A 56,018-nucleotide genomic window follows, 5' to 3' on the forward strand; every position below is an offset into this window, starting at 1 on the left:
CTACCGCGAAGCGCTGGACAACAACGCCGACCTCGCCGCCGAACGTGCCGGACTTGGCGCCCAGCGCGAGGCGGTGCCCCAGGCGCGCGCCGGCCTGCTGCCGCAGATCGGGCTCGGTGCCCAATTCAACGACACCCATACCAGCCTGCAGCTCAAGGACAATCCGGCGCTGGGCGTCCAGGGTGGCCGCTACAGCAGCGACCGCAGCAGCCAGCTGATCCAGGCGACCCTCAGCCAGCCGCTGTTCCGCGCCGATCGCTGGTTCCAGCTCAAGGCGGCCCAGGCCGCCACCGAGCAGGCCGAGCTGCAGTTTTCCGCCGCCCAGCAGCAACTCATCCTGCAGACCGCCGAGGGCTATTTCAGCGCCCTGCGCGCCCAGGACGCCCTGGCCACCGCTCGCGCCGAGGAAAAGGCGCTGTACCGTCAGCTGGACCAGTCCCGCGAGCGCTACAAGGTCGGCCTGACCGACGACACCGACGTGCTCCAGGCCCAGGCCAGCTTCGACAATGCCCAGGCCAACCGCTCCCAGAGCGAGCAGCAGGTGGCCGACGCCTTCCAGGCCCTGACCCGGCTGACCGATCGCGACTACGGCAGCATCGCCGGCATCCGCCACGACCTGCCGATCCTGCCGCCACAACCCAACGATGCCCGCCAGTGGGTGGACACCGCCATGCGCCAGAATCTGCAGCTGCTGGTTGCCGGCCAGGGCGTCAATGCGGCCCAGGAAACCCTGCGCCAGCGCCGCGCCGGGCACCTGCCGACGGTGGATGCGGTGGCGCGCTACAGCCACAGCGACAACGACGCGGTGAATCTGCCCAACGCCGAGCAGCTGTCCCTGTTCGGCAGCCCGGTCAACAGCCGCAGCATCGGTATCCAGGTGGAGGTGCCGCTGTACAGCGGCGGCGCCACCAGCTCCCAGGCGCGCCAGGCCTACCAGCAGCTGGACCGCAGTGAGCAGCAGCAGGAAAGCCTGCGTCGCCAGGTGGTGCAGAACACCCGCAATGCCCATCGGGCAATCAACACCGACATCGAGCAGGTGCGCGCTCGGCGGCTGTCCATCGCCTCCAGCCAGCGCGCCCTGAGAGCCACCGAGATCGCCTACCAGGTGGGCAGCCGCACCATCGTCGACGTGCTCGACGCCCAGCGGCTGCTGTACAACGCCGTGCGCCAGTACAACGACGCCCGCTACAACTACATCCTGGACACTCTGAGGCTCAAGCAGGCGGCCGGCACCCTGGCGCCCAATGACCTTCTGGCGCTGTCGGGCTATCTCGATCCCCACTACGACCCGGATCGCGACTTCCTGCCGCCGGACCTGGCCAAGACCCGCGCCGACGTCCTGCCGGCGCGTTCCGCTCAGGGCTTGAGAGCCTGCTCAGGATCTCGCGAGCTAGAGACAAACAAGGCGAAAGTGCCTGAGGAAGCGGAGTTTACGTGCGGTAAATGAGCATTCCGAAGGCACTTTCAACGCAGTTTGGCCGACGCGCAGCAGATCATGAGCAGGCTCTAAGCAGTCCGTCGAGCCCGGAGAGCAGCCGCTCCAGCGCGCCCTGATTGGCGGCCAGTACCGCCAGGCCCGCCTGCCGGCGCCGCTCGGTTTCCGCCGGTTCGGCCCAGAGTCGGCTCACGGCCGCGGCAATGGCCGGGGCTTCCGCGACTGTTTCCAAAGCGCCGGCGTCGCGCAGCTGGGCGACGATGTCGAGGAAGTTGAATACATGCGGTCCGCTGAGCACCGGCACGCCGAGAGCGGCCGGCTCCAGCGGATTGTGCCCGCCACGTTCGATCAGGCTGCCGCCGACGAAGGCGACGTCGGCCAGGGCGTAGAGAAACAGCAGCTCGCCCATGGTGTCGCCCAGCAGCACCTGGGTCTGCGGCTGCACCGCCTCCCCCGTCGAGCGCTGGATCACGCTGAAGCCTTTACCGCGCACCTCGCCCAGCACCTCGGGAAAGCGTTCGGGATGACGCGGCACCAGGATCAGCAGGGCATCGGGGCGTGTGGCCAGCAGTTGACGCTGGGCCTGGAGCAGGATCTCGTCTTCGCCGGCGTGGGTACTGGCGGCGATCCACACCGGGCGACTGCCCCAGCCCTGGCGTAGCGCAGCCGCACGGGTCGGCAGCTCGGGATCGATGCGCAGGTCGAACTTGATGGAACCGGTGACCGTGACCCGCTCGGCACGGGCACCGAGGGCCCGGAAGCGCTCGGCTTCCACCGGCGTCTGCACCGCCAGCCAGGCCAGCTCCGCCAGCATCGGCGCGGTCACTCCGCCCAGTTTTCCGTAGCCCCGGGCGGAACGCTCGGACAGCCGGCCGTTGGCCAGGGCGATGGGAAGGTCACGGCGCGCCGCCTGGTGGATGAGGTTGGGCCAGAGTTCGGTTTCCATCACCACCCCCAGGCTTGGCCGCAGCCGGTCGAGGAAGCGCCCGGCTAGCCTCGGCAGGTCGTAGGGCAGATAGCAGTGATGGACCTCGCTACCGAACAGGGCGCGAATGCGCTCCGAGCCGGTCGGCGTCATGCAGGTCACGGTGATCGGCAATTCGGGATGGCGCTGGCGCAGCGCACGGATCACCGGCGCGGCGGCGATGCTCTCCCCCACCGACACCGCATGCACCCAGATGCCGCCGGGTGGCACCTCTGGCAACCCCAGTGCCAGGCGCTCGCCGATGCGTTGCCGATAGGCGGGCGCCTTGCGTCCGCGCCAGAGCAGGCGCAGCAGGATGAAGGGCAAGGCCAGGGTGAAGATCAGGCTATAGAGGGTACGGTTCATGGCGGCAGAGCTTAATGAAGCCCGGCCGCCAGTGCGAGTCTGTTCGATCTAATGCGAATGCCGCGGCACCCCGCCTTCGCGGGCGATCACCTTGAGGTGCAGGGTGGCCGGCTCCAGGCAGCCGCCGGTGGAGAGCTGGCCCACCAGTTGCCGGTAGAGTTCCTGCCAGGGGGTCTGGGCCGGCGGCAGGTTGGGCGTCCATTCGGCGCGGCGGCGTTCCAGCTCGGCATCGTCGAGCAGCACGTCGACGCTGCGGGCATTGAGGTCCACGCGCAACCGGTCGTTGGTCTTGAGCAGCGCCAGGCCGCCACCCACCGCCGCCTCAGGCGACATGTTGAGGATCGAGGGGCTGGCCGAGGTGCCGCTCTGGCGCCCGTCGCCCAGGCACGGCAGGGAGTCGATGCCCTTCTTGATCAGCGCCGCCGGCGGGGCCATGTTGACCACCTCGGCGCTGCCCGGATAGCCCACCGGACCGGCACCGCGGATCACCAGGATGCAGCGCTCGTCGATGTCCAGCGCAGGGTCGTCGATGCGCGCGTGGTAGTCCTCCGGCCCCTCGAAGACGATGGCCCGCGCCTCGAAGCTGTTTTCCGCCCCGGGCTCGGCCAGGTAGGTCTGGCGAAAGGCCTCGCCCACCACCGACATCTTCATGATGGCGCTATCGAAGAAATTGCCGCTGAGCACGATGAAGCCGGCGCGGTGCTTGAGCGGCGCCTCATAGGGCTGGATCACGGCGGGATCGGTGCTGGCCGCGCCTTCGGCGATGGCACCGATGGTGCGCCCGGATACCGTCAGGCAATCGCCGTGCAGGCGCCCCGCCTTGAGCAGTTCGTGGAGCACCGCCGGCACCCCGCCAGCTCGGTGGAAGCCCTCGCCCAGGTACTTGCCGGCGGGCATGCAGTTGGCCAGCAGCGGGATGTCCTCGCCCAGCCGCTGCCAGTCGTCCAGCGACAGTTCCACGCCCATGTGGCGGGCAATGGCGATCAGGTGCGGCGGGCAGTTGCTGGAGGCGCCCAGGGCCGAGGCCACCACGATGGCGTTCTCGAAGGCCTCGCGGGTCATGATCTGCGAGGGGCGGACGTCGTCCAGCACCAGCTGGCAGATGCGCTTGCCGGTGGCATAGGCCATCTGGCCGCGCTCGCGGTAGGGCGCGGGGATACTGGCGCAACCGGGCAGCGACATGCCCAGGGTCTCGGCCAGGGCATTCATCGACAGGGCCGTGCCCATGGTGTTGCAGTGGCCCACCGAGGGCGAGGCGGCGGTGGTCAGGGCCATGAAGCCCTCGTAGTCGATCTCGCCGGTCGCCAGCAGGTTGCGCGCGTGCCAGAGCACGGTACCCGAACCGATAAGCTCGCCCTTGAAATGCCCGTCCAGCATGGGGCCACCGGACAGCACGATGGCTGGTAGGTCGGTGGTGGCCGCGGCCATCAGGCAGGCCGGGGTGGTCTTGTCGCAGCCCGTGGTGAGCACCACGCCGTCCAGCGGGAAGCCGTGCAGGATCTCCACCAGGCCGAGGTAGGCCAGGTTGCGATCCAGGGCCGCGGTGGGGCGGCGACTCTGTTCGGCGATGGGGTGCACCGGGAATTCCATGGGGATGCCACCGGCGTCGCGGATGCCGGCCTTGACCCGCTGGGCCAGCTCCAGGTGATGGCGATTGCAGGGGGTGAGATCGCTGCCGGTCTGGGCAATGCCGATGATGGGGCGGCCGGACTGCAGTTCGTCACGGGTCAGGCCGTAGTTCATGTAGCGCTCGACATAGAGCGCGGTCATGTCGGCGTGGGCAGGATCATCGAACCATTGCTGGCTGCGCAGCGGGCGTTTGGCGGAAGTCATGATGGTCTCTGGTTGTTATTAGGAAAGAGCGCTTAGCGGCCCAGCAGGCCGCGGGCGGCCAGGTTGTGCATCAGGGCACCGAGGCCGAAGCGCCAGGCCGGGGCCTGGTCGCTGGTGGTCACCCTATTGTGCAGGGTACCCAGCAGCGGGCTGGCGATGCTCACCCGGTCACCCACCTTGTGGGTGAAGCCGCCGCCCGGGGCGTCACGGTCCTGGGTCGGGGCGAACAGGGTGCCGAGAAACAGCACGAAGCCGTCGGGATACTGGTGGTTGGCATTGAGGGTCTGGGCGGCGAGATCGGTGGGATCACGACTGATCTGCGCCATGGAGCTGCTGCCCTTGAGGTGAAAGCCGTCCTCGCCCTGGACCTCCAGGGTCACCACGCACTGGCGGACCCGGTCGAGATCGAAGGTCTCGTCGAACAGGCGGATGAAGGGCCCCAGGGCGCAGGAGGCGTTGTTGTCCTTGGCCTTGCTCAGCAGCAGGGCGCTGCGGCCCTCGATGTCGCGCAGGTTGACGTCATTGCCCAGGGTGGCGCCATGCAGGCGGCCACGGCTGTCGGCCACCAGCACCACCTCGGGCTCGGGATTGTTCCACTGGGACACCGGGTGGATGCCGATGGCGCTGCCACTGCCGACCGCGGCCAGCACCGGCGCCTTGGTGAAGATCTCGGCGTCCGGCCCGATGCCCACCTCCAGGTACTGCGACCACATGCCCTTCTCGATCAGCAGTGCCTTGAGCGCCTGGGCACGCGGACTGCCCGGCTCCAGGCCCTGCAGGTCCGCGCCGATCACCGCCTGCACCTGCTCGCGGATGGCCACGGCGCGCCCGGCATCGCCGCCGGCCTGCTCTTCGATCACCCGTTCCAGCATGCTGGCGGCAAAGGTCACCCCGGCGGCCTTGATCACCTGCAGATCGGCCGGCGGCAGCAGGTGCAGGCGATCCGGATCGGCCTGCTCGCCGCTGTTGGCCAGTAGTTCCTCCACGCTGCCGAGGTAGCGCCCGGGTGTGTCGCGCAGGGCCTGCAGCGGCGCTTCCTCCTCGAACAGGGCGCTCAGGGTGGCGAAGCTCTGGGAGACGTCGAAGACGCCGTCTTCGCGCAGCACCACGGGCGAGGGACCGGCCAGCGGACCGGGCACCCAGGCGCGGCCCACCAGGGTGCCGGCCAGGCCATCGACGGGAAGGGTATTGGCAGGCGAGAGACGAAGGGACATGGGCAGGACTCCAGGGCTGATGGGTCCACGCTAGGCAGCCGGACTGATAAACTCAAATGGGCTTATTTCATCATTCGATAACCTGCGCTTATCGCCTGGGAGGCATGCGTGTCCGAGCCGTCGTTCAGCCAGATCTGCCACTGGCTCAAGTTTCGCCACCTGCTGCTGATCGACACCCTGGGGCGCACCCGCAACATGCACCTGGCGGCGCAGCAGATGAACCTCAGCCAGCCGGCCATCAGCAAGATGCTCAAGGAGATCGAGCACCTGCTGGGCTTCGCCCTTTTCGAGCGCCAGCCGCGCAGCATGCCGCCCACGGCGCTGGGCGAGCACGTGCTGCGCTACGCCCGGGTGGCGCTCAACGATGCCCGCGATTTCGCCGAGCAGATCGACAGCCTGAGACGCGGCGGCCACGGCCAGCTCAAGGTCGGCGGCATCTTCGCCGCCACGGCGGTGGCCCTGCCGCAGGCCATCGTCGCGATCAAACAGCGCTGGCCGCTGCTGGCCATCGAGGTGGTGGAACAGACCAGCGATCACCTGATGGAGATGCTCGACGACAAGCTGCTGCACCTGGCGGTGGCGCGCTTCACCGACGAAGCCCAGGCTCAGCGCTTCGACTTCCAGCCCCTGGCGCCGGAGCCCTTCCGCTTCGTGGTCAACGCCGATCACCCGCTGGTGGGTAGCGGCCGCGTAGGCCTCGATCAGGTGCTGGCCTGGCCCTGGATCCTCTATCCCAGGGGCACGCCCATCCGCGGGCGCATGGAGCGGGCCTTCGCCGCCGCCGGCCTGCCGGTGCCGAGCAACACCATCGATACCATCTCCATGCAGACCTTTCTCCAGGTGCTGCGCGCCGGCCCCATGATCGGCATGCTGCCGGAGGCCATGGTCGAGCCCTATCTCGCCAGCGGCGCGCTCAGTGCCCTGGAGTTGCCCTTGCACCTGCCGGCGCAGGACTACGGCATCCTCACCCGCAAGGGCGAACCCCTCGGCGAGGCGGCCCGGGAATTCGCCGCCATCCTGCTAAGCCATGCCGGTCGCGAGAAGGCCTCGGCCTAGAGGCTTCGATAACGCGCCGTTATCGAATGATCTGCAAATGCCATTGGGAAAGAATCGCTCTCGCTCCTAGAGTGGCCTGGCGATTCAGACGGCCATCCTGCATCCCCGGCCGCCTTCGACCTCTTCAATAACAACAACGGGCCCCAAGGCCCCGAAGGTCATTCCCATGTTCGAGACCACCGCTCCCCAGGGCGCCGCTGGCGACGCCTTCGAAGAACGCACCTATCGCAAGGTGGTGCTGCGCATCCTGCCGATCCTGCTGCTGTGCTACATCGCCGCCTACCTGGACCGGGTCAACGTCGGCTTCGCCAAGCTGGACATGCTGGGCGACCTCGGCTTCAGCAACACCGTCTATGCCCTTGGCGCCAGCATGTTCTTCTGGGGCTACTTTCTCTTCGAGGTCCCCAGCAACCTGCTGCTGCATCGCTACGGCGCGCGTTTCTGGATCGCCCGCATCATGCTGACCTGGGCGATCATCTCCATGGCGGTGGCCTTCACCCAGCCGCTGGCGCAACTCTTCGGCCTGCAGTCGAGCACCCTCTTCTATGTGCTGCGCTTCCTGCTGGGCGTCTGCGAGGCGGGCTTCTTTCCCGGGGTAATCCTCTATCTCAACTACTGGTTCCCGACCCGCCGGCAGAGTCGGGTGATGTCGGGCTTCCTCATCGCCCTGCCCTTCAGCCTGAGCTTTGGTGGCGTGCTCTCCGGCTGGCTGATGAGCAGCCTGCACAACTGGCATGGCCTGGCCGGCTGGCAGTGGATGCTGCTGGTGGAAGGGGTGCCCTCGCTCATCATGGCGGTGGTGGTGTTCTGCTGCCTGAGCGACAACATCGACCAGGCGCCCTGGCTGGACGCCCGGGAAAAGGCCCTGCTCAAGCGCAACCTGGAGCAGCAGAACGCCGGCAAGGCGTCGCGCCTCAGCGAGGTGTTCTTCAATCCGCGGGTCTGGCTGCTGGTGTTCATCCTGCTGACCTTCAACACCGGCTTCTATGGCCTGGCCTTCTGGATGCCCTCGATCATCAAGAACGCCGGGGTCAGCGGCAGCCTGCAGATCGGCCTGCTCACCGCCATCCCCTACAGCGTCGCCCTGGTGGTCATGCTGCTCAACGCCCGCCACTCGGCACGCACCGGCGAGCAGCGGATGCATGCGGCGGTGCCGGCCTTCGTCGGCGCCCTGGGCCTGGTGCTGAGCGCCTGGTTCATCCACAACATCGTGCTGTCAATCTTCTTCCTCACCGTGGCCGCCTCGGGCCTGCTGGCGCTGATGCCGATCTTCTGGTCGCTGCCCGGCACCCTGCTTTCCGGCGTCGCCGCGGCGGCGGGCATCGGCATGATCAACGCCATCGGCAACCTCTCCGGCTTCACCGGCTCCATGATCACCGCGACCATGGAAACCCTGACCGGCGACATCAACAACGGCACCTATGTGCTCGGCGCCAGCCTGTTCGTCAGCGGCCTGCTGATTCTGGCGATCCCGGCCTCGATGCTGCAGCGCACGCCGACCGCCGTGCCGCTGGACCTCAAGACCGCCTAGCCCACCTCGGGCACGACCGAGCGCCCGGCTCCCGCGGCGCTCGGTCGCCCGATCCACAGGGCCATCAGCGCCGCCAGCAGACCGGTCAGCCCAGCCAGCACCAGGGCCTCCTGGTAGGAGCCGAAGTGCTCGCGCAGGGCACCGGCGAGAAAGGCCGCGCAGGCGGCGCCCAGCATGTGGCCGCAGAACACCCAGCCAAACACCACCGGCGCGCTCCGTTCACCAAAGCTCTGGTTGGTCAGCTTGACCGTGGGCGGCACCGTGGCGATCCAGTCCAGCCCGTAGAAGATGCCGAACAGCAGCAGCTGCTCGGGGGCGAAGCCGGAGAACGGCAGGTAGATCAGCGAGAGGCCGCGCAGGCTGTAGTAGACGAACAGCAGCCGGCGCGGATCGTATCTGTCGGTCAGCCAGCCGGAGGCGGTGGTGCCCACCAGGTCGAAGATGCCCATCAGCGCGAGGATGCCGGCGGCCTGCACCTGGGACAGCCCGTGGTCGTGGCCCATGGCGATGAAGTGGGTGCCGATCAGGCCATTGGTGGTGAAGCCGCAGACGAAGAAGGTCAGGAACAGCAGCCAGAAATCGCGCCGCCGACTGGCCATGGCCAGGGTGCCGAGGGTGACGCGAAACAGATTGCCCGGTGCGCTGGCGACCGGCGCCTGATAGTCCGCCGGGGCGCCATGGGGCCGCAAGCCGACGTCCGCCGGCCGCTCCGGCAGCAGCCAGGCCACCAGCGGGATCAGGGCGGCGCTGGCCACGGCCACGGTCAGCACCACGGTCTGCCAGCCTTCCTGACTGGCGAGATGAGCCAGCAGCGGCAGAAACACCAGGTTGCCGGTTGCGGTGCTGGCGGCCAGCAGGCCCATCATCAGCCCGCGGCGGGCGATGAACCAGCGATTGACGATGGCGGCGCCCAGCACCATAGCCACGCACCCGGTGCCCAGGCCGCTGAGCACGCCCCAGGTGGCGACCAGCTGCCAGGGCTCGCGCATCAGGGTGCTCAGGGCGGTGGCCAGGCTGATCAGGGTCAGGCCGCCGAGCAGGGTGCGACGGATGCCCAGGGTCTGCATCAGGGCGGCGGCGAAGGGTCCGACCAGGCCATAGAGAAAGATGCCGATGGCGGCGGAAAGCGAGACCGTCTCGCGACTCCAGCCAAAGGTCTCCTGCAACGGCAGCAGCAGCACGCCTGGGGTGGACCTCACCCCGGCCGAGACCAGCAGGGCGAGAAAGATCAGCGCCAGGACGACGAAGACGTAGCGCTGGCCGAGGGCGGGAGATGGGGTCATGGCGATCGTCACGGACTGGGAAGGGGTGAGTCGAGTATTGCAGTCCTGGCGACCTGGCGCTGGTCAAGCTGCCCCACGGATCTGGCCAGAAAGGCACTTTCGTTGGCATGGGCAGTGGGCAGTGGGCAGTGCTGACGGTTCGGCTTGCTGGGCTTCGCTGCGCTCAGCGCTAATCTACGAGCGCTCGGCGTAGGTTGGCGCTGAGCGCAGCGAAGCCTAACAAATCAATCTCAACCAATCGCCCGCAACTCTTCGGCCAGCCGCTGCGCCAGCCAGCGCGCGGCCGGCCCCGGCGCGGCGTTGCGGCGCCAGGCCAGCTCCACCACCAGGGCCGGCGGTACCCAGTCGCATTCCAGCTCGGCCAGCAATCCCTGGTAGGTGGGATAGCGCGCCACATGCCGCGGCAGCCAACCCCAGCCGAGGCCGCGCATCAGCAGTTCGGCGAGCAGATAGAAGCTGTCGGCGCGCCAGACCTGGGGCGCGATCTGCTCGCCGCCGGGATAGGGATTCTCCAGCGGCGCGATCAGCAGCTGACGGTGGCGGGCCAGCTCCCGCCGCCCTACCCCACGCTGGCTGGCCAGGGGATGCTGGGCGCCGCAGGCGGTGACCTGGGCCACATCGCCCAGGGCCTGGCGCTCCAGGGCCTCGGGCATGTGCTCATGGCGAAACAGCAGGCCGAGGTCGGCCTGGTCGGTCAGCAGCTTGCGCGCCACATCGCCCTGCGCGCCGCTGGTGAGCTGGACTTCCAGGTGCGGGAAGGCCGCGGCCAGGGCGTCCAGGGCATCGAGCACCGGCTGGTAGGGCATGGCCTCGTCCAGGGCCAGGCGCAACAGCGGTTCCTGTCCGGCACAGAGCGCCTGGGCCCGGCTGTCCAGGCGCTGGCACTGGCGCAAGACCTCACGCGCCTCCTCCAGCAGGGCCAGACCGGCCGCGGTGATGACCGGCGTGCGGCCGTTGCTGCGCGTGAACAGCACGACGCCCAGATCGATCTCCAGCAGGGCGATGGCGGCGCTCACCGCCGATTGCGCCCGCCCCAGACGGCGCGCCATGGCCGAGAAACTCGCGCCCTCGGCGATGCCGACGAAGATCTCCAGTTGCTCCAGATTCCACTGCATGACCCATCTCCTAAACGGATAGGTATCAACTTTTACCTATCGGCCGGAAAGGCACAATGGGGGTATTCGACAGGAGGAATCATCATGAGCGGATACATCTACCTGGCCATCGCCATCGCCGCCGAAGTCGTCGCCACCACATCCATGAAGGCCATCAGTGGCTTCAGCAAGCCACTGCCCCTGTTTCTGGTCATCACTGGCTACGGCCTGGCCTTCTGGATGCTGACCCTGGTGGTGCGCAGCATCCCGGTGGGCGTCGCCTACGCCATCTGGGCCGGGCTGGGCATCGTGCTGGTCAGCATCGCCGCGGCGGTGCTCTACGACCAGAAGCTGGACCTGCCGGCCCTGCTCGGCATGGGGCTGATCGTCGCCGGCGTGGTGGTGATCCAGCTGTTTTCCGGCAGCACCGGGCATTGAGACCAGCGGCGGCGAGGAGCGTGTAAAATCACTCCTTTGCCGATTACCCAGCAGGCCGTTCATGTCCCAACCCTGGTCCACCGATATCCTCATCGTCGGCGGCGGCGTCGCCGGCCTCTGGCTCAACGCCCGTCTCAGGCGCGCCGGCTACGCCACCGTGCTGGTGGAAACCGGCGCCCTGGGCGGCGGCCAGAGCGGCAAGTCTCAGGGCATCATCCATGGTGGCACCAAATATGCCCTGACCGGGATGCTCACTGGTGCCTCCGAGGCCATCGCCGACATGCCGCGGCGCTGGCGCGAAAGCCTGGCCGGCAGCGGCGAGCTGGATCTCTCCGGCGTACGCCTGCTCTCCGAAGCCCACTACCTCTGGTCGCCGGGCAGCCTGGCCGGCAACCTCACCAGCTTCTTCGCCAGCAAGGCGGTGCGCGGCCGGGTGGATGCGGTCAAGGGCGATGAACTGCCCCCGGCCCTGCGCGACCGCGCCTTCAAGGGCAAGGTCTATCGCCTGGCCGAGCTGGTGCTGGACGTGCCCAGCCTGGTCGCGCGCCTGGCCGAGCTGGCCGGCGACAGCCTGCTGGCCGGGCATGACCTCCAGCCCCTGCGCGAGGACGGCGAACTGACCGGCCTGGAGGTGGACGGCCAGGCCATCCGCGCCTGCCGCATCGTGCTCACCGCCGGCGCCGGCATGGCCGATCTGCTCCAGGCGCTCCACCTCGAACAGCCGGCCATGCAGCGCCGCCCGCTGCACATGGTGGTGGTCAAGGGCCCCATGCTCAAACCCCTCTATGCCCACTGCCTGGGTGGCGGACCCAAGCCGCGACTGACCATCACCAGCCACCCCACCGCCGATGGCCAGTGGCTGTGGTACCTGGGTGGCGACCTGGCCGAAGCCGAGGGCGTGGCGCGGGAACCCCAGGCGCAGATCGCCGCGGCGCGCGAGGAATTGCAGCGCCTGCTGCCCTGGATCGACTTCGACGGCGCCCGCTGGGCGACCCTGCGCGTGGATCGCGCCGAGCCGGCGCAATCCGGACTGGTGCGCCCGGACAATGCCTTTCTCGCCGAGGAAGGCCGCCTGCTGGTGGGCTGGCCGACCAAGCTGGCCCTGTCGCCGGACCTGGCCGACCGGGTCCTGGCCAATCTCGACCGCGATGGCATCGCACCGGGACAGCACCCCGCCCTGCCCGTCCATCCGCAACCGCCGGTGGCCGCGCCCTTCTGGGAGGAGCTGCTGCCATGAGCCTGCGCACTCTGCACGGCCTGCAGCGTCCGCTGGGCAGTACCGGCCTCCAGATTTCCCCACTGGGCCTGGGCACGGTCAAGTTCGGGCGCGACCAGGGCGTGAAGTACCCCAACGGCTTCACCATCCCCGACGATCGCAGCGCCGCCGATCTGCTCAGCCTGGCCCGCGAGCTGGGCATCAACCTGCTGGATACCGCGCCGGCCTATGGCCGCAGCGAAGAGCGCCTGGGGCCGCTGCTGCGTGGCCAGCGCCAGCACTGGGTGATCGCCAGCAAGGTCGGCGAGGAATTCACCGATGGCTTGTCCAGCTTCGACTTCAGCCCGGCCCATACCCGCCGCTCGGTGGAGCGCAGCCTGCGCCGGCTGGAGACCGACTGGCTGGACCTGGTGCTGGTGCATTCCGATGGCAACGACCTGGCCATCCTCCAGGACAGCGGCTGCTACGAGACCCTGGCCGAGCTCAAGCGCGAAGGCCTGATCCGCGCCTTCGGCTTTTCCGGCAAGACCGTCGCCGGCGGCCTCAAGGCCCTGGAGCGCGGTGATTGCGCCATGGTCACCTTCAACCTCAACGAAGACGCCGAGATCCCGGTGATCCAGGCCGCCGCCGCCCAGGGCAAGGGCATCCTGATCAAGAAGGCGCTGGCCAGCGGTCATGCGGTGCTGGGCGCCGGCCAGGATCCGGTCCGGGCCAGCTTCGCCCGGGTGTTCGGCGAGCCGGGGGTAAGCGGTGCGATAGTCGGCACTATCGATCCCCTGCACCTGTCACATAATGTCCGTACCCTGGCCGAAGTGATCACCGCTCGGCCCTGATCCAGAGCGTTTCGCTGAACCCTTGCCTTCGTCCGCTGGACGCCCTGCCCGGTCGCCCGGGACGGTGCGTCCGCGGCACACTACAACAGGAGTCGGCCATGCCCCAGCTCATCGCCCGCCACAATCCCAAGGCGTTCAAGACCCTGCCCCTTTCGGTCGAGGCCAATCATGACGGCCTCACCTACCAGGCCCTCGGCCAACCGCTGAATTTCAGCGAGATGCTGGAGCGGCGCAAGCCCATCGAGATCGACGATGCCCAGCACTTCAGCGCCAGGCTCGCCAACCTGGGCGTCTCGGTCCGCCTGACGCTGAACTGGCAAGGCCAGGATCATTGGCTGCTGGTGCGCCAGCGCCGGCCCGACCGGGGCGACGTGGTGCTCAAGCTGATCTCCGGATACATCCCGACCCACGAACTGGCCCTGCCGCTGCTCACCGCCGTGCAGGAGGTGGCCGAGGAGTGCCTGATCGAGACGCCGCGCGGCTGGCTGGCCGGACGCTTCGCCGACACCTGGCTGCCGACGCCCTATGCCCCGGCCCTGCACTATCGCGAAGACGTGGCCTTTCGTCTGACCCCGCGCTCGGGCGCGGCGCGGCCGGTGCGCTGCGGCAGCCTGGCGCTGCTGGAGCGCCCACGCGCCTATGTGCACACCCCCACCGCCTCGCTCCAGCTGGTCTATGACCTGCTGCTGGAGCTGCCCAAGGAGTGCAAGGCGCCGAGTCTGTTCCACGTCGACGAGAAGATCGAGAACGGCCAGTTGCTCGCGCGTCTCGCCCGCCAGCGCCCGGATCTCTATCTGGTCGCCCTGGACGACGGCAAGCCCACCGGTGAGCTCTATACCCTGTCCGCCGGCCAGCGCCTACCAGTGTCGACCCGCGGCCTCTGGCTGTCGGAAAGCTTTGCCCGCCAGGACGGCTGGCTGGTCCACGACAGCCGCGTGCGCTGGCGTGACTGGCTGGAGCGCATGGCGCCCCAGAGCGCCCTGCAGCGGGCCTAGGGTAGGCGAGGGATCAGTCGCCACCCGCGCGGCGTTCACCAGTGACGCCGCCAGCCGCGGCCTGGACCCGGCCGGCTAGCCGCGAAAAGGGCAGCGTCTGGATCCACACGGTGCCGTGGCCGCTCAGGGTCGCCAGCACCAGACCATCACCGCCGAACAGCATGCTGCGCAGCCCCCCAGCCAGCTTGATGTTGTAGTCGATGCCACTGGTGAAACCTACCAGGCAGCCGGTATCCAGGCGCAGCGTTTCGCCCCTTAGCTCCTTGCGGATCACCGTGCCCCCGGCATGCACGAAGGCCATGCCATCCCCCTCCAGCCGCTGCAGAATGAAGCCCTCGCCACCGAAGAAGCCGGCGCCCAGACGGCGGGTGAAGGCCACGCCGATGCGGGTACCCCTGGCGGCGCAGAGAAAGGAATCACGCTGGCAGAACAGGGTGCCGCCCAGGGCCGCCAGATCCAGCGGGATCACCTGGCCTGGATAGGGTGCGGCAAAGGCGACGTGGCGCTTCTCCCGGCCCTCATTGGTGAAATGGGTCATGAACAGCGACTCCCCACCAAGCATCCGCTTGCCGGCGCCCCAGAGCTTACCGAGCAGCCCGGCAGAGCCATCGCCCATACGCGCGGTGAAATCGATGTCTGCCTCCATGTAGGTCATGGCACCGGCCTCGGCGATCACCGTCTCGCCAGGATCGAGACCTATCTCCACTGCCTGCAGGGATTCGCCGAGGATGCGATGGTCGAGGATATGGCTGGCCATGAGGGCTCCCGTGTGGCTACGCAAGCGCCCAGCCTAACAGCCGCCAGCCGCCTTGGCGCGCCTCTTCAGGTCACTGAACGGCGCTTCGCTGTCCACTCGCACTCGTCGGCCAGGCAGCCAGACGGTGGAACGCCAGCCCGCTTCCAGGGTTCCCCTCTAGGTACCCGCCGGCTTCCTGTCCGGCTCAGTTCCAGAGGTGAACATGACCAAGCAATCCGCCCACTCCCCCGCTCAACCCCTGCACGGCACCCAGGAGCACGGCAGCGCCGGGGGCTGGGGTGCGCTCAATGCCGTGACCCAGCACCTGAGCCGCCAGAAGGTGTTGATGCGCGGCAACAAGGCATTGCTGACCATGAACAAGCCGGGTGGCTTCGACTGCCCGAGCTGCGCCTGGCCCGATCCGAAGACCCCGCATACCTTCGAATATTGCGAGAACGGAGCCAAGGCAGTGGCCTGGGAGGCCACCCGCAAACGTACCACTCCGGAATTCTTCGCGGCCCATACCCTGACCGAACTGCGCACCTGGACCGACCATGACCTGGAAGACCAGGGCCGTCTCACCCACCCCATGCGCTACGACGCCGCCAGCGACACCTATCGCCCGGTCAGCTGGGCGGACGCCTTCGCGGAGATCGGTACCGAGTTGCGTGCCCTGGATGATCCCTGGAAGCTGGAGCTTTACACGTCAGGCCGTTCCTCCAACGAAGCCGCCTTTCTCTACCAGCTGTTCGGCCGGCTCTACGGCATGAACAACTTTCCCGACTGTTCCAACATGTGCCACGAGACCACCACTACCGCCATGCCAGAGAGCATCGGCGTCGGCAAGGGCACCCTGGACTTGGAGGATTTCGCCCAGGCCGACGCCATCTTCATCATCGGCCAGAATCCCGGTACCAACAGCCCGCGGATGATGAGCGAGCTGCACGATGCCGTGCACCGCGGCGTCCCCATCCTCACCTTCAATCCATTGCGGGAAAAGGCCCTGGTGCGCTTCGCCTCACCTCAGGCCGTGCGCGACATGGCACTGCCGGGCGGGGGCGTAGCCATCAGCTCCCAGTACCACCAGGTACGCATCGGCGGCGATATGGCAGCCATGCAGGGGCTGTGCAAGGTCGTCATCGAGGCTGACGACGAGGCGCGCCGCAGCGGCGCCCCGCGCATCCTCGACGTGGCGTTCATCGAACAGCATTGCGTCGGCCTGGAAGCCTTCGCGGAACACTGCCGAGGTCTGAGCTGGGAGCGTCTGGAGCGCTATTCCGGCCTGACCCAGACGGCCATGAGGGAAGCGGCCGAGGTCTACATGAAGGCCGACCGGGTGATCGCCTGCTGGGGCATGGGCGTGACCCAGCACCGCCGCGGTGGCGATGTCCTGCAGCAGATCATCAATCTGTTGCTGCTGCGTGGCAACGTCGGCAAGCCTGGCGCCGGACCGTGCCCGATCCGGGGTCACTCCAACGTCCAGGGCGACCGCACCGTGGGCATCTACCAGAAACCCAAGGAGCCCTTCCTGGCCCGCCTCGACCAGGCCTTCGCCTTCCGCGCGCCGCGCGAGGGCGGCCATGACGTGGTGGAATGCTGCGAGGCCCTGCTGCGCGACGAGCCCCAGGCCTTCATCGGCCTGGGCGGCAACTTCTTCCGCGCCATTCCCGACATCGAGCGGGTAGCACCCCATGTCGCCAACCTGCGCCTGACGGTACAGATCGCCACCAAGCTCAACTGGAGCCATACCTTGCACGGCCGAAGCACCTTCCTGTTGCCCTGCCTGGGCCGCACCGAACGCGATGTGCAGGCCAGCGGAGTGCAAACCATTACCGTGGAGGACTCCATGTCCATGGTGCATGGCTCCACCGGCAGCCTGGAGCCAGCCTCGCCGGAGCTGCTGTCGGAGATCGCCATCGTCGCCGGCATCGCCAAGGCGACCCTGGGCGAACGCCATCCCCATATCGACTGGGACGCCCTGGTCGGCGACTACGCGCTTATTCGCGACAAGATCGAGGCAGTGCTGCCCGAACAGTTCGCCGACTACAACGCCCGCATCGAACAGCCCGGAGGTTTCCGCCTGCCCAATGGTGCCCGTGAGCGACAGTGGGATACACCCAACGGCAAGGCCAACTTCCTCTTTCCCGGCGACGTGCTGGACGAGGACGACAGCCCGCCGGATGCCGAGCACCTGCAGCTGATGACGATCCGCAGTCACGACCAGTTCAACACCACCATCTACTCCAATCGCGACCGCTACCGCGACATCGACGAACGCATGGTGGCCATGCTCAGCCCCGAGGACATGCGACGCCATGAGGTGCAGGAGGGTGACTTCATCGACTTCATCGGCGCTGCCTTGGACGGTATCTCGCGCCGCGCCGGCCCGTTCAAGGTCATCGCCTACGACGTGCCGGCCGGTTGCTGCGCGGCCTACTACCCCGAAACCAACAGCCTGGCGCCCCTGGCCAACCATGACACTCGCAGTCATACCCCGGCGTCCAAGTCCCTACCAGTACGAATTGAGCGGCTCAGTCAGGAACAGGCGATGCAGCGACGCGGGTTGATCGCGGCAGGATAGTTTCATGAGGCGTTAGTGCGACAAGGACATCGCGGCCATGGGCCGCTCCTACATAGGTCTATGCTCCTGTAGGAGCGGTCGCTACGGTGTCCCGGCATGGCCGTGATTAGATAGAAACCATACGTTGGAAACCTCTATCCGGTTCCCTCACCTCAACCCTCTCCCAGAGGGAGAGGGGGCGCTTCGATGCAGACGGGAATTCCGTAGGTTGGGTTGAGCACAGCGAAGCCCAACAACCAGACGCGGCCCCCACCCTTTGGGCTTCGACGATGGAACCGTCTCAACCCAACCTGCGCAGGCCGGTCAGACGTCTCGCAGCTCTCCGGCGAAACGCTCCAGCCGTCTACGCAGGCGCTGGTTCTCGCGGCGCAGCTCTTCTACCTCATCCAGCAGATGCAGGGCCAGGGCGGTTGCGGACCAATCCAGGTCCAGTTCGTGGCGCAGGCGCACGGCGCGACGGGCGCGGTGCAGGGCACCGGTGTCGAAATGCCACTCGGCCGGGCGCTTGCCGCGCTGGGGCGCCAGGATGCCGTGCTCGACGATCTCCACCACCACGGGCTCACTCACCTCGCAGAGCACGCAGAATTCCTGCAGGACGATCAGACTGCTCATCAGACTTTCCTCCAGTCTTGGCGGGGATCGAAGGCCGCCCGCTCGGCCAGTTGGCGCCACAGCGCCTGGGTTTGCTCATCGCCCTTGGGTGGCATCACCACCTTGAGTAGGGCATGCAGATCGCCCTGCCCGGTCTTGCTGGCCAGGCCCTTGCCCCGCACCCGCAGCCGCGCACCGTTCTGGCTGCCGGGCGGGATACTGAGCATGATCTGCCCATCCAGCGTCGGCACCTGCACCCTGGCGCCCAACGCAGCTTCCCAGGGGGCGAGCGGTACGCTGACCACCAGATCCTGGCCGTCCACGTCGAACAGCGGATGGGGCACCAGGCGGATGACCAGATAGAGGTCTCCCGCCTCGGCACCGCCGAGCCCCGACTCGCCCTGACCTTTCAGGCGGATGCGTTCGCCGTCGGCGCTGCCGGCGGGAATCTTGACGTTGAGCGTCTTGGTGGTCTCGCCCACGCCGCGGCCCAGTTCATCCCGTTGCGGCAGGCTGAAACTCAGCGGCTTGGTGCTGCCGGCCTGGCTCTCTTCGAGAAACAGCGGCAATTCCAGCTCGATGTCGCGCCCCCGGCGAGCGAAACCGCCGTGCTGGGAACGCCCGGCAGCGCCGAACAGGGACTCGAAGAAATCGGAATAGTCCTCGCCGAAACCGGCATGGGGATCGCTGTAGTCGGCACCGGAGCCCGGCTGCCAGTCCGGCGGCACCTGGAAGCGCTCGCCCTGCTGCTGATAGCGGCGGACCTGATCGTATTCAGCGCGCTTGTGTGGATCGCGCAGGACGTCATAGGCCTCGGCCACCTCCTTGAAGCGAGCCTCGGCATCGGCCTCCTTGCTCACATCGGGGTGGTACTTGCGCGCCAGCTTGCGATAGGTGGTCTTGAGGGTCTTGTCGTCGACGTCGGGGGCGACGCCGAGCACCTCGTAGTAGTCCTTGAAGTCCATCGCGGTCTCCAGTGGGGGTTCCCCTAGAGACCGCGCGGCGCCTGCAACGGTTGCATGACGCCGGTCAGTCGCCGCGCTTGCGAAAGGCCAGGCTGCCGGCCAGCACGGTGAAGGTCGCCACCAGCGCCACCAGGATCCAGAAACCGTGGGGCGAGTCGGAGAGCGGGATGCCGCCGACGTTCATGCCGAAGAAGCCGGCGATGATGTTGATCGGCAGGGCCAGCACCGTGACCAGGGTCAGGGTGAACAGGGTGCGGTTGGTCTGCTCGGCGGAGGCGGCGGCGATCTCTTCCTGCAGCAGCTTGAGCCGCTCCACTAGGGCGGCGAGGTCGTCCAGCACCCGGTCGAATTCCTCGGTGGCCTCGCGCAGGGTCTGGATGTCGTCGCGCCGCAGCCAGGCCGGTGGCCGGTTGAGCAGCCGCAGCAGGGAACCCGGCTCCAGGGCCAGCAGCCGTTGTAGCCGCACCAGGGCACGTCTCAGGCCGCCGAGTTCGGCGCGACTGGCGGACAGGCGCTGGGACAGCAGGCGATCCTCAATGGCATCCACCTTGACCGTGGTGTCGCGGATGATGCCAGTGAGCACATCGGCCTGGTCGCGCAGGAGGTGCACCAGCAGCTCCAGGGTGGAGCCGAAGCCCTCGCCGCGCCGTACCGCATGACGCAGGCGATCCACCGAGCGCAGCGGCTGGGCGCGGGCGGTCACCAGCAGGCCCGGGCGGGCGCAGGCCCAGAGGGTAGCGACGTCCACCGAGACCTGGCCGTAGGCCAGGGTCACATCGTTCACCACCCCGAGCAGGGTGTCGTCGGCCGGCTCCAGCCGGGTCGAGTGGGAACCGGCGTGCAGGGATTCGAAGAATTCCTCCGGCAGCCCCAGGTGCTCGCGCATCCAGCGCTCGGCCGCGGCGTGGGCCAGGTTGAAGTGCAGCCAGCGAAAGCCACCCTCTTCCGCCTCCCAGGGATCTTCCGGCGCCATGGTCAGGGCGCGGCCCGGCTGGCCCGAGGTGAAATGGTAGGCGTAGAGCAGCCCCAGCCGTTCGGCGGCCGGATGCAGGGGAATCAACGTATTGGTCATGGCTACCTGCGGAGGAACGCGACATCAGGGCTCTGTTAGCAGGTCCGGATGAACCTTTGATGACAGAGCCCCGAGTCAGCAGGTGCCAGCGGCGCCCCCGGAATGGAGGCGCGGCGCTTATTGCGGACGCATGTGCGGGAAGAGGATGACGTCGCGGATCGACGGCGAATTGGTCAGCAGCATCACCAGGCGGTCGATGCCGATGCCTTCGCCGGCGGTGGGCGGCATGCCGTATTCCAGCGCGTTGATGAAGTCGGCGTCGTAGTGCATGGCCTCGTCGTCACCGGCGTCCTTTTCCTGGACCTGCAGCATGAAGCGTTCGGCCTGGTCTTCGGCGTCGTTGAGCTCGGAGTAGGCATTGGCGATCTCGCGACCGCCGATGAACAGCTCGAAGCGGTCGGTGACGCTGGGGTTGTCGTCGTTGCGACGCGCCAGCGGCGAGACCTCGAAGGGGTACTCGGTGATGAAGTGCGGTTGCTCCAGCTTGCTCTCCACTAGCTCTTCGAAAATCATCACCTGCAGCTTGCCCAGGCCTTCGTGACCCAGCACCTTGGCGCCGGCCCGCTTAGCGATGGCACGGGCCTTCTCGACGTCCTGCAGGTCTGCCGCGGTGATGTCCGGGTTGTACTTGAGGATGGAGTCGTACACCGACAGGCGCACGAAGGGCTCGCCGAAATGGAAGACCTTGTCGCCATAGGGTACGTCGGTGCTGCCGAGCACGGCCATGGCCAGCTCGCGGAACAGCTCCTCGGTGAGGTCCATGTTGTCGTGGTAGTCCGCGTAGGCCTGGTAGAACTCGAGCATGGTGAACTCGGGGTTGTGCCGGGTCGAGACGCCTTCGTTACGGAAGTTGCGGTTGATCTCGAAGACCTTCTCGAAGCCACCGACCACCAGGCGCTTGAGGTACAGCTCCGGCGCGATGCGCAGGAACATGGCCAGGTCCAGGGCGTTGTGGTGGGTCTCGAAGGGCTTGGCCGCCGCGCCGCCCGGAATGGTCTGCAGCATGGGGGTTTCCACTTCGAGGAAGCCCCGCTCCATGAGGAAGCGGCGGATGTGGGCGATGACCTGGGAGCGCACGCGGAAGGTCTGGCGCACCTCCTCGTTGACGATCAGGTCGACATAGCGCTGGCGATAGCGCAGCTCGGTGTCGGTCAGGCCGTGGTGCTTGTCGGGCAGCGGGCGCAGCGACTTGGTCAGCAGGCGCACGTCGCTCATGTTGACGTAGAGATCGCCCTTGCCGGAGCGGGCCAGGGTGCCTTCGGTGGCGATGATGTCGCCCAGGTCCCAGCTCTTGACCGCTTCCAGGGTTTCCGCCGGCAGGGTCTTGCGGTCGACATAGACCTGGATGCGTCCGCTGGTGTCCTGCAGCACCATGAAGGCGCCGCGGTTGAGCATGATGCGCCCGGCCACCTTGACCTTGATGCCTGCGGCTTCCAGCTCTTCCTTGGTCTTGTCGGCGTACTGCTTTTGCAGGTCACCGGCCAGGCTGTCGCGACGGAAGTCGTTGGGGAAGGGAATGGCCTGCTGGTCGCGCAGCGCGGAAAGCTTTTCCTTGCGCTGGGCGATCAGCTTGTTGTCTTCCTGTTCCTGGGCTTGGGGATCTAGGGGTTGTTCGCTCATGTCTGCTGTTTACCTGGGGTGCTGACCGTAGGAGCGGCCCATGGCCGCGATAGAGCTTTATCGCGGCTATGAGCCGCTCCTACAGGAAATGATGGATTAAACGCCCTGCTTGAGGCTGGCTTCGAGGTATTCGTCCAGATCGCCGTCGAGCACCTTGTCGCAGTCGCTGCGTTCCACGCCGGTGCGCAGATCCTTGATCCGCGAGGCGTCGAGCACATAGGAGCGGATCTGGTGGCCCCAGCCGATATCGGACTTGGAGTCTTCCAGGGCCTGGGACGCGGCGTTGCGCTTCTGCATCTCCAGCTCGTACAACTTGGCCCGCAGCATCTTCATGGCGGTGTCCCTGTTGGCGTGCTGGGAGCGTTCGTTCTGGCAGGCCACCACGGTGTTGGTGGGCACATGGGTGATCCGCACCGCGGAGTCGGTGGTGTTCACGTGCTGACCGCCGGCGCCCGAGGAGCGGTAGGTGTCGACGCGCAGATCCGAGGGGTTGATCTCGATGTCGATGTTGTCATCGATCTCGGGCGAGACGAACACCGCGGTGAAGGAGGTGTGGCGGCGGTTGCCCGAGTCGAAGGGACTCTTGCGCACCAGGCGGTGCACGCCGATCTCGGTGCGCAGCCAGCCGAAGGCGTATTCGCCCTTGATGTGCACGGTGGCGCCCTTGATGCCGGCGACCTCGCCTTCCGACAACTCGACGATCTCGGCGCTGAAGCCATGCTGGTCGGCCCAGCGCAGGTACATGCGCAGGAGCATGTTGGCCCAGTCCTGGGCCTCGGTGCCGCCGGAGCCGGCCTGGATGTCCAGGTAGCAGTTGTTGGGGTCCATCTCGCCGCTGAACATGCGGCGGAATTCCAGCTTCTCGAGGATGCCGCGCAGGCGCTCCACCTCGGCCGCCACGTCATCGACCGCGCCCTGGTCTTGCTCTTCGGCGGCCATTTCCAGCAGGTCGGTGGCATCGGCCAGGCCGCCGTTCAGCTCGTCCAGGGTACCGACCACCTGGGCCAGCAGGGCGCGCTCGCGGCCAAGATTCTGGGCGTACTCGGGCTTGTTCCAGACAGCGGGGTCTTCGAGCTCGCGCTCGACTTCGACCAGACGATCCTTCTTCAGATCGTAGTCAAAGATACCCCCGAATGGTCTCGGTGCGGCTGGAGAGGTCCTTGATGCTGGTGACGATCGGGTTGATTTCCATGGGGGAAACACTCGCGAGAAAAGCTGTGGAAAAGCTCGCGAGTATAACCCAATCGGCGGTGAAACTCAGCGGCCGGCGGGGTGCGCCGCCCGCACCGGCCTCAATCGGCGTCGAGATCGCGGTGGCGGGTTTCCGGCAGGCACAGCAGCCCCACCACCAGGCTGACGCCGGTCACCAGCACCGGGTACCAGAGGCCGTAGAAGATGTCGCCGGTATAGACCACCAGGGCAAAGGACACCGTCGGCAGGAAGCCGCCGAACCAGCCGTTGCCGATGTGGTACGGCAGCGACATGGAGGTGTAGCGGATGCGCGTCGGGAACAGCTCCACCATCAGCGCCGCCAGGGGACCGTAGCAGAGGGTCGCGATCAGGATCAGGGCGAAGATCACCGCCACCACCATGGGCTTGTTGACCTGGGCCGCATCGGCCTTGGCCGGATAGCCGGCAGCCTGTACCGCCGCGCGCAGGGCCGGCTCGTCGAAGCCGACGATGACCTTGTCGCCGACGTTGACCTGCACCGCGTCCCCCGGCGCCGCCGCCACGCTGCGGTAGGGCAGCCCGCTCTTGGCCAGCAGCGTCTTGACCCGGTCGCAGGGACTGTCGAAGCGCGCCTTGCCCACCGGGTCGAACTGGAAGGTGCAGGTGGCTGGATCGGCGGTCACCACGATGGGCGCCTGCTGGCTGGCCTGGTAGATCTGCGGATTGGCGTAGTGGGTCAGGGCCTTGAACAGCGGAAAGTAGAGCACCGTGGCCAGCAGCAGCCCCAGCATCAGGATCGGCTTGCGCCCGACCCTGTCCGACAGCCAGCCGGCGATGACGAAGAAGGGTGCGCCGAGGATCACGCTGATGATCAGCAGGTTGTTGGCCAGCACCGGGTCGAGCTTGAGGGTCTGGGTGAGAAAGAACATCACATAGAACTGCGCCAGGTAGAAGGTCACCGCCTGGCCGCCGTTGATGCTGAACAGCGCGATCAGCACCACCTTGAGATTGCTCCAGTTGGTGAAGGAATCGCGGATCGGCGCCTTGCTCTGCTTGCCTTCGGCCTTCATGCGCAGGAAGGCCGGCGATTCGTGCATGGACATGCGGATCCAGGTGGAGATGGCCAGCAGGAAGATCGACAGCAGGAACGGCAGGCGCCAGCCCCAGACCTCGAACTGGTCGCCGGTCAGGTAGCGGCAGACCAGGATCACCACCAGCGACAGCAACAGCCCCAGGGTCGCGGTGGATTGCAGCCAGCTGGTGTGGGCGCCGCGCTTGCCGGGCGGCGCGTGCTCGGCGATATAGGTGGCGGCACCGCCGTATTCTCCGCCCAGTGCCAGGCCCTGCAGCAGGCGCAGCACCACCAGGATGATGGGCGCGGCCACGCCGATGCTGGCGTAGGTGGGCAGCAGGCCGACGCCGAAGGTGGCGATGCCCATGAGGATGATGGTGGCGAGAAAGGTGTACTTGCGGCCGACCAGATCGCCCAGGCGCCCGAACAGCAGGGCGCCGAAGGGCCGCACCACGAAGCCGGCGGCAAAGGCCAGCAGGGCGAAGATGAAGGCGGTGGTGTCGTTGACGCCGGCGAAGAACTGCTTGCTGATCACCGCCGCCAGGGCGCCATAGAGAAAGAAGTCATACCACTCGAAGACGGTCCCCAGGGACGAGGCGAAGATCACCTTGCGCTCTTCGCGGCGACTGCTGGCCGCGCTGGGTTGGACCCGGGGTTGGGCATAGTCGGACATCGCACGTTCTCCTGACCCGGGATCGCCGGGCTGATTGTTGTTATGGGCGACAGCTACTACGGTGGAAACGGCGGGAGGCCCCGCCGTCGGTGAAACCGGATGGACGCGTCTAGGCAGCGGAGACCGCGCTGGCCCTGGCGATCGCGGCGGGCACCTCGATGCTGCCCTGTTCGCGGGCCTCGGCCAGCATGAAGTTGGCCGCCTGCTCGGCGATCATCAGGGTCGGCGAGCAGCTGTTGCCCGAGACCAGGGTCGGCATGATGGAGGCATCGGCCACCCGCAGCCCCGGGATGCCATGCACCCGCAGGCGCGCATCGACCACGGCATCGGCATCCTGGCCCATGCGGCAGGTGCCGGACGGATGGAAGATGGTGGTGCCTATGGCGCCGGCGGCCTGCCGCAACTCCTCCTCGCTCTGGTAGGCCGGTCCCGGCAGGTATTCCTCGGGCCGGTAGGCGGCCAGGGCCGGGGCGGCGACGAGGCGCCGGGTCAGGCGAATGGCATCGGCGGCCACCCTGAGGTCTTCTTCCGCGCTGAGGTAGCGCGGCTGGATCAGCGGCGCGGCCAGCGGGTCGGCGCTGCAGATGCTCACCTGGCCGCGACTGGCCGGCCGCAGGTTGCACACCGAGGCGGTAAAGGCGGGAAAGCCGTGCAGCGGCTCGCCGAAGCGCTCCAGCGACAGTGGCTGCACGTGATACTGCAGATTGGCCGAGGGCTGCGCCGGATCGGAGCGAGCGAAGGCGCCCAGCTGGCTCGGCGCCATCGCCAGGGGACCACTGCGCTTGCAGAGGTATTCCAGGCCCATGCCCAGCTTGCCCCAGAGACTGCCGGCCAGGGCATTGAGGGTCGGCACGCCGTGCACCCGGTAGATCAGGCGCAGTTGCAGGTGATCCTGTAGATTGCCGCCCACCCCTTCCAGCCGGTGCCGGACGCCGATGCCCAGGCCTTCGAGCAGACCGCGCGGACCGATGCCGGAGCGCTGCAACAGGGTCGGCGAGCCGATGGCGCCGGCACAGAGCACGATCTCCCGCCGTGCCACCAGGCGCTGGGGTTCGGCCTGGCCCGGCAGCCGCGCCAGCACCGCCCGTGCCCTGCCCTCCTCCAGCAGCACCCGCTCCACCTGCACACCGGTCAGCACCTGCAGATTGGCGCGCTGGCGGATGGGCTTGAGAAAGGCCTTGGCGGCATTCCAGCGCACGCCATTGCGCTGATTGACCTGGAAGTAGCCGCAGCCTTCGTTGTCGCCGGTGTTGAAGTCGTCCACCGGCGCGATGCCGGTTTCGCCCGCGGCGCTACGAAAGGCGTCGAGCAGCGTCCAGTGCAGGCGCTGCCGCTCGACCCGCCATTCGCCCCCGGCACCATGAAAGGCCGAGGCGCCATCGCAATGATCTTCCATGCGCTTGAACAGCGGCAGTACGTCCTGCCAGCCCCAGCCGGGATTGCCGGCGGCGGCCCAGCCGTCATAGTCGCGGGCCTGGCCGCGCATGTAGATCATGCCGTTGATGGAGGAGCAGCCGCCCAGCACCCGCCCACGGGGATAATTGAGCGCGCGGCCACCCAGGCCCGCTTCCACCTCGGTCTTGAAGCACCAGTCGGTGCGCGGATTGCCGATGCAGAACAGGTAGCCGACGGGGATGTGGATCCAGGGATGGTTATCACGGCCGCCGGCTTCCAGCAGCAGCACGCGATGGGCCGGATCGGCGGACAGCCGATTGGCCAGCAGGCAGCCGGCCGGACCGGCGCCGACGATGATGAAGTCATATTCCGCAGCAGGACCGGGCATGACGTTCCCTCGCTTTTTTGTTGTTGTGGTCCCTATCCTAGTGTCGTCATCCGCGAACAACAGTCGCAGAAAACGGGCAACGGCTGTGCATTTCTGAACAGTGACCAGCAAGCGGCCGGGCAGACAGGCCTAGACGAGGAAAAGGGATGTTCGACTGGAACGATCTGCGGGTTTTTCTGGAGGTCCAGCGCCATGGCCGCCTGCTCACCGCCGCCCGCAGTCTGGGCGTCAGTCATGCGACCGTTGCCCGCCACCTGGAGGCTCTGGAACGCGCCCTGGGCAGCCAGTTGCTGGTGCAACAGGCCAGCGGCTACCAGCTCACCCCGGCCGGTCAGGCCCTGCTGGCGCACGCCCAGGCGATGGAGGAAGCCGCCCTGCTGGCCCAGGAGGCGGTCACCCAGCGACTCAATCCGCTGGGCCAGGTGCGGGTCGGAGTGACCGAAGGCCTGGGCACCGGCTTTCTCGCCCAGCGCCTGGGGGCGCTGCTGCGCGACTATCCGGGGCTGGAAGTGGAGCTGGTCTCGGTGCCGCGCTTCGTCAGCGTCACCAACCGCGAGGCCGACATCGCCATCACCCTGGAAAGACCCACCGCCGAAGGCCTGATCGGCCGGCGACTGACGCCCTATCGCCTGAGGTTCTATGCCAGTCGCGCCTATCTGGATCGAGCACCGGCGCTGGACGCCGAAGCCGACCTCGGCGAACAGACCTTCATCGGTTACGTCGACGACCTGCTGTACACCCGTGAACTGCAATTCATCCAGGGGCTCTGCCCCGAGCCGCGCATCGTCTTTCGCAGCACCAGCGTCATCGCCCAGCGCGAAGCCGCCTGCGCCGGCATCGGCATCGCGGTGCTGCCCTGCTACCTGGTGGGCCAGAACACCCCCTTGGAAGGCGTGCTCCCGGAGCGGTCCTTCACCCGCGAGTACTGGATCTCGACCCACCGGGAGTTGCACCGCTCAGCGCGCCTGCGCGTGGTCTGGGATTTCCTGCTGCACCTCTGCGCGGCGGAGCGGAGCGTCCTGCTGGGCGAGGAACGCCCGCTCGCCTAGCCGTCAGACCGCCGCGGCCTCACGCTCCAGCTCGGCGCGCAGGCCGGGCTCCAGGCGCAGCTGGCGCGCCAGCTCGTCCAGGTAGGCCTTTTCCATGTATTGCTGATCGTCGATCAGCATCAGGCTGGCCAGGTACATCTCGGCGGCCATCTCGGGCGTTTCCGCCGCCGCGGCGACCTTGGCCGGATCCAGCGGCTGCTCCAGTTCGCGCTGCAGCCAGCCGCGCAACTCGGGATCGTTGTCCAGCTTGGCCATCTCGGCCTCGATGGCCTGGCGCTCCTGGTCATCGACGTGACCATCGGCCTTGGCTGCCGCGATCAGGGCGATCAGCACCGCCCGGCCATGGGCCTCGGCTTCGTGTTCCGGTACCCGATCCACGGTACGGGGCTCGACGGCCGCCGTACCCTGGGCCTGATTGGCCTGCCAGGACTGATAGGCCTTGTAGGCCACCATGCCGAGCGCTGCCAGACCGCCATAGCCGACCGCCTTGCCACCCATGGCGCGACCGCGCTTGCTGCCCAGCAGGGCGGTGAGGGCCCCGGCCGCCAGGCCGCTGTTGCCCAGTCCGGAGAACAGACCGCCCAGGGGATCCTTGCCGGTGGACGCCGTGCCGGGTCGGGGGGCCGAGTGACCGGTCTTCTTGGCCAGCGCCTGCTGACCGGCCTTGAGCAATTGATCAAGCAAACCGCGGGTGTTCATGGATGACCTCCACAGAGTCAGGATTCAGCCCTTTAGGACCGCCGACCACACCGTCTGGCTCCCGGCACCTGCTTACCGAATGTTGCCGGGTCGCCGTCGCGACCAGCCGGTCGATACAAAATATTGCTGACCGCGGGCCGCCCACGGCGCTACTCTTGCGCCTTCCCCCTGCAGTTGCCGGAGACACCCCATGCGCTCGCGTCTGGCTGTGCTGTTCGCGCTTTCGCTCGCCCTCACCGCCGGCCAGGTTCAGGCCGCCGCCGAGGACGCGCGCCTCATCGCCAATCGCTATCTCGATGCCTGGAACGATCACGACGCTGAGGCCGCCAGCGCCCTGCTCGATCCCAAGGTGCAGTATTTCGACAGTGGCGCCGCCACCACCGAGACCAGCCGCACCCAGGCCCGCGACCGGATCGTCAAGGTTACCCTCAAGGCCGTTCCGGATCTGCAGGTGAAGATGGTGCACAAGCCGGTCATCGGCCCGCGCAGCATTGCCTTCGAATGGGAACTGACCGGCAACCGCGTCACCGCCACCGGCAAGCAACCGGTCAAGATCCGCGGCGCCAGCATCATGAAGATCCGCGACGGCCGCATCTGGTACCTGGGCGACTACTACGACAGCGACGCCTTGGAGGCGATGCTGCGCCCTGTCAAGCCCTGACCCGGGGAGCCATCCGCACGGATGGCTCCGTCCCGCGCCCTATTCCGCCCCGAATGGCTTGCGCAGCGGCGTATCCCGGTGGGCGGCGCGCACGTACTGCGGCGGCCAGGAGACCTTTTCGCGCAGGGCCTCGGCGGCATTCAGCGGCCAGTAGGGATCGCGCAGCAGTTCGCGGGCCAGCAACACCAGGTCGGCCTGGCCGGTGCGCAGCACGTGCTCGGCCTGGGCGGCATCGGTGATCATGCCCACCGCGCCACTGGGAATCCCGGCTTCCTTGCGTACCCGCTCGGCGAACTGGGTCTGGTAGCCGGGCCCGGTGGGAATGTCGGCCTGGGCCGCGGTACCGCCGGAAGAGACGTCGATCAGGTCGACGCCCAGGGTCTTCAGCCGCCGCGCCAATTCCACCGTCTCGTCGACGTCCCAGCCGTCTTCCACCCAATCGGTGGCCGAGACCCGCACGAACAGCGGCAACGCTTCCGGCCAGACCGCCCGCACGTCGGCGGTCACCTCCAGCAGCAGACGGATGCGATTCTCGAAATTGCCGCCGTAGTCGTCTTCGCGGCGGTTGGAGAGCGGCGAGAGGAACTGGTGCAGCAGATAGCCGTGGGCGGCATGGATCTCGGCCACCTTGAAGCCGGCCGCCAGGGCCCGCTCGGCGGTGTCCACGAAGGCCCGGCGGATGCTGGCGATGTCGTCGCGATCCACCGCCGTGGGCCGGGTGTGCTGGGGATCGAAGGCGATGGCCGAGGGCGCCACCGGCACCCAACCGCCTTCGGCGATGGGCACGCTGCCGTGCTTGCCGAGCCAGGGCTGCCAGGTGCTGGCCTTGCGGCCGGCATGGGCCAGCTGGATGCCGGCGACGCTACCCTGGCCTTCGATGAACTGGGTGATGCGCCGCAGGGGCTCGATCTGCTCGTCCTTCCACAGCCCCAGGTCCTGGGGCGTGATGCGCCCATCGGCGGTGACCGCGGTGGCCTCGAAGATCACCAGACCGGCGCCACCGGTGGCACGACTGCCAAGGTGAACCAGGTGCCAGTCGTTGGCGAAGCCGTCTTCGCTGGAATACTGGCACATCGGGGAGACCACCACGCGATTGGGCAGGGTCAGCTGACGCAGGGTCAGGGGTTGGAACAGGAGACTCATGGCGGACCTCGTCTAGTCGGGATGCACGGCATTGGAGTGCGTCCGACCAGAATAGATCGCCGATCCGACCGGGCTCGCCGGAAAAGTCGCCGAGCGAAGGCCAGGCAAGGCGCAACGACCAACGGGAGTAACAGCCAACGACTGGCACGGAGGGTGAGCGCCAGCGAATCAGATCAGCGCGGAAGCGGATCGGACTCGCGCTCGAGTTTGCGAGCGGTAAACGGGCATTCGCTCGGACTGGCGATCCAGCTGATTTTCAACGCGCCATCACCGCGCGCAGGCGCTTTTCAAGCGAGACCTAACGCGGTGCCAGGTGCACCACCAGCAACTGCACGCTTTCGTTGCCGCGGAATTCGTTCACGTCCAGCCGATAGGCCAGTTCGGCCCAGCGGATGTTGGGATCGGGCCAGGTGTCGCGGTCGATGTTGAAGGCGATGCCGTCCAGCTCGGGGCCGCCCTGCTCGCTGCGCAGGGTCAGCTTGAGGTGCCGTTCCTTGAGCAGCCGCTGGGAGAGGATCTCGAAGGTGCCGTGGAACAGCGGCTCGGGAAACTGCTGGCCCCAGGGACCGGCCTGGCGCAGGGCCTGGGCCAGGCCGAGCTGAAATTCGGTCGGGGCCAGGCAGCCATCGGTCTGCAGGCGACCGCTGAGATCCTCGGCCTGCAGGTGGCGCCGCACCTCGGCATCGAAGGCGGCGGCAAAGGTCTCGTAGTGCGCCTGGGGCAGACTGAGGCCGGCGGCCATGGCGTGACCGCCGAACTTGGTGATGAGTCCCGGATGACGGGTCGCCACGGCGTCCAGGGCATCGCGGATGTGCAGGCCGGGTACCGAACGCGCCGAGCCCTTGAGCATGCCGTTGCCACTGCCGTCGTCGGCGAAGGCCAGCGCCGGGCGGTGATACTTTTCCTTGAGGCGCGAGGCGAGGATGCCGATCACGCCCTGGTGCCACTCCGGATCGAACAGGCAGAGACCGAAGGGCAGATTGTCTTCCGGCAACTCCTTGAGCTGCTTGAGCGCCTCGCGCTGCATGCCCTGCTCGATGCTCTTGCGATCCTTGTTGAAGTCGTCCAGCTGCTGGGCATATTCCTGCGCCAGCTGCGGGTCTTCGCAGAGCAGCAGCTCGATGCCGATGGACATGTCGTCCAGGCGCCCCGCCGCATTGAGCCGCGGGCCGAGAATGAAACCGAGGTCGCTGGAGGCCACCTTGCCCGGCTGGCGCCCGGCCACTTCCAGCAGCGCCTTGAGCCCCGGTCGTGACCGACCGGCGCGGATACGCATCAGCCCCTGGTGCACCAGGATGCGGTTGTTGGCGTCCAGCGGCACCACGTCGGCGACGCTGCCGAGGGCGACCAGATCCAGCAACTCGGCCAGATTGGGCTCGGCCAGGCCCTGACGGGCGAACCAGCCGTTCTCGCGCAGGCGACTGCGCAGGGCCAGCATCACATAGAAGATCACCCCGACGCCGGCGATGCATTTGCTGGGAAAGGCGCAGGCCGGCTGATTCGGATTGACGATGGCATCGGCGGCGGGCAATTCGGCGCCCGGCAGGTGGTGGTCGGTGATGACCACCTGCAGCCCGGCCGCCTTGGCCGCAGCCACGCCGTCCAGACTGGAGATGCCGTTGTCGACGGTAAGCAGTACCTCGGGTTCGCGCTGCAGGGCCACGGCGACGATCTCGGGCGTCAGGCCGTAGCCGTATTCGAAACGATTGGGCACCAGGTAGTCGACCCAGGCCGCGCCCAGGCGACGCAGGGCCAGCACGCCCACGGCACTGGCGGTGGCGCCGTCGGCATCGAAATCGCCGACGATGAGGATGCGCCGGCGCTCTTCCAGGGCGCGCGCCAGCAGCTCCACCGCCGCCTCGATACCCTTGAGCTGGTAATAGGGCACCAGCCGCGCCAGGCCCTTGTCCAGTTCTTCCGGCAAGGTCACGCCGCGCGCGGCATAGAGCCGGGTGAGCAGCGGCGGCAGGTCGCCCAGGTCGGGCAAGACCGCCGGCAGCGGACGGGGCTCCAGGCGCATCAACGTTCGCCCAGCAGCCATTCCAGCTGCAATTCGTGCTGACCGCGGTCGTCGGTGACGAACAGGGTGCCTTCGCTGATCGTCACCTGCCAGGAGATGCTGCGCGGCAGATCGCGGGCCAGCTCGGCCAGGGGCTCGGCGGGAACCGCGGCGATATGCAGATTCTTCAGCGTCCTGACCGCGTCCACCACCTTGGTCTGCCAGACGCGCAGGTTGCCGTAGGCCAGCAGGCTGGTGCGCTCGGTGCGACGGCTGCACCAGGTCAGGCGGTCGGCATCGGGCTGGCCGACTTCGATCCAGTGCAGCACCCGGCCATCGAGACTCTTTTCCCACAGCGCCGGCTCGTCGACGTCGGACAGGCCGCGGCCGAAGGCCAGCTGCTCGTTGTACCAGAGCACATAGGCCAGCAAACGCACCGCCATTCGCTCCTCGGTCTCGGAAGGATGCCGCGCCACGGTCAGACGCAGATTCTCGTAGACCCCGCGATCCAGATCGGTGAGGTTGAGTTCGACTTTGTAGGGCGTGGCTTGCAGAGCCATGGGCGGGTCACCGGCAGGGAAAGCCGGGCATTGTACCGGAAAAGGCAGAGGGGCTTGGGACCGCGGATCCGTAGGTTGGCTTGCGCGCAGCAGCGACGGTTGGAGTCTGCCTTGTTGGGCTTCGACGCTGGAGCCGTCTCAACCCAACCTACCTGATACGTAGGGTGGAAAACCGCGCAGCGTTTTCCACGCCGGGCTTCGGGCACCGGTGGGTAAGGCTGCGCCGTTACCCACCCTACGCCGCTCATCGCGGCCATGGGCCGCGATAGTCGCGATCTGGAGGGCTAAAAACCCTACAGCGGCTGACCGCGCTTGCCGTGGCGGCTGACGAAGGCCTGGACGGCGGCGAGGTCGTTGGGCAGCACGGTGCAGCGCTCTTCGCGTTGCAGCAGGTCGGCCAGGTGGGTCGGCAGGCTGAGGGTCGCGCCGATGCCGGCCTTTTCCACCGCTTCGGGGAATTTCACCGGGTGCGCCGTACCCAGCACCACCATGGGCGTGGCCAGGCTGCGCCGGCATTCGCGAGCGGCGCGCACGCCGATGGCGGTGTGCGGATCCAGCACCTCGCCGGTGGCGGCATGGACCTCGGCGATGGTGGCGCAGGTCTCTTCATCGCTCACGGCAAGGGAGTCGAACAGCTTGCGCGCTTCGGTCCAGCGATCGTCCGCCACCGTCAGGGTGCCGCTGCTGCGGAAGTTCGCCATCAGCTCGGCCAGGGCCAGGCCATCGCGACCGTGCAGGTCGAACAGCAGGCGCTCGAAGTTGGACGAGACCATGATGTCCATGGACGGCGACAGCGTGGCTTCCAGCTGCTGCTTGTCGTAGCGATTGCCGGACATGAAGCGGTGCAGGATGTCGTTGCGGTTGGTGGCCACCACCAGGTGGCTCACCGGCAGACCCATGTTGCGTGCCAGGTAGCCGGCGAAGATGTCGCCGAAGTTGCCGGTGGGCACCGAGAAGGCGATGGAGCGCGCCGGGGCGCCCAGCTGCAGGGCCGCGTGGAAGTAGTAGACGATCTGGGCCATGATCCGCGCCCAGTTGATCGAGTTGACCGCCACCAGCGGGGTGCCCTTGAGGAAGCCCTGGTCGGCGAAGCTGGCCTTGACCATCTCCTGGCAGTCGTCGAAGTTGCCTTCGATGGCGATGTTGTGGATGTTGTCACCCAGCAGCGTGGTCATCTGCCGGCGCTGCACTTCCGACACCCGCTGGTGCGGATGGAGGATGAAGATGTCGACGTTCTCGCAGCGCTTGCAGCCTTCGATGGCCGCCGAGCCAGTGTCGCCGGAGGTGGCGCCCATGATCACCACGCGCTCGCCACGCTTGGCCAGCACGTGATCGAGCAGCCGTCCCAGCAGTTGCAGGGCGAAGTCCTTGAAGGCCAGGGTCGGGCCGTGGAACAGCTCCAGCACCCACTCGTTGGCGTCCAGCTGGCGCAGCGGCGCAATCGAGCCATGGGCGAAACCGGCGTAGGTCTCTTCCAGGATGGCCTTGAATTCGGCATCGGCGATGGAGCCGGCGACGAAGGGCTTCATCACCCGGAAGGCCAGCTCGTGATAGGGCAGGCCGGCCCAGGAAGCGATCTCCTCCAGGGAAAAGCGCGGCAGGTTTTCCGGTACGTAGAGACCGCCATCGCTGGCGAGACCCGCCAGCAGCACTTCTTCGAAATTCAGCGCGGGCGCCTGGCCGCGGGTACTGATGTAACGCATGACTCGACCTCGGGAAAGACGGCGGCGCCGGGCGCCGCCAGGCTGCTCAGTTCAGGTGCTCGACGCGGATGCGGACGACATCGCCGACGACATCGTCCAGGGCTTCCAGCGCGGTGATGGCCTCGACCATGTGGCGCTCGGTCACGCGATGGGTCAGCAGGATCATGGGCACCAGGCCGTCATGTTCCTCGGCTTCCTTCTGCATGATGGACTCGATGTTGATGCCACGCGCCGAGAGGATGCTCGCCACCTGGGCCAGCACGCCCGGGTGATCCTTGGCCTGGATGCGCAGATAGTAGGCGCTCTCGCAGGCCTCGATCGACAGCACCGGATGGTCGGACAGCGCATCGGGCTGGAAGGCCAGGTGCGGCACGCGATTCTCGGGATCCGAGGTCATGGCGCGAACCACGTCCACCAGGTCGGCCACCACCGCCGAGGCGGTCGGCTCCTGCCCGGCACCGGCGCCGTAGAACAGCGTCGAGCCGACGGCATCGCCATTGACCATCACCGCGTTCATCACGCCGTTGACGTTGGCGATCAGGCGATCGGCCGGGATCAGCGTCGGGTGCACCCGCAGCTCGATGCCCTGGGCGGTGCTGCGCGCCACGCCCAGGTGCTTGATGCGATAGCCCAGCGCCTCGGCGTAGCCGACATCGGCGGTGGTCAGGCGGGTGATGCCCTCGGTGTAGGCCTTGTCGAATTGCAGCGGAATGCCGAAGGCGATGGAGGCCAGGATGGTCAGCTTGTGGGCAGCATCGATGCCTTCGACGTCAAAGGTCGGATCGGCCTCGGCATAGCCCAGCGCCTGGGCTTCGGCCAGGACATCGGGAAAGGTGCGCCCCTTCTCGCGCATCTCGGAGAGGATGAAGTTGCCGGTGCCGTTGATGATGCCGGCCACCCAGTTGATACGGTTGGCGGCCAGGCCTTCGCGCAGCGCCTTGATCACCGGGATGCCGCCGGCCACCGAGGCCTCGAAGGCGACGATCACGCCCTGCTCGCGTGCCTTGGCGAAGATCTCGTTGCCGTGCACGGCGATCAGCGCCTTGTTGGCGGTGACCACGTGCTTGCCGTTGGCGATGGCGCGCAGCACCAGCTCGCGGGCCAGGGTGTAGCCGCCGATCAGCTCCACCACCACGTCGATCTCGGGATTGTCGGCCACCGCCAGGACATCGGCGGTGATCGGCGTACTGCCGGTGTCGCACTGGGGATTGGGTCGGCGCTGGGCGATCTGCGCCACCTCGATACCCCGCCCGGCGCGCCGGGCGATTTCCTCGGCGTTGCGCTTGAGCACGTTGAAGGTCCCGCTGCCCACGGTACCCAGACCACAGATGCCTACTTTGACCGGCTTCACACCCTTATCCCCCTATCAGGTGGCGCCGCTCCGCAGCGCCGTTGAAATCTCTCGCCGCGCCTAGCGGGCGCTGATTGCCGCTTCCGCCAGCTGGTCAGCCGGCTGGTAGCCCGGGATCATCTGGCCATCGGCGAGGATGATCGCTGGCGTGCCCTGGATGCCCATGTTCTGCCCCAGCGCGAATTGCTGGGCGACCGGATTCTGGCAGCTCTCGGACTTGACCTCACGGCCGGTGAACATCTGGTTCAGCGCCGCCGGCTTGTCCTTGGCGCACCAGACCGCCTCCAGCTGCTTGGAACCCGGCGAGCCCATGCCCTGGCGCGGGAAGGCTAGGTAGCGTACCTCGATGCCGCGCTTGTTCAGCTCGGGCACCTCGGCGTGCAGCTTCTGGCAATAGGGGCAGGTGGTGTCGGTGAAGACGGTGATGTGCGCCTTGGTCTCGCCCTGGGCGGGATAGACGATCATCTGGTTGCGATCGAGGCCATTGATCTGCCGCGCCACGGCGACGTTCTCGGCCTTCTCGGTCAGGTTGGAGGCCTTGCCGTCCTTGACCTGATACAGATAGCCCTGCATGACGAACTGGCCATCGCCGCTGGCATAGAGCACGCGGCCGCCCTTGAGCTGGACCTGGTAGAGGCCTTCCAGCGGACTCTTGGCGATGGACTCGATGGCGAGATTGGGTTGCAGCGCGGTCAGGCTCTGGCGAATGGCCTGCTCAGGTTCGGCCTGAGCCAGTTGCACGCCGAGCCCCAGGCAAGCGGCGAGCAACAGTTGGGAAATACGCATGTTTGACTCCTGTTGAGACGCCGGCAAGCCTACCACAGACCTGCCGGCTACGGCGGTGGGCCCTAGCCGCGCGGATGGTGCTGGGCGTGCAGTTGCTGCAGCCGCACGCGGGCGACGTGGGTATAGATCTGGGTGGTGGACAGGCTGGTATGGCCGAGCAGCATCTGCACCGTGCGCAGATCCGCGCCGTGGTTGAGCAGATGGGTGGCGAAGGCGTGCCTGAGGGTGTGCGGCGACAGCGAGGTACGGATGCCGGCCACCTGGGCATGCAGCTTGATGCGGTGCCAGAAGGTCTGCCGGGTCATGGGCGTGCCCCGCTGGCTGGGAAAGAGGATATCGCCGGGCTGGCCGCCCAGCAGCAGCGGACGCGCGGTCTTCAGATAGTTTTCCAGCCAGGCGATGGCCTCTTCGCCCAGGGGAATCAGCCGTTCCTTGCTGCCCTTGCCGAACACCCGCAACGAACCCTCGCGCAGGTTGATCTCGTCGAGGGTCAGGCTGATCAGCTCGGTCACCCGCAATCCGGTGGCATAGAGCACCTCGAGCATGGTGCGATCGCGCAGGCCGAGACTGTCTTCGGTATCCGGCGCGGCCAGCAGCGCCTCCACATCCGCCTCGGACAGACTCTTGGGCAGCGGCGCGCCCAGTTGCGGCATGCTCACCAGCAGCGTCGGGTCCTCGGCGATCCGCCCTTCGCGTACGCCGTACTTGTAGAAGCTGCGCAGACCGGAGAGAAAGCGCGCCGTGGAACGTGCCTGGTAACCCTCGCTCAGGCGCCAGCCGAGGTGATCGAGCACGGCGTCACGGCCGACCGTCTCCAGGGTCAGCCCCCTGCCCTCGAGCCACCGGGCAAAGGCCAGCAGATCGGTGCGATAGGCGCTGCGGGTATGGGGCGACAGCCCCTTTTCCAGCCACAGGGCGTCGAGGAATTCCTCGATCAGCCGCTCGGCGCTCACGCGGCGAATCCGGGCAGCACCGGCGTCGGCTTGCCCTCGTCATCGACGGCGACGAAGCTGAAGGCACCGTTGATGGCGCGCTCGCGCCCTTCCGCCAGCATGCCTTCGACGAAGACCTCCACCTGCACCTTGATGCTGGTGTTGCCGACCTTCACCACCCGGCCGATCAGCTCGACGATGGAGCCGGCGGGAATGGGGTGGTTGAAATCGATCCGGTCGGTGGAGACCGTCACCAGCGGCTTGCGGCAAAAGCGCGTGGCGGTGATGAAGGACACCTCGTCCATCCAGGCCAGGGCGGTGCCGCCGAACAGGGTGTCGTGATGATTGGTGGTGGGCGGGAAGACCGCCTTGGCCACACGGGTTTCCGACAGCGCCGTGCGCCGCTGGATTTCCGCTTCGCGGGTCGTCATGTCTGCCATACCTCGAACCTCAGAAACGAAAAAAGCAGCCGAAGCTGCTTTTTTCTGGTCACGCCGCGATCAGGAAAGCTTTTCCTTGATGCGGGCAGCCTTGCCGGACAGTTCGCGCAGGTAGTACAGCTTGGCCTTGCGCACGTCACCGCGACGCTTGACGCTCAGGCTGTCGACCAGCGGGCTGTAGGTCTGGAAGGTACGCTCGACGCCAACGCCGTTGGAGATCTTGCGTACGGTGAAGGCGCTGTTCAGGCCGCGGTTACGCTTGCCGATCACCACGCCTTCGAAGGCCTGCAGACGCTGACGGTCGCCTTCCTTCACCTTAACCTGGACAATCACGGTGTCGCCGGGGGCGAACGCCGGGATTTCTTTGTTCATCTGCTCAGCTTCGATCTGGGCAATGATTTTGTTGGTCATGTCACTCTGCTCCTAAGACAGGCCGCGGCCCGCCATCGATACCTAACTATCGTTCCGCTGACGGAGATATTCCGCCAACAGGTTCTGCTCTTCCCCAGAAAGCGAGCGGCCATCCAGAAGATCGGCGCGTCGCTCCGCAGTACGTCCCAGGGACTGCTGCAGGCGCCAGCGCCGGATATGCTCGTGGTTACCACTGAGCAACACGTCGGGTACGCGACGGCCCTCGTACACCTCGGGTCGGGTGTAGTGCGGGCAATCGAGCAGACCGTCGGTAAACGAGTCCTGCTCGGCGGAATCCACATGCCCCAAGGCTCCGGGCAGCAGTCGCGTAACCCCATCGATCAGCACCATGGCCGGCAATTCACCGCCGGACAGCACATAGTCGCCAATCGACCATTCTTCATCCACGTGCGTCTCGATGAAACGCTCGTCGATACCTTCGTAACGCCCGGCGATGAGGATCAGATGTTCCTCCTGCGCCAGTTCCCGTACCGCCGCCTGGTCGAGCTTGCGACCCTGGGGGGACAGGTAGATCACCTTCGCCGCCGAATTACCCCTGGCATCGGCCAGGGCACGCTCCAGCGGCTGGATCTTCATGACCATGCCGGGACCGCCGCCGAAGGGCCGGTCGTCCACGGTCTGGTGGCGATCCTCGGTATAGCTGCGCGGGTTGTAGCAGGTCAGCTCCAGGAGCCCCTGCTTCATCGCGCGACCGCTCACGCCATAGGCGCTCACGGCTTCGAACATCTCGGGAAAGAGGCTGATGACAGCGATACGCATGGATCAGAAATCCGCGTCCCAGTCGACCTGCATCTCGCCCTTGGCCAGATCCACCGCCAGCACGTACTGGTCGGGCAGATAGGGCAACAGACGCTCTCGATCGTCGAGGCTGCCAGCACAGGGCATGACCACCATGACGTCGTTGGCCCCGGTCTCCAGCAGATGATCCACCACACCCAGCCACTGGCCTTCGCGATTGATCACCTTGAGACCTTCCAACTGATGCCAGTAGTAGTCACCGGCGCCCAGTTGGGGCAATTCGCTGCGCGGCACGCAGATCTCGAAACCGGCCATCAGGCGGGCTTCTTCACGATCGTCCAGGCCCTGCAAACGTACCGTCAGGACCTTGCCGTGCAACCGACCGCCGAGCACCTTGACCTGCCGGGTCTCGCCTTCGCGCCTGAGCGTCCAGGTCCGATAGTCCAGCAGATTGTCGAGCGGATCGGTAAAGGAGTAGATCTTGAGCTCACCGCGTACGCCGAAGACCGAAACTATCTTGCCCAGGACCACCAGGTCGGGGGCGGAGGTCGGCGTACTCATGATCTTCAGGCGGTAGCCTGAGCGCTCTTGAGCAGCTGAGCGACGCGCTCGGACGGCTGGGCGCCCTGCGACAGCCAGTAGCTGGCACGCTCTTGGTCCACCGACAGACGGATTTCAGCGCCGCTGGCCACCGGGTTGAAGAAACCGATGCGCTCGACGAAACGACCATCACGCGCATTGCGGCTGTTGGTCACGGTCAGGTGGTAGAAGGGGCGCTTCTTGGAGCCGCCACGGGCTAGACGGATGGTTACCATTGAACTTCGTTCCTGTAGTCGGTGCTTGTAGCTGTGGGCACACTGGGCCACATGGCCCGAAAGGCCGCATATTCTAAGGGCTGTCACCCGGTTTGCCAATGGCTTTAAACGGTGCCCTCGGCATTGCGGCAGCCTGGAGACTCCAGCAGCGGAGCCTCGTCGCTCGCGAAGGTGCATCAGCACTGGTGCCGACACCCCTTGCAGAGCCCTTTCCAGTGCCGACCATCTGGCGACGGGCGGCACCAGGAAATCACATCTTGGGCATGCCGCCGCCGGGGAGCATGCTGCCCATGCCGCGCATCATCTTGGCCATGCCACCCTTGGCGGTGACCTTCTTCATCATCTTCTGCATCTGCTTGTGCTGCTTGATGAGGCGGCCGACGTCCTGCACCTGGGTACCGGAGCCCAGGGCGATACGCTTCTTGCGCGAGCCACTGATCAGCTCCGGATCACGGCGCTCGGCCGGGGTCATGGAGTCGATGATGGCTTCCATCTGCTTGAAATGCTTTTCCGCGGCGCCCTGGGCATTACCCATCTGCTGGATGTTCATGCCGCCCATCATGGTCGGCAGCTTGTCCATCAGCGAACCCAGGCCGCCCATGTTCTTCATCTGCCGCAACTGGTCGCGGAAGTCTTCGAGATCAAAGCCCTTGCCCTTCTTGAGCTTCTTGGCCAGTTTGTCGGCCTTCTCGCGATCCAGGGTCTGCTCGGCCTGCTCGATCAGCGAGAGGACGTCGCCCATACCGAGGATGCGCGAGGCGACGCGATCCGGGTGGAAGGGATCGAGGGCTTCGCTCTTCTCGCCCATGCCGATGAACTTGATCGGCTTGCCGGTGATGTGGCGGACCGACAGGGCGGCACCGCCCCGGGCATCGCCATCGACCTTGGTCAGGATCACGCCGGTCAGCGGCAGGGCGTCGTTGAAGGCCTTGGCGGTGTTGGCGGCGTCCTGACCGGTCATGGCGTCGACCACGAACAGGGTCTCGGCCGGCTTGGTGGCGGCATGGACCTGCTGGATCTCCGCCATCATCTCGCTATCGATGTGCAGGCGACCGGCGGTGTCGACGATGACCACGTCGATGAACTTGAGCTTGGCTTCACGGATGGCGGCCTGGGCGATCTCCACCGGCTTCTGGCTGATGTCGGAGGGGAAGAAGGTGACCCCCACCTCCCCGGCCAGGGTTTCCAGCTGCTTGATGGCGGCCGGGCGGTAGACGTCGGCGGAGACGACCATGACGGTCTTCTTCTTGCGTTCCTTGAGGAAGCGCGCCAGCTTGCCCGCGGTGGTGGTCTTGCCCGCGCCCTGCAGGCCGGCCATGAGGATGACCGCCGGCGGCGCGACGTTGAGCGCCAGATCCTCGTTCGCCGCGCCCATGATGGCTTCGAGTTCGGCGCGCACGATCTTCACGAAGGCCTGCCCCGGCGTCAGGCTCTTGGACACCTCGGTGCCGACCGCCCGCTCCTTGACCCGGTTGACGAACTCCTTGACCACCGGCAGGGCGACGTCCGCCTCGAGCAGCGCCATGCGCACCTCGCGCAGGGTGTCCTTGATGTTGTCTTCGGTGAGCTTGGCCTTGCCGGTAATGTGGCGCAGGCTTTGGGACAGGCGGTCTGTGAGATTCTCGAACATGCGGACATCCAGGGCAGAAACGGCGGCTGACCGACAAGTATAACGAAAGAGCGCCTGACCAGGGATAGCCGCTGGGGCCTGTACCGCGTGAATCCGTCAGCAATGCCCGATTCGGCGAGCAGCCGAGAAAGGAAAGACAGGCACCGGCGCCAAGGCCGGTGCCCGAGGGGACGGGATCAGAAAATCAGCGAGAAGATGCCGATGACCACCACCAGGCCGATCAGAAAGATGATGCCCATGGTACCGCCGAGAAATTTAAGCATGGTCGCGACCTCTTCTAGATATGTACCTCTTGGGACCACCCGGTGGCGGCAAGGGTTCGCCCGGTCTGGCCGGCCGGCGCCAGGGCGCGGCTCAGACTTTCTGTACCGCCCTGTCTGTGCCACACTCGCCTGCTTTCCGCTCTGCTGAATCCGGACCATGCACGCCCTGCTGCCCACCCTCCTGGCCGCCGCCCTTTATCTGCTCGCGACCCTCTACCAGGGCAGTTGCCTGCTGCGCAAACAGCCATCGAACAAGCCCCTGGTCCTGGGCGCCGGCATCCTGGCCCTGCTGCCCCACGCCCTGGCCGTCTACCTGCAGCTGATCCTCGAGCCGACCCTGAGCCTGGACTTCTTCGACGCCTCGAGCCTGATCTCGGCGACCGCCATCGCCCTGATGCTGATCGGTTGCCTGCGCATGCCGCTGCAACCCTTGCTGGTACTGGTCTATCCCCTCGGCGCCATCACCGCGCTGCTGGCCGAATTCGTGCCGCCGGGCACCGTGACCCCGCTGGACGTATCGCCCAAGATCGTCGTGCACGTACTGCTGTCGATCATCGCCTATGGTCTCTTCACCCTGGCGGTGCTGCAGTCCTGCCTGGTGCTGCTGCAGAACCATCAACTCAAGAACAAGCACCCCTCGGGACTGATCCGCAGCTTTCCGCCGCTACAGACCATGGAAAGCCTGCTGTTCGGCTTTCTCTGGGCGGGCTGGGTAGTGCTGTCGCTGGCGCTGATCTCCGGCTGGTTCTTCGTCGAGGATATGTTCGCCCAACACCTGATCCACAAGACGGTGCTCTCCTGCATCGCCTGGGTGGTGTTCGGCATCCTGCTGTGGGGCCGCCATCGCCTGGGCTGGCGCGGCCATACGGCGATCCGCTGGACGCTGCTGGGCTTCATCCTGCTGATGCTGGCCTACTTCGGTAGCAAGCTGGTGCGGGAATTCATCCTGCATCGTTGACAGTCGTCGTTCCACTACCTGCATAATCAGGCGACCGAACCACGTTCGGCGCGACCCGGCCAACAGCCGCTTCGCGCCCGGCACGTCATAACAGGTCGTCCCGCCCGTCCCCATCCTCGGACAGCCGCTGCCCCATCGGGCCGCTCCGGCAGACGCCTCCTACAAGAACGACTGCCCGGTACCCCTGCATGTCCACGACCGCTGCCGCCTTCGACGCGCCCACCTCCGTGCCGCGTAATTCCCCTACCCGCGTGGCCACCGCCAGCTTCATCGGCACCGCCATCGAGTTCTATGACTTCTATGTCTATGCCACGGCCGCGGCCCTGGTGATAGGCCCCGTATTCTTTCCCCAGGGCGCGGGCATGGCCCAGACCCTCAGCGCCTTCATCACCTTTGGCATCGCCTTCCTGGCGCGCCCCCTGGGTTCGCTGCTGTTCGGCCATTTCGGCGATCGCATCGGCCGCAAGTCCACGCTGGTGGCCTCGCTGCTGCTGATGGGCATCTCCACCACCCTGATCGGCCTCCTGCCCGGCTATGCCAGCATCGGCGTCTGGGCACCGATCCTGCTGTGTCTACTGAGATTCGGCCAGGGCCTGGGCCTGGGTGGCGAATGGGGCGGCGCGGCGCTGCTGGCCACCGAGAATGCCCCACCCGGCAAGCGCGCCTGGTTCGGCATGTTCCCCCAGCTCGGCCCCTCCATCGGCTTTCTCATGGCCAACGGCCTGTTCCTGGCCCTGGCGCTGCTGCTGGACGACGAGCAATTCCGCGCCTGGGGCTGGCGCATCCCCTTCCTGCTCAGCGCCCTGCTGGTGGTGGTCGGCCTCTATGTGCGGCTGTCACTGCACGAGACGCCGGTGTTCGCCGAAGCCATGGCCCGCCGCGAGAAGTTGCGCCTGCCCATGGTCGAGACCTTCGGCAAACACGGGAAGGCAGTGCTGCTGGGCGCCCTGAGCATGGTGGTGTGCTACGCCCTCTTCTACATCTCCACGGTGTTCTCGCTGAGCTACGGGGTGAAGAACCTCGGCTACAGCCGCCAGGAATTCCTCGGCCTGCTCTGCGTGGCGGTGCTGTTCATGGCCCTGGCCACGCCGCTGTCGGCCTGGCTGGCGGATCGCTTCGGCCGCAAGCCGGTACTGGCGGCGAGCGCCGTCGCCGCCCTGCTGTCGGGCTTCGCCATGGAGCCGCTGCTGACCCACGGCTCCAGTCAGGCGGTCGGCCTGTTCCTGGCCCTGGAGCTGTTTCTCATGGGCATGACCTTCGGTCCCATGGGCGCCCTGCTGCCGGAAATCTTCCCCACCCGGGTGCGCTACACCGGCGCCTCGGCCGCCTATAACCTGGGTGGCATCCTTGGCGCCTCCCTGGCCCCCTACGCCGCGCAGCAACTGGTGGAAGCCGGCGGCCTGAGCTGGGTGGGCGGCTATGTCTCGGCGGCGGCGGCCATCAGCCTGGTGGCGGTGCTCTGCATGCGTGAAACGCGCGACCAGTCGCTGTAGCTTTTTCCATCCAAGAAAAAGGGCCCCGCGGGGCCCTTTTTTCGTGATGCGCGGACGCCGTTACAACTCGACCTTCACCGCCTGGGACGCACGCACGGCCTTGGCCCGCGCGGCCTCGATGCTTTCATCGCGAGCCAGGGCCACGCCCATGCGCCGCTGTCCCTTCACCTCGGGCTTGCCGAACAGGCGCAGCGCGGTGTCGGGTTCGGCCAGGGCCGCGCCCAGGTTGGCGAAGGCGGTCTGGCGCGAGTCGCCGTCCACCAGGATCACCGCCGAGGCCGAGGAGCCGAACTGGCGGATGGTGGGAATCGGCAGGCCGAGGATGGCCCGGGCATGCAGGGCGAATTCGGAGAGATCCTGGGAGATCAGGGTCACCAGGCCGGTGTCATGGGGCCGCGGCGAGACCTCGCTGAACCAGACCTGATCGCCCTTGACGAACAGCTCCACGCCGAACAGGCCACGACCGCCCAGGGCCTCGGTGACGGCACGGGCGACCCGCTCGGATTCGGCCAGGGCCTGCTCGCTCATGGCCTGGGGCTGCCAGGACTCGTGGTAGTCGCCCTTGACCTGGCGATGCCCGACCGGCGCGCAGAAGGAGGTGCCGCCGACGTGGCGCACGGTCAGCAGGGTGATCTCGTAGTCGAAGTCGACGAAACCCTCGACGATCACCCGGCCCTTGCCGGCACGCCCGCCCTCCTGGGCGTACTGCCAGGCGGCCTGCAGCTCGTCGGCACTGCGCAGCAGACTCTGGCCCTTGCCCGAGGAGCTCATGATCGGCTTGACCACGCAGGGATAGCCCAGCGCCTCGGCGGCGGCGGCGTAGTCCTCGTAGGTGTCGGCGAAGTGATAGGGCGAGGTGGGCAGGCCCAGCTCCTCGGCGGCGAGGCGACGGATGCCTTCGCGATTCATGGTCAGCTGGGCCGCACGGGCGGTGGGCACCACGGTGTAGCCCTCGCCCTCCAGCTCCACCAGGGTGGCGGTGGCGATGGCTTCGATCTCCGGCACGATGAAATGCGGCTGCTCGCGCTCGATCACCGCGCGCAGGGCGGCGCCGTCGAGCATGTCGATGACGTGACTGCGGTGGGCGACCTGCATGGCCGGGGCATCGGCGTAGCGATCCACGGCGATGACTTCGACGCCCAGGCGCTGCAGTTCGATGATGACTTCCTTGCCCAGTTCGCCGGAGCCGCAGAGCAGCACGCGGGTGGCGCTGGGGGACAGGGGGGTACCGATACGGGGCATGACAGATCTCTCCGGCTGATATCAGGTCAGGAAGGCCGCACCGCCCGCCCGCGCCCGCTCGTCGCAGCGCAGCAGCACCTCGCGGCGCTCGCTGTCGCTCATGGACATCCAGCGGGTGATCTCGGCGGCGCTGCGCTGGCAACCGATGCAGATGTCCTGTTCGTCCAGGGCACAGACATGGACGCAGGGCGAACGCACGGGTGAATCGGCGGTGGTCATGCGGCTTCCCTCGAATGGCCGCGCATTGTGCCCGTTAATACCAAATTTGGCATGTGCCTTTACCTTGCCGATACCGCTCAATCCCGCTTGGGCGGTGCCTTGAGCACGATGCCGGCGTCGTACAGCAGGTTGACCAGTTCGACGATGATCACCGCGGTCAGCCCCCAGATGCGGTGCTCGCCATATTGATAGCTGGGCACCTGCCAGCGCAGGCCATCGTGGTCGACCCGGAAGGTGTAGTCCGGTGGCACCTCGCAGAAGAACCGCAGGGGCACGGTGAAGATCGCGGCGATCTCGGCTTCGCTGGGGATGTATTCGAGCTGATCGGGAATCAGCGCGACGATGGGGGTCACCGCCAGGCCGTAGCGCGACACCAGCGGACTCAGGGGTGCGATCACCTCCACCAGGCCCGGCGGCAGGCCGACCTCTTCCTCGGCTTCGCGCAGGGCGGTGGCCACCAGGTCGGCATCCTCGGGATCACGACGGCCGCCCGGCAGGGCCACCTCGCCGCCGTGGGTGGACAGGTTGCTGGCCCTCAGGGTGAGCAGCAACTCGGGATGCTCGCCCCGAATGATGGGCACCAGCACCGCCGCTTCCTGGTAGCTTTCGGTCCCGCTCAGGGTGCGCGGCTGATAGTGACGCAGGCGCTGGAGCAACTCATCCACGCCAAGATTCTCCCTTGCTCATCGTATCCCCTGGATCATGGCACGCCCGCCGGGCAATCCCAAGTCCAGCCATCGCTTGCGAGGCCCGGGAGCGCCCCGGCACACTGCAGCAAAACGAGGATGAACCATGAAGCATTGCAATCACTGTGGCGGACTGCTGGAAGCGCGCACTCCCGCGGGTGACAACCGGATGCGCCTGGTCTGCAGCCAGTGCGGCGCAGTGCATTATCAGAATCCGCGGGTGGTGGCCGGCTGCCTGGCGACCTGGGAGGGCAAGGTGCTGCTCTGCCAGCGCGCGATCGAGCCGCGCAAGGGTTACTGGACACTGCCGGCGGGCTTCATGGAAAACGGCGAGACCACCACCGAGGCTGCCGCCCGCGAGACCTTCGAGGAAGCCGGCGCGCACGTGCAGGGCCTGGAGCTCTATACCCTCTTCGATCTGCCGCACATCGATCAGATCTACATGCTGTTCCGTGGCGAGCTGGTCGACGGCCGCTTTGCCGTCGGCGAGGAAAGTCTCGATGTGCGCCTTCTGGACGAAGCCGACATCCCCTGGTCGTCTCTGGCTTTTCCGACCATCAAGCGAACACTAGAATGCTTTTTCGCCGACCGCCGTCGCGGCGAGTATCCGTTGCGTCATGAGGGCATGGCGCCCATGGTGGTCGCCCCCAAGCCTGCCTAAGGCCTGTTCAAAGTCTGCCGCGCGTCGGCCCAACGGCGTTGAAAATGCCTTGTTTGTCTCTAGCTCGCGAGACCCTGAACAGGCCCTGAGCTCTTCCGAGGATCTTCCCGACATGCGTCCGTTGCACCTGTTGTTGGCGCTCTGCTATGCGCTGTGCGGTTCGTTGCTTCCCCAGCTGGCCCAGGCCAGCACCAGCGTCACGGTGATCCGCCAGCCGGCCGCGCCGCTGATCGACAAGGTGCTGGTGATAAAGTCGCGCAATCAGCTGCAACTGCTCAGCGGTGATACCGTGATGAAGTCCTATCGCATCTCGCTGGGCAAGAACCCCCGCGGCCCCAAGCTGCGCGAGGGCGACCAGCGTACGCCGGAAGGCTTCTACTGGATCGACTGGCGCAAGACCAGCGACAAGTTCAACCTGGCCATGCACATCTCCTATCCCAACCGGGAGGATCTGGCCCGCGCGCATCAGGCTGGCGTACCCCCAGGCAGCATGATCATGCTGCACGGTACGCCCATCGACGAGGAATACCCCGAGTGGTACTTCAACTCACTGAACTGGACCAATGGCTGCGTCGCGCTGACCAACCATGACATGCGCGAGGTCTGGGGCCTGGTCAAGGACGGTACCCTGATCGAGATCCGCCCCTGAGAGCCTATCCAAAGGCTGCGCGTCGGCCAAACCGCGCTGAAGAGGCCCCGGGTCGCCAGCCCGGTCTGGGCGGCCCTGTCGCAATGCTCATTTACCGCCCGTAACTCGCGCGTGAGCCCGGTCGAGCGCGCGTCCGATCCGCTTCCTCAGGTGTCTTCGCAGGGCCCCCTAGGCCTTGCCTGGCTCTAGCTCGCGAGCCTTTGAACGGACGCTGCGCCGACAGGCTTCCCCTGCCCTACCCCGCCACCTGCTCCGCCGGCGAGACGATGGTGGTCTTGCCACGCGACCGACCGCTGCTGAGATAGTCGGCGATGGATTCCTGGGTGACCTCACCCAGGAAGTCGTTGTCGGCGCTGAGTACCGGCAGCCAGGAGCTGTTGAACTGGTACATGCGTGACAGCAGGATGCGCAGGTGCTCGTCGAAGGCCGCGGTGGCCTTGAACGGGGTCACGAAAGGCGCCACCGGTCCGCTCTGGCCGCGCAGGTCACGCCGACGCACGTAGCCCAGGCCCTTGTTGGCGGCATCCGTCACCACCACATGGCGGCGGTCGTGCTCTTCCATCAACTCCACGGCGTCGCCGATCAGGGTTTCGGCCTGGATCGACGGTGCATTGTCGGCCGCGTCCTCGGCACGGATCAGCAAGAGGCGCTTGAGGGTGCTGTCCTGGCCGACGAAGTTGCTGACGAAGTCGTCCCTGGGATGGGCCAGCAGGGTGTCCGGATGATCGAACTGCACCAGGCGGCCGCCACGGAACACGGCGATCTTGTCGCCCAGGCGGATGGCTTCGTCGATGTCATGGCTGACCATGATCACCGTCTTGTTCAGCGCCCGCTGCATCTGGAAGAACTCGTTCTGGATGGCGTCGCGGTTGATCGGGTCCACCGCACCGAAGGGTTCGTCCATCAGCAGCAGCGGCGCCTCGGCCGCCAGGGCGCGAATCACCCCGATGCGCTGCTGCTGGCCACCAGACAGTTCGCGCGGATAGCGCGACAGGTACTGCTTGGGCTCGAGTTGCACCATGCTCATCAGCTCGGTGGCACGCTCGCGGCATCGCTTCTTGTCCCAACCCAGCAGCTTGGGCACCACGGTGATGTTTTCCTCGATGGTCATGTTGGGAAACAGACCGATCTGCTGGATCACGTAGCCGATATGCCTTCTGAGGGTCACCTCGTCGATGCCGGTGGTGTCCTCGCCATTGATCAGTACCCGTCCCGAGGTGGGTTCGATCAGGCGGTTGATCATCTTCAGGGTGGTGGTCTTGCCGCAGCCGGAGGGGCCGAGGAAGACGCAGATCTGGCCCTCCTCCACGGTGAGGCTCACGGCGTCCACCGCGGTCACGTCCTTGCCGTGCTGCTTGAAGGTCTTGGTCAGGCGGTCGAGTTCGATCATCTGGGTCTCCTTAAGAGGCGCTGCGCAGGCCGCGCGGAGTGAGGCGGCGTTGCAGCCACTGCAGGACGAGGTCGGCGACGATGGCCAGCAGGCTGACCAGCACGGCGCCAACGATGAGGGTGGCCATGTCGCTGCGACTGATGGCGGTGAGGATGAGCACGCCCAGGCCGCCGGCGCCGATGGTGGCGGCGATGGTCATGACGCCGATGTTCATGACCACGGCGGTGCGCACCCCGGCCAGGATCACCGGCAGGGCGATGGGCAGCTCGACCATGCGCAGGCGCTGCCAGAAGGTCATGCCGATGCCGGCGCCTGCTTCGCGAATGCCCGGTTCGACGCTGGTCAGCGCCAGGTAGGTGTTTCTCAGGATCGGCAGCAGCGAATAGAGGAATACCGCGGTGATCGCCGGCAGCGGACCGAGGCCCTGGCCGAACTTGGAGTAGAAGGGCAGCAGGAGACCGAACAGGGCGATCGAAGGCAGCGTCATGACCACCGTGGCCAGCGCCTGCAGCGGTCCGGCCAGCGCAGGGTAGCGGGTCATGAGGATGCCCAGGGGCACACCCACCAGAATCGCCAGGGTCACGGCGACGCCTACCAGAGTGATGTGCTGGCGCGTCAGTTCGAGGACCTGCAACCAGTCGATGTGATTGAAGGAGGTGACGAAATCCATGGGTCATTGCCCTCCGTCTAGGGGATGCCGGGCAAGGAAGTCGCGCGCTACCTGGGCCGGTGTCTGTCGCTCGATGTCCACCTTGGCGTTGAGCTGGCGCATGGTGGCCTGGTCCAGGCTTTCCGCCAGCGGCTTGAGCAACGTGGCGAGATCCGGATGCCTTTCCAGGTACCGGGCGTTCACCACTGGTGCGGCGGTGTAGTCGGGGAAGTAGCCCTTGTCGTCGTCCAGCACCTTGAGCTTGAAGGCGTCCAGGCGGCCGTCGGTGGTGTAGACCAGACCGGTGAAGACCTGGCCGTTGCGCAGGGCGGTGTAGACCAGGCCCGGGTCCATCTGGCGGATATCATCGCGGGTGTAGCTCAGGCCATAGGCCTTGACCAGGCCGGCGAGGCCGTCGGAGCGATTGGCGAACTCGATGTCCAGCGCGGTGAGGTGCCGCTTGCCCGCCTCGGCCTTGAGCAGCCCGGCCAGGTCACTGATGCTGTCGAGTTCGGGATGCTGCCGGGCGACCTTCTCCGGCAGCGCCAGGGCATAGGTGTTGTTGAAGCGGGTGGGCGCCAGCCAGGCCAGACCGACCTTGGCATCCAGCTGCTTGACCCGCTGGTAGGAGGCGTCCTTGTCCAGTCGTTCGGTGACATGGTTGTAGGCCACCAGTGAGGTGCCGGTGTATTCCCAGGTGAGGTCGAGCTGGGCGTTCTTCACGCCGTTCCAGGCGATGGTGCTGCCCAGGCCGCCGACGATCTCCGGCTGGTAGCCGTGCCTGGACAGATACTGCCCGGTGAGTTCGGCGAGGATGGCCTGCTCGGTGAAGACCTTGGCACCGATGCGGATCGGATCGGCCTGGGCACCACTGGCCAGCGTCAGTCCGAACCAGGCGGCGCCCAGGGCGATAAGCAACTTCTTCATCTCGTCTCCTTAGCGGGCCAGGCCGCGTTCCAGCCAGAGGCGACTGGCGACCAGCACCAGGCCATCCAGCAGCAGCGCCAGCAGTGCGGTGGCGGCGGCGCCCAGCAGCAGCTGCGACTGGTTCTCCAAGGCGATGGCGGGAAAGATCAGGCTGCCCAGGCTGTTGGCGCCGATGAGAAATACCAGCGGCGTGGTGCCGACATTGATCGCCAGGGCGACCCGGACCCCGCCGATGATGATGGGCACGGCATTGGGCAGCTCGACCTTGGTCAGCACCTGGGTGGGCGTCATGCCGATGCCGGTGGCCGCTTCCTTGAGCGAGGCGGGCACGTTCTTCAGTCCCTCGTAGGTGTTGCGCACGATGGGCAGCAGCGAGGCGAGGAACAGCGCCAGGATCGCCGGTCCGTCGCCAATGCCGACGATGCCCAGGGCAATGGCCAGCACCGCCAGCGGCGGGACGGTATTGCCGATGTTGAACACCTGCATGAAGCGCTCGGCGCTGCGGGCGAATCGCGGTCGACTGAGCAGCACCCCGGCGGGGAGTCCCACCAGCAGCGCCAGTACCATGGAAACGGCCACCAGGTAGAGATGGGCCTGGAGATAGAACAGCAGATCCGCGCGATAGGTAGCGAGGGTATCCCTGCCGATCCAGTGCACCAGCAGTGCCAGGATCACCACTCCCACGGCCGTGCCGAGCAGGAGGGTCTTGAACTTCGCCATGTCAGGCTCCTTCAACGGGCGGACAGGCCGCATGCCTTCCGAGTGCGGACCTCGCGACAGGAGCGGGGCGCAGGACGGCTGTCCGGGTTCAGGGTCGAGACACAGCAGGGCATGGCGGGTATGCCGGCTGGACCAACGGGGCACTGCGGATCTCGGATCTGCCTAGCCCTTGGGTGTCGCTCCCTGGGGAACGACATGGCGCCTTGCCTCGACCGAAGAGATTGACGCCCATCGCAGTCGATAGTTCGTCAGCTCCTTTTCAGGCTAACCCAATAGACTCGCTCAATGCCAATCCGATCGCGAAAGCTGCATGGCTTGACAGGGTGAAAGGCCCGGGCGAGAGGCGCTCATCTCCCACCGGAGGCGAGAGGCGCGGGCTAGAGCGGCCGACAAATATGTGACGATAAATTTAATACATTTACTGTTGGCTACTCTGCAACACCAGTGCGAACCCTGTCGCAGATAACCTGCCGAGCCGCCTCGGTTTCGTGGAGCGGCACACAGGCTGGCTGACGTACGGTCATCACTGAAACATCTTTCTGTGCGCCAGTGCGGTGACGAGGTTTTGGCACCTCTTTATCATGCCGACGAGTGGCTGACGCTTTGAGGGAACATTCAGCCATACCAAGGTCAATAGGTGGCCCAGTGATAGCACCAAGCGCCATTCCTGGTACCGCTATAAAAACAGACTATTCATTGAGCTAACTTCAAAGGGAACGTTATGAATGACATGACGGCTTGTGCATCGTTGGACTCTGCTGTTCTATCCTCTGCCCCGGTAATGCTGCTGCAACCCAAGGTGGAAAATTGGGTCGTGGTCTATGCTCATGGCGGCCTGATCGCCGACTTCGATGACGAGGCTTCGGCCCGCCGCGAAGCCGAGCAGTGGGCTGGAATCTGCCTGCGTCGCTAAACACCGCTTTCGAATGATCTGCCTGCGCCATCAACCGGTGGAAAGCAGTCACAGGCAGCTCATTACCCGCTCCAGCGTCTTTCATCCCGCCCCTCGCCAGACGCCCCAACGTCCGGTCTTGCGCTGCCCGCAGCCTTACCCAGCTCGCATTTCGGCTGCTTTCGCCTGGCATTAACGTCGTCTGGCGCACCTTCTGAGCGTTGCATTGCAACTTCCCGGCGTCTCTTCAGGCCTGATGGCGAATCGGACCCCTGCGCCCGATCACCCAACGTCTTCCGTCACTGTCCGGGACCTTGCCGATGACGCTCCGCCTGAAATCCGCTATCACCACCCTGTTCGCCCTGCTCGGCTGCCTGGCAGCCGCACCGGTCACCCAGGCCGCTCCGCGGGACTTTCCCACCGATCTGGTCGGCCTGAATTTCTCCGGCGCCGGCTTCGCCCCTCACGTACTGCCGGGCAAACCGGGCACCAACTATTTCTTTCCCGACGCCGGTCATTACCGGCGCTGGGCGGCCAAGGGTATCCGGGTGATCCGCTTCCCGGTCATCTGGGAGCGCCTGCAGCCGCGTCTGGGGCTGCCCCTGGACCCCGCCTACGCCAAGCTGATCGACCAGACCCTGGACAACGCCAAGCGCTATCGCATGCGCGTGATCCTGGATCTGCACAATTACATGAGATACCGCGGCCAGATCATCGGCAGCGCGGCGGTGCCCTATCCGGCCTATGCCGATGTCCTGCGGCGAATCGCCCAGCGCTGGCACGAGCACCCGGCCCTGGCCGCCTACGACATCATGAACGAGCCCCACGATGCGGTTGAGCAGTGGCCGGTGGCGGCGCAGCATGGCATCGACGCCGTACGTGACGTCGATCGGGCGCGACCGATCCTGATCGAAGGCAACGGCTGGTCCAGCAGCTATCTCTGGCCGCGCTACAACGCCAAGCTGCTCGGCCTCAAGGACCCGGCCGACAACCTGATCTATTCGGCGCACGTCTATTTCGACAATGACGGTGGCGGCAAATACCTCAGGAAGGACATGACCGATTTCGACCCGGATGTCGGCATCCGCCGGGTCGAGCCTTTCATCACCTGGCTCAAGCAGCACGGCAAGCGCGGCCACATCGGCGAGTTCGGCGTACCGGACAACGATCCGCGCTGGCTGGCAGCCATGGACAGATTGCTGGCACGGCTGCGTCAGGAATGCATTCCGGCCATGTATTGGGCGGCCGGTCCCAACTGGGGCGACTACCCCCTGGCGATCGAGCCGGTCAAGGGCAAACCCCGGCCGCAGTGGAGCGTGCTGCAGAAGTACGTGAAGCCCGCCGACTGCCAGGCGCTGGGCCCGCGCTGAGCGAAGCGCCGCCGGGTGAACCAGGCGGCGCCTTCTTGCAGTTATGCGACAACTTGTCCGGAAATCGGTGACTGCAATCACAAAACGCCTGGCCATGGACGGCCTTGCACGAACTTGCTGGCTTTTGGCGATCAAAATGTAACAGCAAGTAATAGTGCGACTATTAAGACGCTTGCGACGCAAAAGAGAAAGGATGCCATGTCAGCTATCGCTTTTCCGCACTACCCCTCCGCTCTTTCCCCCCAACGGTAGCGCTGCATCCGTTCGCCTTTCTTGCCGCACCCTCAGGGATACCCCATGGAAAGATTTGTCGCTTTGGATAGCTTTCGCGGTCTGCTCGCCGTCGCCGTCGTCCTGTTCCATACCTATGTCGCTCAGGCCGCCTCGGAAAATCCGTTGATCGCCAACGCCTACCTGTTCGTCGAATTCTTCTTCGTGCTCAGCGGCTTCGTGCTCATGCACACCTACGAAAACCGGCTGCGTACCCTGGACGACTATCGCGATTTCGCCATCAGTCGCTCGGCACGGATCCTGCCGCTGCACCTGGCCATGCTCGGGCTCTATGTACTGCTGGAATGCGGTCGCCTGCTGGCGGAAAAACTGGGAGTCGGCTTCAACGATCCGGCTTTCAGCGGCGCCACCGCGCCCGAGCAATTCCTGCCCAATCTGCTGCTGCTGCAATCCTGGCTGGGCCAGGCCATCACCGGGTCGTTCAACTACCCGTCCTGGAGCATCAGCATCGAGTTCTACCTCTATCTGGTCTTCGGTCTGCTGGTGCTCAAGGGCCAGGGTCATCAACGCCAGTGGTTCCTGGCGATCGCCCTGCTGGCCTTCGTGCAACTGCTGTTTCCCTTCCTGCCGCTGAAGACCGAGATCTTTCGCGGCCTGTCGTGCTTTTTCGCCGGCGCCTGCACCTATCGCCTCTACGTCTGGATCAAGCAGCACAACCAGGGGCAGTTCGGCGGCACCCTGCTGGAACTGGCCTGCCTGATCGCCGGTGCCGCGGTGATGACCTCCGATCTGCCGGTGCCCAAGAAGGGCGTGCTGGCGACCCTGGTGTTCTGCGTCACCGTCCTTACCTTCGCCTTCGAGCGCGGCCTGGTCTCCAGCGTGCTGCACCAGGGGTTCTTCGTACGCCTGGGCGTGCTGTCCTATTCGATCTACCTGTGCCACGCCGCAGTGATCTTCGTGTTCAAGAGTGCCTTCATCGTGCTGGGCAAGCTGCTGCACCAGGACCTCACGGTAGTGGCGCCCTCCCATGATGCGCCGCTGCCCTTCATGATCCGCTACATCGCCACGGGCAGCGTCGTGCTGGACAACCTGGTAGTGCTGGTGGAGCTGGCGGTGGTCTTCGCCTTCGCCTGCCTGACCCACAGGTACATCGAGATCCCGGGCATGGCGCTGGGCAAGCGGCTGGTCCGCCGCAAACGCAACCCGCCCTGCTGCGACGGCAACATCCAGCCGCAGCGCTGAGCCGCGCCCTGGCAGCCCCACCGACCTCAAGCCGGTGGGGCTGCCCTCTGCTATACTCCGCCCCCTCTTTTTTCTTCCCGCCCAGGTTCATCCATGACCACCCAGGCCGCCGAAGTCGCCAAGCGCCGTACCTTCGCCATCATTTCCCACCCCGACGCGGGCAAGACCACCATCACCGAAAAGCTGCTGCTGATGGGCCAGGCCATCGCCGTCGCGGGTACGGTGAAATCGCGTAAATCCGATCGCCATGCGACCTCCGACTGGATGGAGATGGAAAAGCAGCGCGGCATCTCCATCACCACCTCGGTGATGCAGTTCCCCTACCGCGAGCACATGATCAACCTGCTCGACACCCCCGGCCACGAAGACTTCTCCGAAGACACCTACCGCACCCTGACCGCGGTGGATTCGGCGCTGATGGTGCTCGACGGCGGCAAGGGCGTCGAACCCCGCACCATCGCCCTGATGGACGTCTGCCGCCTGCGCGACACCCCCATCGTCAGCTTCATCAACAAGCTCGACCGCGACATCCGCGATCCCATCGAGCTGCTCGACGAGATCGAGGCGGTGCTCAAGATCAAGGCCGCGCCCATCACCTGGCCGATCGGCAGCTATCGCGACTTCAAGGGCGTCTATCACCTCTCGGACGACCGCATCTACGTCTACACCCCCGGCCATGGTCACGAGCGCATCGCCACCAAGACCATCGACAAGCTGGACTCCGATGAAGCCCGCGCCCACCTGGGCGATCTCTACGAGCGTTTCGTCGAGGAGCTGGAGCTGGTGCAGGGCGCCTGCCATGAATTCGATGGCGAGGCCTTCCTGCGCGGCGAGATGACCCCGGTGTTCTTTGGTACCGCCCTGGGCAACTTCGGCGTCGACCAGGTGCTCGACGCCGTGGTGGACTGGGCGCCGCGCCCGTTGTCGCGCGCCGCCCACGAGCGGGTGGTGGAGCCGGTGGAAGAGA

The 56,018-nt window shown here is 66.4% G+C and carries 53 protein-coding genes (2 of these 53 running past the window's edge); 18 read left to right on the forward strand and 35 right to left on the reverse strand.

What is annotated here, in order from left to right:
- On the forward strand, positions 1–1,447 hold the 3' portion of the coding sequence (locus PVZ77_RS11125) for a TolC family outer membrane protein (RefSeq protein WP_273806484.1). It extends 86 nt beyond the left edge of the window; the window shows 1,447 of its 1,533 coding nt (coding positions 87–1,533); the start codon falls outside the window, past its left edge; it ends in the stop codon at positions 1,445–1,447.
- Between the two features lie 46 nt (positions 1,448–1,493).
- On the opposite strand, the gene waaA is transcribed toward PVZ77_RS11125, so the two are convergent.
- The 3 genes from waaA to PVZ77_RS11140 are packed head-to-tail and all read right to left on the reverse strand — an operon-like array spanning position 1,494 to position 5,812.
- Positions 1,494–2,765 (reverse strand): lipid IV(A) 3-deoxy-D-manno-octulosonic acid transferase, encoded by a 1,272-nt coding sequence (gene waaA / locus PVZ77_RS11130; protein WP_273806485.1) that lies wholly within the window; start codon positions 2,763–2,765, stop codon positions 1,494–1,496.
- 48 nt (positions 2,766–2,813) lie between these two features.
- On the reverse strand, positions 2,814–4,598 hold the full coding sequence (locus PVZ77_RS11135) for an IlvD/Edd family dehydratase (protein WP_273806486.1): 1,785 nt from the start codon (positions 4,596–4,598) through the stop codon (positions 2,814–2,816).
- Between the two features lie 32 nt (positions 4,599–4,630).
- Complete coding sequence (locus tag PVZ77_RS11140; protein WP_273806487.1) at positions 4,631–5,812, reverse strand: fumarylacetoacetate hydrolase family protein; 1,182 nt, start codon at positions 5,810–5,812, stop codon at positions 4,631–4,633.
- A 108-nt stretch (positions 5,813–5,920) separates the two neighbouring features.
- Between PVZ77_RS11140 and PVZ77_RS11145 the strand changes: the two genes are divergently transcribed.
- Together PVZ77_RS11145 and PVZ77_RS11150 are read left to right on the forward strand one after the other, a co-directional pair.
- The gene (locus PVZ77_RS11145) at positions 5,921–6,868 is read left to right on the forward strand and encodes a LysR family transcriptional regulator (RefSeq protein WP_273806488.1); all 948 of its coding nucleotides are present in this window, start codon (positions 5,921–5,923) and stop codon (positions 6,866–6,868) included.
- A 166-nt stretch (positions 6,869–7,034) separates the two neighbouring features.
- Positions 7,035–8,399: an MFS transporter gene (locus tag PVZ77_RS11150; protein WP_273806489.1), complete on the forward strand. Its 1,365-nt coding sequence runs from the start codon at positions 7,035–7,037 to the stop codon at positions 8,397–8,399.
- On the opposite strand, the gene PVZ77_RS11155 is transcribed toward PVZ77_RS11150, so the two are convergent.
- Together PVZ77_RS11155 and PVZ77_RS11160 are read right to left on the reverse strand one after the other, a co-directional pair.
- The gene (locus tag PVZ77_RS11155) at positions 8,396–9,682 is read right to left on the reverse strand and encodes an MFS transporter (RefSeq protein WP_273806490.1); all 1,287 of its coding nucleotides are present in this window, start codon (positions 9,680–9,682) and stop codon (positions 8,396–8,398) included. The two genes, PVZ77_RS11150 and PVZ77_RS11155, sit on opposite strands and share 4 nt — an antisense overlap.
- Before the next feature lie 230 nt (positions 9,683–9,912).
- Complete coding sequence (locus PVZ77_RS11160; protein ID WP_273806491.1) at positions 9,913–10,797, reverse strand: LysR family transcriptional regulator; 885 nt, start codon at positions 10,795–10,797, stop codon at positions 9,913–9,915.
- 84 nt (positions 10,798–10,881) lie between these two features.
- Here PVZ77_RS11160 and PVZ77_RS11165 point away from each other — a divergent pair, with 84 nt between their 5' ends.
- From PVZ77_RS11165 to PVZ77_RS11180, 4 genes are all read left to right on the forward strand, one after another.
- Entirely contained in the window at positions 10,882–11,214 is a 333-nt protein-coding gene (locus PVZ77_RS11165; protein WP_273806492.1) for a DMT family transporter, read from the forward strand.
- A gap of 61 nt (positions 11,215–11,275) precedes the next feature.
- Positions 11,276–12,451 (forward strand): FAD-dependent oxidoreductase, encoded by a 1,176-nt coding sequence (locus PVZ77_RS11170; protein ID WP_273806493.1) that lies wholly within the window; start codon positions 11,276–11,278, stop codon positions 12,449–12,451.
- Positions 12,448–13,263, forward strand: a complete 816-nt coding sequence (locus tag PVZ77_RS11175; RefSeq protein ID WP_273806494.1) for an aldo/keto reductase — start codon at positions 12,448–12,450, stop codon at positions 13,261–13,263. The genes PVZ77_RS11170 and PVZ77_RS11175 overlap by 4 nt, the downstream gene beginning before the upstream one ends.
- 98 nt (positions 13,264–13,361) lie before the next feature.
- On the forward strand, positions 13,362–14,258 hold the full coding sequence (locus PVZ77_RS11180) for a metal ABC transporter ATPase (RefSeq protein ID WP_273806495.1): 897 nt from the start codon (positions 13,362–13,364) through the stop codon (positions 14,256–14,258).
- Between the two features lie 13 nt (positions 14,259–14,271).
- On the opposite strand, the gene PVZ77_RS11185 is transcribed toward PVZ77_RS11180, so the two are convergent.
- Positions 14,272–15,015 carry a TIGR00266 family protein gene (locus PVZ77_RS11185; protein ID WP_273806496.1) on the reverse strand — a complete coding sequence of 248 codons (744 nt, stop codon included), beginning with the start codon at positions 15,013–15,015 and terminating at the stop codon, positions 14,272–14,274.
- 202 nt (positions 15,016–15,217) lie between these two features.
- Between PVZ77_RS11185 and PVZ77_RS11190 the strand changes: the two genes are divergently transcribed.
- Positions 15,218–17,575, forward strand: a complete 2,358-nt coding sequence (locus tag PVZ77_RS11190) for an FdhF/YdeP family oxidoreductase (protein ID WP_273806497.1) — start codon at positions 15,218–15,220, stop codon at positions 17,573–17,575.
- A gap of 303 nt (positions 17,576–17,878) precedes the next feature.
- On the opposite strand, the gene PVZ77_RS11195 is transcribed toward PVZ77_RS11190, so the two are convergent.
- The 7 genes from PVZ77_RS11195 to PVZ77_RS11225 all read right to left on the reverse strand — a co-directional run bounded on the left by PVZ77_RS11195 (position 17,879) and on the right by PVZ77_RS11225 (position 26,521).
- Complete coding sequence (locus PVZ77_RS11195) at positions 17,879–18,187, reverse strand: chaperone modulator CbpM (RefSeq protein ID WP_017640778.1); 309 nt, start codon at positions 18,185–18,187, stop codon at positions 17,879–17,881.
- On the reverse strand, positions 18,187–19,131 hold the full coding sequence (gene cbpA, locus PVZ77_RS11200; RefSeq protein ID WP_273806498.1) for a curved DNA-binding protein: 945 nt from the start codon (positions 19,129–19,131) through the stop codon (positions 18,187–18,189). Before cbpA ends, PVZ77_RS11195 begins: the two co-directional genes overlap by 1 nt.
- Before the next feature lie 64 nt (positions 19,132–19,195).
- A complete protein-coding gene (locus PVZ77_RS11205) occupies positions 19,196–20,203 on the reverse strand; it encodes a transporter (RefSeq protein ID WP_158891300.1) in 1,008 nt (335 codons plus the stop codon).
- Between the two features lie 117 nt (positions 20,204–20,320).
- Entirely contained in the window at positions 20,321–21,823 is a 1,503-nt protein-coding gene (gene lysS / locus PVZ77_RS11210) for a lysine--tRNA ligase (protein ID WP_273806499.1), read from the reverse strand.
- A gap of 96 nt (positions 21,824–21,919) precedes the next feature.
- A protein-coding gene (prfB, locus tag PVZ77_RS11215) for a peptide chain release factor 2 (RefSeq protein WP_273806500.1) occupies positions 21,920–23,015 on the reverse strand; the annotation gives its coding sequence in 2 pieces (ribosomal slippage) (positions 21,920–22,942 and positions 22,944–23,015; 1,095 coding nt in all).
- 100 nt (positions 23,016–23,115) lie between these two features.
- Positions 23,116–24,738, reverse strand: a complete 1,623-nt coding sequence (locus tag PVZ77_RS11220; protein ID WP_273806501.1) for an MFS transporter — start codon at positions 24,736–24,738, stop codon at positions 23,116–23,118.
- Between the two features lie 109 nt (positions 24,739–24,847).
- On the reverse strand, positions 24,848–26,521 hold the full coding sequence (locus tag PVZ77_RS11225; RefSeq protein ID WP_273806502.1) for a GMC family oxidoreductase: 1,674 nt from the start codon (positions 26,519–26,521) through the stop codon (positions 24,848–24,850).
- Positions 26,522–26,667: 146 nt separating this feature from the next.
- On the opposite strand from PVZ77_RS11225, the gene PVZ77_RS11230 reads away from it, so the two are divergent.
- The gene (locus PVZ77_RS11230; protein ID WP_273806503.1) at positions 26,668–27,570 is read left to right on the forward strand and encodes a LysR family transcriptional regulator; all 903 of its coding nucleotides are present in this window, start codon (positions 26,668–26,670) and stop codon (positions 27,568–27,570) included.
- Between the two features lie 3 nt (positions 27,571–27,573).
- Here PVZ77_RS11230 and PVZ77_RS11235 read toward each other — a convergent pair whose 3' ends face one another.
- Complete coding sequence (locus tag PVZ77_RS11235) at positions 27,574–28,269, reverse strand: tellurite resistance TerB family protein (RefSeq protein WP_273806504.1); 696 nt, start codon at positions 28,267–28,269, stop codon at positions 27,574–27,576.
- Positions 28,270–28,459: 190 nt separating this feature from the next.
- On the opposite strand from PVZ77_RS11235, the gene PVZ77_RS11240 reads away from it, so the two are divergent.
- On the forward strand, positions 28,460–28,930 hold the full coding sequence (locus PVZ77_RS11240; protein ID WP_093256106.1) for a nuclear transport factor 2 family protein: 471 nt from the start codon (positions 28,460–28,462) through the stop codon (positions 28,928–28,930).
- Between the two features lie 39 nt (positions 28,931–28,969).
- On the opposite strand, the gene PVZ77_RS11245 is transcribed toward PVZ77_RS11240, so the two are convergent.
- From PVZ77_RS11245 to PVZ77_RS26085, 14 genes are all read right to left on the reverse strand, one after another.
- Positions 28,970–30,073, reverse strand: coding sequence for an NADH:flavin oxidoreductase/NADH oxidase (locus PVZ77_RS11245; protein WP_273806505.1), 1,104 nt, complete (start codon positions 30,071–30,073; stop codon positions 28,970–28,972).
- A gap of 298 nt (positions 30,074–30,371) precedes the next feature.
- The gene (gene recJ, locus PVZ77_RS11250) at positions 30,372–32,093 is read right to left on the reverse strand and encodes a single-stranded-DNA-specific exonuclease RecJ (protein ID WP_273806506.1); all 1,722 of its coding nucleotides are present in this window, start codon (positions 32,091–32,093) and stop codon (positions 30,372–30,374) included.
- A complete protein-coding gene (locus tag PVZ77_RS11255) occupies positions 32,093–32,632 on the reverse strand; it encodes a YaeQ family protein (protein WP_158891322.1) in 540 nt (179 codons plus the stop codon). Before PVZ77_RS11255 ends, recJ begins: the two co-directional genes overlap by 1 nt.
- Before the next feature lie 293 nt (positions 32,633–32,925).
- Positions 32,926–34,335 carry a threonine synthase gene (gene thrC / locus PVZ77_RS11260; RefSeq protein WP_273806507.1) on the reverse strand — a complete coding sequence of 470 codons (1,410 nt, stop codon included), beginning with the start codon at positions 34,333–34,335 and terminating at the stop codon, positions 32,926–32,928.
- A gap of 46 nt (positions 34,336–34,381) precedes the next feature.
- Positions 34,382–35,686: a homoserine dehydrogenase gene (locus tag PVZ77_RS11265; protein WP_208692582.1), complete on the reverse strand. Its 1,305-nt coding sequence runs from the start codon at positions 35,684–35,686 to the stop codon at positions 34,382–34,384.
- Positions 35,687–35,746: 60 nt separating this feature from the next.
- On the reverse strand, positions 35,747–36,472 hold the full coding sequence (locus PVZ77_RS11270) for a thioredoxin fold domain-containing protein (RefSeq protein ID WP_158891329.1): 726 nt from the start codon (positions 36,470–36,472) through the stop codon (positions 35,747–35,749).
- A 62-nt stretch (positions 36,473–36,534) separates the two neighbouring features.
- Positions 36,535–37,425 carry a site-specific tyrosine recombinase XerD gene (gene xerD / locus PVZ77_RS11275; protein WP_273806508.1) on the reverse strand — a complete coding sequence of 297 codons (891 nt, stop codon included), beginning with the start codon at positions 37,423–37,425 and terminating at the stop codon, positions 36,535–36,537.
- Complete coding sequence (locus tag PVZ77_RS11280; protein ID WP_007160958.1) at positions 37,422–37,835, reverse strand: acyl-CoA thioesterase; 414 nt, start codon at positions 37,833–37,835, stop codon at positions 37,422–37,424. The genes xerD and PVZ77_RS11280 overlap by 4 nt, the downstream gene beginning before the upstream one ends.
- A 69-nt stretch (positions 37,836–37,904) precedes the next feature.
- A complete protein-coding gene (gene rplS, locus PVZ77_RS11285; RefSeq protein ID WP_007160957.1) occupies positions 37,905–38,255 on the reverse strand; it encodes a 50S ribosomal protein L19 in 351 nt (116 codons plus the stop codon).
- Positions 38,256–38,297: 42 nt separating this feature from the next.
- Complete coding sequence (trmD, locus tag PVZ77_RS11290) at positions 38,298–39,035, reverse strand: tRNA (guanosine(37)-N1)-methyltransferase TrmD (protein WP_273806509.1); 738 nt, start codon at positions 39,033–39,035, stop codon at positions 38,298–38,300.
- 3 nt (positions 39,036–39,038) lie between these two features.
- On the reverse strand, positions 39,039–39,575 hold the full coding sequence (rimM, locus tag PVZ77_RS11295) for a ribosome maturation factor RimM (protein WP_064307868.1): 537 nt from the start codon (positions 39,573–39,575) through the stop codon (positions 39,039–39,041).
- A gap of 5 nt (positions 39,576–39,580) precedes the next feature.
- Complete coding sequence (gene rpsP / locus PVZ77_RS11300) at positions 39,581–39,829, reverse strand: 30S ribosomal protein S16 (RefSeq protein ID WP_017640797.1); 249 nt, start codon at positions 39,827–39,829, stop codon at positions 39,581–39,583.
- Positions 39,830–40,079: 250 nt separating this feature from the next.
- Positions 40,080–41,459, reverse strand: coding sequence for a signal recognition particle protein (ffh, locus tag PVZ77_RS11305; protein WP_273806510.1), 1,380 nt, complete (start codon positions 41,457–41,459; stop codon positions 40,080–40,082).
- Positions 41,460–41,635: 176 nt separating this feature from the next.
- Positions 41,636–41,881 carry a hypothetical protein gene (locus PVZ77_RS26085; protein ID WP_443218026.1) on the reverse strand — a complete coding sequence of 82 codons (246 nt, stop codon included), beginning with the start codon at positions 41,879–41,881 and terminating at the stop codon, positions 41,636–41,638.
- On the opposite strand from PVZ77_RS26085, the gene PVZ77_RS11310 reads away from it, so the two are divergent.
- Together PVZ77_RS11310 and PVZ77_RS11315 are read left to right on the forward strand one after the other, a co-directional pair.
- Positions 41,880–42,680, forward strand: coding sequence for a cytochrome C assembly family protein (locus tag PVZ77_RS11310; RefSeq protein ID WP_183632952.1), 801 nt, complete (start codon positions 41,880–41,882; stop codon positions 42,678–42,680). The genes PVZ77_RS26085 and PVZ77_RS11310 overlap by 2 nt on opposite strands.
- A gap of 188 nt (positions 42,681–42,868) precedes the next feature.
- Complete coding sequence (locus PVZ77_RS11315) at positions 42,869–44,173, forward strand: MFS transporter (RefSeq protein ID WP_273806511.1); 1,305 nt, start codon at positions 42,869–42,871, stop codon at positions 44,171–44,173.
- Positions 44,174–44,233: 60 nt separating this feature from the next.
- Here PVZ77_RS11315 and purT read toward each other — a convergent pair whose 3' ends face one another.
- The 3 genes from purT to PVZ77_RS11330 form a co-directional block, all read right to left on the reverse strand.
- The gene (gene purT / locus PVZ77_RS11320; RefSeq protein WP_273806512.1) at positions 44,234–45,415 is read right to left on the reverse strand and encodes a formate-dependent phosphoribosylglycinamide formyltransferase; all 1,182 of its coding nucleotides are present in this window, start codon (positions 45,413–45,415) and stop codon (positions 44,234–44,236) included.
- Positions 45,416–45,436: 21 nt separating this feature from the next.
- Positions 45,437–45,634 (reverse strand): DUF1289 domain-containing protein, encoded by a 198-nt coding sequence (locus PVZ77_RS11325; RefSeq protein WP_058792006.1) that lies wholly within the window; start codon positions 45,632–45,634, stop codon positions 45,437–45,439.
- Between the two features lie 77 nt (positions 45,635–45,711).
- Positions 45,712–46,299 (reverse strand): CoA pyrophosphatase, encoded by a 588-nt coding sequence (locus tag PVZ77_RS11330; RefSeq protein ID WP_158891347.1) that lies wholly within the window; start codon positions 46,297–46,299, stop codon positions 45,712–45,714.
- 127 nt (positions 46,300–46,426) lie between these two features.
- Here PVZ77_RS11330 and PVZ77_RS11335 point away from each other — a divergent pair, with 127 nt between their 5' ends.
- Both PVZ77_RS11335 and PVZ77_RS11340 read left to right on the forward strand, forming a co-directional pair.
- Complete coding sequence (locus PVZ77_RS11335; RefSeq protein WP_273806513.1) at positions 46,427–46,981, forward strand: NUDIX hydrolase; 555 nt, start codon at positions 46,427–46,429, stop codon at positions 46,979–46,981.
- Positions 46,982–47,093: 112 nt separating this feature from the next.
- The gene (locus PVZ77_RS11340; RefSeq protein ID WP_273806514.1) at positions 47,094–47,630 is read left to right on the forward strand and encodes a L,D-transpeptidase family protein; all 537 of its coding nucleotides are present in this window, start codon (positions 47,094–47,096) and stop codon (positions 47,628–47,630) included.
- A 235-nt stretch (positions 47,631–47,865) separates the two neighbouring features.
- Here PVZ77_RS11340 and PVZ77_RS11345 read toward each other — a convergent pair whose 3' ends face one another.
- From PVZ77_RS11345 to PVZ77_RS11360, 4 genes are read right to left on the reverse strand one after another with little or no spacing between them, the layout of a single operon-like run.
- Complete coding sequence (locus PVZ77_RS11345) at positions 47,866–49,020, reverse strand: ABC transporter ATP-binding protein (protein ID WP_273806515.1); 1,155 nt, start codon at positions 49,018–49,020, stop codon at positions 47,866–47,868.
- 10 nt (positions 49,021–49,030) lie between these two features.
- Positions 49,031–49,690, reverse strand: coding sequence for an ABC transporter permease (locus PVZ77_RS11350; protein WP_133861270.1), 660 nt, complete (start codon positions 49,688–49,690; stop codon positions 49,031–49,033).
- A gap of 3 nt (positions 49,691–49,693) precedes the next feature.
- Positions 49,694–50,596 (reverse strand): glycine betaine ABC transporter substrate-binding protein, encoded by a 903-nt coding sequence (locus tag PVZ77_RS11355; RefSeq protein ID WP_273806516.1) that lies wholly within the window; start codon positions 50,594–50,596, stop codon positions 49,694–49,696.
- A 9-nt stretch (positions 50,597–50,605) separates the two neighbouring features.
- Positions 50,606–51,316, reverse strand: a complete 711-nt coding sequence (locus tag PVZ77_RS11360) for an ABC transporter permease (RefSeq protein ID WP_273806517.1) — start codon at positions 51,314–51,316, stop codon at positions 50,606–50,608.
- Positions 51,317–52,037: 721 nt separating this feature from the next.
- On the opposite strand from PVZ77_RS11360, the gene PVZ77_RS11365 reads away from it, so the two are divergent.
- The 4 genes from PVZ77_RS11365 to PVZ77_RS11380 all read left to right on the forward strand — a co-directional run.
- Positions 52,038–52,229, forward strand: a complete 192-nt coding sequence (locus tag PVZ77_RS11365) for a hypothetical protein (RefSeq protein ID WP_158891359.1) — start codon at positions 52,038–52,040, stop codon at positions 52,227–52,229.
- A 299-nt stretch (positions 52,230–52,528) separates the two neighbouring features.
- A complete protein-coding gene (locus PVZ77_RS11370) occupies positions 52,529–53,578 on the forward strand; it encodes a glycoside hydrolase family 5 protein (protein ID WP_273806518.1) in 1,050 nt (349 codons plus the stop codon).
- A gap of 297 nt (positions 53,579–53,875) precedes the next feature.
- On the forward strand, positions 53,876–55,051 hold the full coding sequence (locus tag PVZ77_RS11375; RefSeq protein WP_273806519.1) for an acyltransferase family protein: 1,176 nt from the start codon (positions 53,876–53,878) through the stop codon (positions 55,049–55,051).
- Between the two features lie 93 nt (positions 55,052–55,144).
- Positions 55,145–56,018: the 5' portion of a peptide chain release factor 3 gene (locus PVZ77_RS11380; protein WP_133861275.1), read on the forward strand. Its footprint extends 710 nt past the window's final position; 874 of the gene's 1,584 nt are visible here — the first part of the coding sequence; the start codon lies at positions 55,145–55,147; its stop codon lies beyond the right edge, outside the window.

Source organism: Pseudomonas sp. SHLD1, from assembly GCF_028640935.1.
GTDB lineage: Bacteria > Pseudomonadota > Gammaproteobacteria > Pseudomonadales > Pseudomonadaceae > Chryseomonas > Chryseomonas aestiva.

Bases quoted from the DNA above. Each gene is read 5' to 3' on its own strand.
- PVZ77_RS11150 (WP_273806489.1), top strand. From the start codon at position 7,035: ATGTTCGAGACCACCGCTCCCCAGGGCGCCGCTGGCGACGCCTTCGAA.
- PVZ77_RS11220 (WP_273806501.1), bottom strand. From the start codon at position 24,738: ATGTCCGACTATGCCCAACCCCGGGTCCAACCCAGCGCGGCCAGCAGT.
- PVZ77_RS11360 (WP_273806517.1), bottom strand. From the start codon at position 51,316: ATGGCGAAGTTCAAGACCCTCCTGCTCGGCACGGCCGTGGGAGTGGTG.
- rplS (WP_007160957.1), bottom strand. From the start codon at position 38,255: ATGACCAACAAAATCATTGCCCAGATCGAAGCTGAGCAGATGAACAAA.
- PVZ77_RS11325 (WP_058792006.1), bottom strand. From the start codon at position 45,634: ATGACCACCGCCGATTCACCCGTGCGTTCGCCCTGCGTCCATGTCTGT.
- PVZ77_RS11315 (WP_273806511.1), top strand. From the start codon at position 42,869: ATGTCCACGACCGCTGCCGCCTTCGACGCGCCCACCTCCGTGCCGCGT.
- PVZ77_RS11365 (WP_158891359.1), top strand. From the start codon at position 52,038: ATGAATGACATGACGGCTTGTGCATCGTTGGACTCTGCTGTTCTATCC.
- PVZ77_RS11255 (WP_158891322.1), bottom strand. From the start codon at position 32,632: ATGGCTCTGCAAGCCACGCCCTACAAAGTCGAACTCAACCTCACCGAT.
- PVZ77_RS11165 (WP_273806492.1), top strand. From the start codon at position 10,882: ATGAGCGGATACATCTACCTGGCCATCGCCATCGCCGCCGAAGTCGTC.
- PVZ77_RS11140 (WP_273806487.1), bottom strand. From the start codon at position 5,812: ATGTCCCTTCGTCTCTCGCCTGCCAATACCCTTCCCGTCGATGGCCTG.
- waaA (WP_273806485.1), bottom strand. From the start codon at position 2,765: ATGAACCGTACCCTCTATAGCCTGATCTTCACCCTGGCCTTGCCCTTC.
- thrC (WP_273806507.1), bottom strand. From the start codon at position 34,335: ATGCGTTACATCAGTACCCGCGGCCAGGCGCCCGCGCTGAATTTCGAA.
- PVZ77_RS11280 (WP_007160958.1), bottom strand. From the start codon at position 37,835: ATGACGACCCGCGAAGCGGAAATCCAGCGGCGCACGGCGCTGTCGGAA.
- PVZ77_RS11175 (WP_273806494.1), top strand. From the start codon at position 12,448: ATGAGCCTGCGCACTCTGCACGGCCTGCAGCGTCCGCTGGGCAGTACC.
- PVZ77_RS26085 (WP_443218026.1), bottom strand. From the start codon at position 41,881: ATGGTCCGGATTCAGCAGAGCGGAAAGCAGGCGAGTGTGGCACAGACA.
- PVZ77_RS11185 (WP_273806496.1), bottom strand. From the start codon at position 15,015: ATGGCCAGCCATATCCTCGACCATCGCATCCTCGGCGAATCCCTGCAG.
- rimM (WP_064307868.1), bottom strand. From the start codon at position 39,575: ATGAGTACGCCGACCTCCGCCCCCGACCTGGTGGTCCTGGGCAAGATA.
- PVZ77_RS11205 (WP_158891300.1), bottom strand. From the start codon at position 20,203: ATGACCAATACGTTGATTCCCCTGCATCCGGCCGCCGAACGGCTGGGG.
- PVZ77_RS11235 (WP_273806504.1), bottom strand. From the start codon at position 28,269: ATGAACACCCGCGGTTTGCTTGATCAATTGCTCAAGGCCGGTCAGCAG.
- PVZ77_RS11230 (WP_273806503.1), top strand. From the start codon at position 26,668: ATGTTCGACTGGAACGATCTGCGGGTTTTTCTGGAGGTCCAGCGCCAT.
- lysS (WP_273806499.1), bottom strand. From the start codon at position 21,823: ATGAGCGAACAACCCCTAGATCCCCAAGCCCAGGAACAGGAAGACAAC.
- PVZ77_RS11240 (WP_093256106.1), top strand. From the start codon at position 28,460: ATGCGCTCGCGTCTGGCTGTGCTGTTCGCGCTTTCGCTCGCCCTCACC.
- PVZ77_RS11340 (WP_273806514.1), top strand. From the start codon at position 47,094: ATGCGTCCGTTGCACCTGTTGTTGGCGCTCTGCTATGCGCTGTGCGGT.
- PVZ77_RS11335 (WP_273806513.1), top strand. From the start codon at position 46,427: ATGAAGCATTGCAATCACTGTGGCGGACTGCTGGAAGCGCGCACTCCC.
- PVZ77_RS11180 (WP_273806495.1), top strand. From the start codon at position 13,362: ATGCCCCAGCTCATCGCCCGCCACAATCCCAAGGCGTTCAAGACCCTG.
- PVZ77_RS11170 (WP_273806493.1), top strand. From the start codon at position 11,276: ATGTCCCAACCCTGGTCCACCGATATCCTCATCGTCGGCGGCGGCGTC.
- PVZ77_RS11310 (WP_183632952.1), top strand. From the start codon at position 41,880: ATGCACGCCCTGCTGCCCACCCTCCTGGCCGCCGCCCTTTATCTGCTC.
- trmD (WP_273806509.1), bottom strand. From the start codon at position 39,035: ATGCGTATCGCTGTCATCAGCCTCTTTCCCGAGATGTTCGAAGCCGTG.
- recJ (WP_273806506.1), bottom strand. From the start codon at position 32,093: ATGCGCCTGGAGCCCCGTCCGCTGCCGGCGGTCTTGCCCGACCTGGGC.
- PVZ77_RS11135 (WP_273806486.1), bottom strand. From the start codon at position 4,598: ATGACTTCCGCCAAACGCCCGCTGCGCAGCCAGCAATGGTTCGATGAT.
- PVZ77_RS11270 (WP_158891329.1), bottom strand. From the start codon at position 36,472: ATGCGTATTTCCCAACTGTTGCTCGCCGCTTGCCTGGGGCTCGGCGTG.
- cbpA (WP_273806498.1), bottom strand. From the start codon at position 19,131: ATGGACTTCAAGGACTACTACGAGGTGCTCGGCGTCGCCCCCGACGTC.
- PVZ77_RS11225 (WP_273806502.1), bottom strand. From the start codon at position 26,521: ATGCCCGGTCCTGCTGCGGAATATGACTTCATCATCGTCGGCGCCGGT.
- PVZ77_RS11370 (WP_273806518.1), top strand. From the start codon at position 52,529: ATGACGCTCCGCCTGAAATCCGCTATCACCACCCTGTTCGCCCTGCTC.
- PVZ77_RS11155 (WP_273806490.1), bottom strand. From the start codon at position 9,682: ATGACCCCATCTCCCGCCCTCGGCCAGCGCTACGTCTTCGTCGTCCTG.
- PVZ77_RS11195 (WP_017640778.1), bottom strand. From the start codon at position 18,187: ATGAGCAGTCTGATCGTCCTGCAGGAATTCTGCGTGCTCTGCGAGGTG.
- PVZ77_RS11345 (WP_273806515.1), bottom strand. From the start codon at position 49,020: ATGATCGAACTCGACCGCCTGACCAAGACCTTCAAGCAGCACGGCAAG.
- PVZ77_RS11190 (WP_273806497.1), top strand. From the start codon at position 15,218: ATGACCAAGCAATCCGCCCACTCCCCCGCTCAACCCCTGCACGGCACC.
- PVZ77_RS11160 (WP_273806491.1), bottom strand. From the start codon at position 10,797: ATGCAGTGGAATCTGGAGCAACTGGAGATCTTCGTCGGCATCGCCGAG.
- ffh (WP_273806510.1), bottom strand. From the start codon at position 41,459: ATGTTCGAGAATCTCACAGACCGCCTGTCCCAAAGCCTGCGCCACATT.
- rpsP (WP_017640797.1), bottom strand. From the start codon at position 39,829: ATGGTAACCATCCGTCTAGCCCGTGGCGGCTCCAAGAAGCGCCCCTTC.
- PVZ77_RS11355 (WP_273806516.1), bottom strand. From the start codon at position 50,596: ATGAAGAAGTTGCTTATCGCCCTGGGCGCCGCCTGGTTCGGACTGACG.
- PVZ77_RS11350 (WP_133861270.1), bottom strand. From the start codon at position 49,690: ATGGATTTCGTCACCTCCTTCAATCACATCGACTGGTTGCAGGTCCTC.
- purT (WP_273806512.1), bottom strand. From the start codon at position 45,415: ATGCCCCGTATCGGTACCCCCCTGTCCCCCAGCGCCACCCGCGTGCTG.
- PVZ77_RS11245 (WP_273806505.1), bottom strand. From the start codon at position 30,073: ATGAGTCTCCTGTTCCAACCCCTGACCCTGCGTCAGCTGACCCTGCCC.
- PVZ77_RS11375 (WP_273806519.1), top strand. From the start codon at position 53,876: ATGGAAAGATTTGTCGCTTTGGATAGCTTTCGCGGTCTGCTCGCCGTC.